Genomic DNA, 57,671 nt, shown 5'->3' with positions numbered 1-57,671 from the left:
CACGTCGGCGCTCGGCGCCTTCGCCGAGCCGTTCGCGGCCGTCGGGCGCATCAGCATGCTCGCCGTCGCGACGACCTTCGCGGCGCGCACGCTGCTGAGCGCGCTGCCCGACCCCGATCCGGTCGGCTGGTTCGCCGCGCTCGGCGACATCCCCTCGGTCGTGCTCGCGCTCGTCGTCGCCGCCGCCTGGCTCGGGCTCGCGCTCTGGGCCGACCGCTCCGGCCGCCGCCTGCGGCCCTGACCGCGGCGCATCCGCCCTCCGGCAGGCACAATGGGGCCATGGCTGTGCGCACCCCCGACCCCAATCCCGGCTGGCTGAGCGACGAGGAGCTGCAGCAGGCCCGCGAGCGCCTGCCGATCCTCTACGTCGAGGCCATCCCGGTGCGCCTCGACGGCATGGGCCAGGTGACCGAGGTCGGGCTGCTGCTGCGCATGAACGAGCAGAGCGAGATGACGCGCACGGTCGTCTCCGGCCGCGTCATGCGCGGCGAGCGCGTGCGCGACGCCCTCTACCGCCACCTCGAGAAGGACCTCGGCCCGATGGCCTTCCCGCAGCTGCCGGCGAGCCCCGTGCCGTTCCACATCGCCGAGTACTTCCCGCTCGTCGGCGACGGGCTCTTCTCCGACGACCGCCAGCACGCCGTCTCGCTCTGCTACATCGTGCCCGTGAGCGGCACGTGCGACCCGCGGCAGGACGCGCTCGAGCTCACGTGGCTCAGCCCCGAGGCGGCGGCGTCCGAGCTCATCGCGAGCGAGATGGAGGGCGGCCGAGGCTCGCTCGTGCGCGCGGCGCTCGCCCACTGCGGCGCGCTGCGCTGACGCGGCGACGACGGATGCGTCCAGTCGCGATCCGTAGGCTTGCAGGATGAGCGCTGACTACCAGGTGACCCTCGAGTGGGGCGCCGCCGGCGTGCGCGCGGCGTCCGCCGACGTGATCGTCATCGCCGACGCCGACCGCGGCGACGAGACGCGCGAGCTGCTCGCGCTCGCCCCGCGCACGTCGCTCGTGCTCGACGCGACGCTCGCCAACGCATCCGACATCGCCCGCGCCGCGCTCGACGAGCAGGTGCGCCTCGGCGACCGCGCCTCGATCGCGATCGTGGCGGCAGGGGAGCGGTGGGCCGACGGCAGCCTGCGGCCGAACGCCGCCGACCTGCTCGTCGCCGGCCGCGTCGTCGACGCGCTCGCCGAGCTCGGCATCGACTTCCACAGCCCGGCGTGCGCCGCGGCCTGCGCCGCGGCGGTCGCGCTGCGGGGCGCCACGAACACCCTCGTCGCCGCCGACGCGGCGGCCCACCAGAAGGCAGGAGCACGATGAGCTGGCAGGCAGACCCCGCACGCTACGACCGCATGCAGTACCGACGCGCCGGCAGCTCCGGCCTCAAGCTGCCGCTGCTCACGCTCGGCATGTGGCACAACTTCGGCGACGACGTGCCCCTCGAGCGGCAGCGCGAGCTGTTGACCACCGCGTTCGACCGCGGCATCACCCACTTCGACCTCGCCAACAACTACGGCCCGCCCTTCGGCGCCTCGGAGCTCAACTTCGGCCGGGTCATGGCGAGCGACCTCGCGGCGCACCGCGACGAGATCCTCGTCACGACGAAGGCCGGCTGGGACATGTGGCCGGGCCCGTACGGCATCGGCGGCAGCCGCAAGTACCTCATCTCGAGCCTCGACCAGTCGCTCGCGCGCATGGGCCTCGACTACGTCGACATCTTCTACCACCACCGGCCCGACCCCGAGACGCCGCTCGAGGAGACGATGGCGGCGCTCGACCACATCGTGCGCACCGGTCGTGCCCTGTACGTCGGCGTCTCGAGCTACAGCGCCGACGAGACCCGCCGCGCGCACGAGATCCTCGCGTCGCTCGGCACGCCGCTGACGATCCACCAGCCGTCGTACTCGATGCTCAACCGCTGGATCGAGCGCGACGGCCTCCTCGACGCGGCCGGCGAGCTCGGCATCGGCGTGATCGGCTTCACCGCGCTCGCGCAGGGGCTGCTGACCGGCAAGTACCTCGACGGGGTGCCCGCCGACTCGCGCGCCGGCCGCGGCGCGGCCCGCAAGCCGCTCGACACCGACGTCTCGCCCGAGGCGATCGAGCGCATCCGCGGCCTCGGGCGCATCGCCGAGCAGCGCGGGCAGACGCTCGCGCAGCTGGCGCTGTCGTGGGCGCTGCGCGACGAGCGCGTCACGTCGCTCACCATCGGCGCCTCGCGCGTCGAGCAGCTCGAGCAGAACCTCGGCGCGCTCGACAGCCTCTCGTTCGGCGACGACGAGCTCGCGGCGATCGACGAGCTCGCGCGCGACGAGCCGGGCGTCGACCTGTGGGCGGAGGCGCGCGACTCGCGCGGCTGACCCTCCCGGCACGCGCGGCGCCCGAGATCGACGGGTGCCGCGCGTGGGCGGTCGGGGCTAGCGTCGTCGCATGACCTCGAGCGAGGTGCGCACGGCGGGCGAGCGCACGTTCCTGCACGTGCTCGTCAACACGGCGATGGCCAACGTCACGACGAGCTTCCTGTGGTTCGCGCTCACCTTCTGGGTCTACCTCGAGACGCGCTCCGTGCTCGCCACCGGCATCATCGGCGGCGCCTACATGCTGTTCGTCGCGGTCGGCAGCATGCTCTTCGGCTCGATCGTCGACCACCACCGCAAGCTGCGGGTGATGCTGCTCTCCGGCACGCTCACGCTCGGGGCCTTCGCGCTCGCCGGAGCGATGTACCTGCTGCTGCCCGAGTCGGCGCTGCTCGACCTCGCGGCTCCGTGGTTCTGGCTGTTCACCGCGGTCATCCTCGGCGGCGCGGTCGTCGAGCACATGCGCAACATCGCCCTGTCGACCATGGTCACGATGCTCGTGCCCGACGCGCGGCACGCGAACGCGAACGGCATGGTCGGCACGGTGCAGGGCATCGCGTTCATCATCACGAGCGTCTTCTCCGGGATCGCGATCGGGCAGCTCGGCATGGGCTGGACCATCGCGATCGCCGTCGCCCTCACGGCCGCGAGCCTCGCCCACCTGCTGACGCTGCGCGTGCCGGAGGACGTCGTCGCGCTCGACGCCGACGACACGGTGCGCGGCATCGACCTGCGCGGCTCGGTGCGCGCGGTGCTCGCGATCGGCGGCCTGTTCGCGCTCATCGTGTTCTCGACCTTCAACAACCTCATCGGCGGCGTCTACATGGCGCTCATGGACCCGTACGGGCTCGAGCTGTTCAGCGTCGAGGTGTGGGGCATCGTCGTGGGCGTCTCGGCCACCGGCTTCATCATCGGCGGCATGGTGATCGCGAGGCTCGGGCTCGGCAGGCGCCCGATCCGCACGCTGCTGATCGTCGTCATGATCATGGGCGCCCTCGGGGCGCTCTTCACCATCCGCGACTGGTGGTGGCTGTACGCCCTCGGCATCTGGGCGTACATGTGCCTCATCCCGGCCGCCGAGGCCGCCGAGCAGACCATCATCCAGCGCGTCGTGCCGCTCTCGCGGCAGGGCCGGGTCTTCGGCTTCGCGATGGCGTTCGAGGCGGCGGCCGCGCCGGTCACCGCGTTCCTCATCGCCCCGATCGCCGAGTTCTGGATCATCCCGTGGGCGCGCTCCGACAGCGGCGCCGCCGCGCTCGAGCCGGTGCTCGGCACGGGCGAGGCGCGGGGCATCGCGCTCGTGTTCCTCATCGCGGGAGCGGTCATGGTCGTCGCGTCGGCGCTCGCCTTCCTCACCCGCTCGTACCGCGTCATCAGCGCCTCCTACGAGGCGGCCGCGCCGCCCGAGGCGGTCGAGGGCGCGGATGCGGCGGCCGGGCCGGCCGGGGCGGTCGCGCCCGGCGCGGTGCGGGCGGGGGATGCGTCGGCACCGCCCGCAGCTCAGGCGTCCGGCGCGGTGAGCGACGGCGGCAGCGCGGCGGAGCCCAGGTAGGCCGACCGCACCGGGGCGGGGGAGTCGACCGCGGTGGCGTCGCGCGCCGGCACCGGTGAGGCCTCGTCGACGAAGCGCCGCAGCCGATCCCAGCCGAGCACGGCGGCCGGCGGCGGCCCGGTGCGCACCCGCTCGCGCACGGCGTCGAGCGGCAGCGGCGCATCGCTCGCGAGCAGCACCGCGTTGCTGTGGCGGGCGCCGGCGAGCGTCGAGCCGGTGGTGACGAGCGCGACGTGGGCGAAGACGGCCCGCAGCGTCGCGAGCTGACCGCGGAGGAACCGCAGCGGCGGGCCGTCGGCCGAGTTCACCACGAGCGCGCCGCCGGGCTCGAGCGCCGCCCGGGCCGCCGCGAAGCACTCGAGCGTCGTGAAGGGCGCCGGCACCCGCCCCGCACCGAAGACGTCGATGGTCACGAGCGCGACCGGCGCGGCGACGCGCTCGAGCACGGCGCGCCCGTCACCGACGACGACGTCGATGCCCGCCGGCAGCGGCGCCGCCTCGGCGACGAGCGCGACGATCGCGGGCTCGAGCTCGACCACCGTCTGCCGCAGGTGCGGCAGCGCCTCCTGCAGCGCCCGCGGCAGCGCTGCCGCGCCGCCGCCGAGGTGGAGCGCCGTGCCGCCGCCGGAGGCGGCCAGCGACTCGGCTGCGGCCGCGAGCATCCACCGGTGCGAGGCGTGCCGGGGCGGCGATCCTGCGGGGCCGAGGTGCGACTGCTCGATGCCGTCGATCACCAGCACGAGTCCGTGCGCGTCGGCGACCAGTCGGGCCTCGAGCCCGTTCGAGAGCGTGCGCGCGGTCATCGCTCGCGCCCGCGGCTCACGCGGCCTGCTCGCGGCGGCGCCAGCGCACCTCGACCACGCGGCGCGCCGATCGCGTGCACGGCGTGCACGCGTAGCGGCCCCTGGGGGCCCGGAAGCGCACGTGCTCGTGGCCGCCGGGACACGAGCCCACCCAGCCGGCGCGCTCCGCGGCGATCTCGCCCTGGTGCGTGCGCCCGCCGACGTAGCCGAGCTCGCGCGCGGTGCGCTCCCAGCGCGGCCCGTGGCCCGCGCCCGGCCCGACCATCGCGTGGGCGACCTCGTGCAGGAGCGTCTGATGCACCTCGTCGTCGTCCCAGCGCGCGGCGAGGTGCCGCGAGACCGTGATGCGCCGGTGCGTGTAGTCCGTGAGGCCCGCGCGCTTCGCGGCGCGGTCGAAGGCGAAGCTCCAGCTGTCGTCGAGGTGCAGCCGGATGAGGGCCTCCGCCCAGATCCGCACCCGATCGAGATCAGCCATCCGCTCCTCCTCCAGCCCCGCGCCCGGCTGCGAGCATGCCAGCCGGCGCCCACGCCGCGCCAAGCGGCCGCGGACGCCTGTGGACGGTGGGCGTCAGCGCCCGCCCCAGATGGGGTGCGAGGCGCGCGGCACGTCCTGGTCGGCCCGCAGCGCCTCGGTCTGGGCGCGGTCGGTCGCGACGAGCAGCGCGACCTCGGCGGCCTCGAGCTGCTCGGCCGGCAGCTGCGCCTCGCGGCACAGCTCGACCGCGACGGTGAAGTCGACGAGCGACTCGTGCCACTGCTCGAGCGCGAAGTGCACGGTGCCGCGCTGCTGCAGCGCGTGCGCCCAGAGCTCGACCCAGTCGTTCGAGCGCGACTCGGCGATGATCGCCGTGCACTCGCGCAGCGCCGTGCGCAGGTCGCCGCGCGTCTGCACGACGGAGGCGCGCAGCAGCCGCGCCTCGGCGACCCGGTCGCGCGAGCCCGACGCTCGCGCGAGGGTCACCGCCTCGCTCGCCGCCGCGAGCGCCTCGTCGAGCCGGCCGATGCTCTCGAGCAGCCAGGCGCGCTCCGACACCGCGGCGAGCGATCGCTCGCGGCCGAGCTGGCGCAGCCTGCGGGCCGCGGCCCCGACGTCGACGGCGTTCCGCAGCGCGGTCTGGTCGTAGCCGATCGACTCGCTCATGCGGTCATCGTCCCGCACCGGGGCGGCTTTCCCCGGGAGCCCGCCCCGCGAGCCGCGGAGCGCCCGGCACAACGCAAGCCCGCCGTCGACGATCAGCGGCCGCTGGAGCCACCGCTCGCCGAGGCGCGCTGAGCCGGCGCGCCGGGCTTGCGTTGTGCGCCGGGGCCGCGCGGCCTGCGCCCGGGAAGGGACGGATGCGGCGGGTCGCGTCAGCCGAAGACGCCGCGGCCGGGCGCGGGGCTCGGCGTCGCGTCGGCGTCCCGCGCCGGCAGCGCGCCCCCGAGGAAGCGGCGCAGCTCGGCGCCCGAGACGACCTTGCCCGGCAGCGGGTCGCGCCGCAGGGCGCGGCCGATCGCGTCGAGGTCGGGCAGCGCCGCGCCCGCGACCGCCACGACGTTGCCGAACCTGCGGCCCTTGAGCATGCCGGGATCGGCGAGGGCGGCGACCTCGCCGTGCACCTCGTGCAGCGCAGCGAGCTGACGCTTGGCGAACGCGAGCGTGCGGTCGTCGGCGATGTTCACGACCACGACGCCGTCGGGCGCGAGCAGGTCGCGCACGAGCGCGTGAAACTCGACCGTGGTGACGTGCGCCGGCGTCTGCGAGCCCGAGAAGACATCCACCACCACGAGGTCGGCGCTGCCGCGCAGCCCTGCCGGCAGCCGGCCGAGCTGCTCGCGGGCATCGCCGTAGCGCACGCGCACGCTCGCGCCGCGGGGGAGCGGCGCGACCTCGCGCACGAGCTCGACGAGCAGCGGCTCGAGCTCGATCACCTGCTGGCGGGAGCCCGGGCGCGTGGCGTCGATGTAGCGGGGGAGCGTCAGCGCGCCGGCGCCGAGGTGCACCGCGGTGACCGGGCCGGGCGGCAGCGCGTCGATGACGTGCCCGATCTGCTGCACGTACTCGTAGACGAGCAGCTCCGGCCGCTCGGGGTCGACGTGCGACTGCGGCGTGCCGTCGACGACGAGCTGCCAGCCGCCCGCGCCGGCGAAGCGCATCTCGGCGTGCAGGCCGCTCGAGAGCCGGCGACTGGGGGTCTCCACAGGCACCATTGTCCGCCCTCTCGGCGATCCGGGTCGCGCGCTAGCATCGTCGGACGCAGGGGCGAGAGCCGACACGCCGACCCGGCTGGACATCCGGGCATCCGCGGCGTATCGTAGCCATTTGCGCTCACAGACATCCCCTCTGCCTTCATATTGCGGTCGGCCTGCGCCCGAACAGGGCGCTTCAGGGTGTTGACGAGTCTCTCACCGACGACACGATCCCGGGAAGACCCGCAACCCTTCCCGGCCCGGAGGTATCTGCCTTGGCTGAACTGAGCCCCAAGACCGGTCGGAACGCAAGCCGACTGAGCTTCGCGCGAATCTCGGACACCCTGACCGTCCCCGACCTGCTGGCACTGCAGACCGAGAGCTTCGAATGGCTCATCGGCGACGCTGCCTGGAAGGCCCGCCTCGACCTGGCGAACGCCGAGGGTCGCGACGACGTCCCCGCGCACTCGGGCCTCGAGGAGATCTTCGAGGAGATCTCGCCCATCGAGGACCTGAGCGAGAAGATGCAGCTCTCCTTCTCGGAGCCGGTGCTCGACGTGCCCAAGTACACGATCGACGAGTGCAAGGAGCGCGGCAAGACGTACGCCGCGCCGCTGTACGTCTCGGCCGAGTTCATGAACCACGAGACGGGCGAGATCAAGTCGCAGACCGTCTTCATGGGCGACTTCCCGCTCATGACCGAGAAGGGCACGTTCATCGTGAACGGCACGGAGCGCGTCGTCGTCTCGCAGCTCGTGCGCAGCCCCGGCGTCTACTTCGAGCGCACCCCGGAGAAGAACTCCGACAAGGACATCTACTCGGCGCGCGTCATCCCCAGCCGCGGCGCCTGGCTCGAGTTCGAGATCGACAAGCGCGATGCCGTCGGCGTGCGCATCGACCGCAAGCGCAAGCAGTCGGTCACCGTCTTCCTGAAGGCGCTCGGCATGACCGCCGAGGACATCGCGCAGGAGTTCGCCGGCTACGAGTCGATCCTCGCGACGCTCGAGAAGGACGCGCCCATGTCGAAGGAGGACGCCCTCCGCGACATCTACCGCAAGCTGCGTCCGGGCGAGCAGGTCGCCGCCGAGGCCGCCCGTGCGCTGCTCGACAACTTCTACTTCAACCCGAAGCGCTACGACCTCGCGAAGGTGGGTCGCTACAAGATCAACCGCAAGCTCGGCATCGACGCGCCCATGAGCGACTCGGTGCTCTCGGTCGAGGACATCGTCGCGACGATCAAGTACCTCGTCGCGCTGCACGCCGAGGAGACCACGCTGCCGGGCGTCCGCAAGGGCGAGGCCGTCGACATCCGCCTCGACGTCGACGACATCGACCACTTCGGCAACCGTCGCATCCGCGCCGTCGGCGAGCTCATCCAGAACCAGGTCCGCACGGGCCTGGCCCGCATGGAGCGCGTCGTCCGCGAGCGCATGTCCACGCAGGACATCGAGGCGATCACCCCGCAGACCCTGATCAACGTGCGTCCCGTGAGCGCCGCGATCAAGGAGTTCTTCGGCACCTCGCAGCTGTCGCAGTTCATGGATCAGAACAACCCGCTCGCGGGCCTGACCCACAAGCGCCGCCTCTCGGCCCTCGGCCCCGGCGGCCTGAGCCGCGAGCGCGCCGGCGTCGAGGTGCGCGACGTGCACCCCTCGCACTACGGCCGCATGTGCCCGATCGAGACGCCGGAAGGCCCGAACATCGGCCTCATCGGCTCGCTCGCGACCTTCGCGCGCATCAACTCGTTCGGCTTCATCGAGACGCCGTACCGCCGCGTCGAGAACGGCATCGTCGGCGAGCAGATCGACTACCTGACCGCGTCGGAGGAGGACGAGTTCGTCGTCGCCCACGCGAACAACCGCCTCAACTCGAAGCAGCAGTTCGTCGAGGACCGCGTCGTCGCCCGTCGCAAGGGCGAGGAGGTCGAGCTCGTCGTCCCGACCGAGGTCGACTACATGGACGTCTCGCCGCGCCAGATGGTGTCGGTCGCGACGAGCCTCATCCCGTTCCTCGAGCACGACGACGCGAACCGCGCCCTCATGGGTGCGAACATGCAGCGCCAGGCCGTGCCGCTCGTGCGCTCCGAGGCGCCGTTCGTCGGCACCGGCATGGAGGGCTTCGCCGCGATCGACTCCGGCGACGTCATCACCGCCGACAAGGCGGGCGTCGTCGCCGAGGTCTCGGCCGACATGGTCTCGATCCAGCTCGACGAGGGCGGCACGCAGCAGTACTTCCTGCGCAAGTTCGACCGCTCCAACCAGGGCACGTCGTACAACCACCGCGTCATCGTCTCGGCGGGCGACCGCATCGAGGCCGGCGAGGTCATCGCCGACGGCCCCGCGACCGACCAGGGCGAGCTCGCCCTCGGCCGCAACCTGCTCGTGGCGTTCATGCCGTGGGAGGGCCACAACTACGAGGACGCGATCATCCTCAGCCAGAACCTCGTGAAGGACGACGTGCTCTCGTCGATCCACATCGAGGAGTACGAGGTGGATGCGCGCGACACGAAGCTCGGCAAGGAGGAGATCACCCGCGACCTCCCCAACGTCGGCCCCGACCTGCTCGCCGACCTCGACGAGCGCGGCATCATCCGCATCGGCGCCGAGGTCGTGCCGGGCGACATCCTGGTCGGCAAGGTGACGCCGAAGGGCGAGACCGAGCTGTCGGCCGAGGAGCGCCTGCTCCGCGCGATCTTCAACGAGAAGAGCCGCGAGGTGCGCGACACGTCGCTCAAGGTGCCCCACGGCGAGCAGGGCACGGTCATCGCCGTCAAGCAGTTCCGCGCTGAGGACGGCGACGACGAGCTGGGCTCGGGCGTGCACGAGAAGGTCGTGGTCTACATCGCGCAGAAGCGCAAGATCACCGAGGGCGACAAGCTCGCCGGCCGTCACGGCAACAAGGGCGTCATCGCGAAGATCCTGCCCGAGGAGGACATGCCGTTCCTCGCCGACGGCACGCCGGTCGACATCGTGCTGAACCCGCTCGGCATCCCGAAGCGCATGAACTTCGGCCAGGTGCTCGAGACGCACCTCGGCTGGATCGCGAAGACGGGCTGGAAGGTCGACGGCACGCCGGAGTGGGCAGAGGGTCTCGACCCCCGCACGCTCGAGGCGCCCGCCGACACGAAGGTGGCCACGCCGGTGTTCGACGGCGCGACCGAGGAGACCATCATCGGCCTGCTCGACGCGACGCTCCCGACGCGCGACGGCCTCCGCCTCATCGACGGCTCGGGCAAGGCCAACCTGCTCGACGGCCGCTCGGGCGAGCCGTTCCCGTACCCGATCTCGGTCGGCTACATGTACATCCTCAAGCTGCACCACCTGGTCGACGACAAGATCCACGCGCGCTCGACCGGGCCGTACTCGATGATCACGCAGCAGCCCCTGGGCGGCAAGGCGCAGTTCGGCGGCCAGCGGTTCGGCGAGATGGAGGTCTGGGCGCTCGAGGCGTACGGCGCGGCCTACACGCTGCAGGAGCTCCTCACCATCAAGTCGGACGACATCGTCGGCCGCGTGAAGGTGTACGAGGCGATCGTCAAGGGCGAGAACATCCAGGAGCCCGGCATCCCCGAGTCCTTCAAGGTGCTCATGAAGGAGATGCAGTCGCTCTGCCTGAACGTCGAGGTGCTGAACGCAGCCGGCGACGTCGTCACGCTGCGCGATGACGAGGACGAGGCCCTCCGCACGGCCGAGGAGCTCGGCATCAACATCTCCCGGCCGGAGATGTCGTCGATCGACGACATCTGATCCAGCAGCCGCAGACAGAACTTCGAAACAAGAGGGAAATGCATTGATCGACGCAACCACGTTCGATGAGCTGCGGATCGGCCTGGCAACGGCCGACGACATCCGGGGCTGGTCCTATGGCGAAGTGAAGAAGCCGGAGACCATCAACTACCGCACGCTGAAGCCGGAGAAGGACGGCCTGTTCGGCGAGCAGATCTTCGGCCCGAGCCGCGACTGGGAGTGCGCGTGCGGCAAGTACAAGCGCGTGCGCTTCAAGGGCATCGTCTGCGAGCGCTGCGGTGTCGAGGTCACGAAGTCGTCGGTGCGCCGCGAGCGCATGGGCCACATCGAGCTCGCCGCCCCCGTCACGCACATCTGGTACTTCAAGGGCGTGCCCAGCCGTCTTGGCTACCTGCTCGACATGGCGCCGAAGGACCTCGAGAAGGTCATCTACTTCGCCGCGTACATGATCATCCGGGTCGACACGGAGGCTCGTCACGAGCGCCTGCCGCAGCTCGAGCAGGAGCTGCGCCTCAAGGTCGCCGAGATCGAGAAGCGCCGTGACGCCGACATCGCCGAGCGCCTCTCGCAGCTGGAGGCCGACGTCGCCCAGCTCGAGGAGGAGGGCGCCAAGGCCGACCAGAAGCGCAAGGTCAAGGACGCCGGCGAGCGCGAGATGGCGCAGCTGCGCAAGATCGCCGACGACCAGATCGCCCACATGGAGCGGGTCTTCGACGACTTCCGCACCCTGAAGGTCGGCGACCTGAAGGCGGAGGACGCGGCGTACCACGACCTCACCGACCTGTACGGCGAGTTCTTCGAGGGCCACATGGGCGCCGAGGCGATCAAGCTGCGCCTGCTCGCCTTCGACCTGGCCGCCGAGGCCGAGGACCTGCACACGCAGATCGCCGAGGGCAAGGGCCAGCGCAAGATCCGCGCGATCAAGCGCCTCAAGGTCGTCAACTCGTTCCTGCAGACGGGCAACAGCCCGGCCGCGATGGTGCTCGACGTCGTCCCGGTGATCCCGCCGGAGCTGCGCCCGATGGTGCAGCTCGACGGTGGCCGCTTCGCGACGAGCGACCTGAACGACCTGTACCGCCGCGTCATCAACCGCAACAACCGACTCCGCCGCCTGCTCGACCTCGGTGCCCCCGAGATCATCGTGAACAACGAGAAGCGCATGCTGCAGGAGGCGGTCGACGCCCTGTTCGACAACGGCCGCCGCGGCCGTCCCGTCACGGGCACCGGCAACCGCGCGCTGAAGTCGCTCTCCGACATGCTGAAGGGCAAGCAGGGCCGGTTCCGCCAGAACCTGCTCGGCAAGCGCGTCGACTACTCGGGCCGCTCGGTCATCGTGGTCGGCCCGCAGCTGCAGCTGCACCAGTGCGGCCTGCCCAAGCAGATGGCGCTCGAGCTGTTCAAGCCGTTCGTCATCAAGCGCCTGATCGACCTGGGCCACTCCCAGAACATCAAGCACGCCAAGCGCATGGTCGAGCGGTCGAAGCCGCAGGTGTGGGACGTGCTCGAGGAGATCATCCGCGAGCGCCCCGTGCTGCTGAACCGCGCGCCCACGCTGCACCGCCTCGGCATCCAGGCCTTCGAGCCGCTGCTCGTCGAGGGCAAGGCCATCCAGCTGCACCCGCTCGTCTGCTCGGCGTTCAACGCCGACTTCGACGGCGACCAGATGGCCGTGCACCTGCCGCTGTCGGTCGAGGCCCAGGCCGAGGCCCGCGTGCTGATGCTCGCGTCGAACAACATCCTGAAGCCGTCCGACGGCCGCCCGGTGACGCTCCCGACCCACGAGATCGTCTCCGGCCTGCACCACCTCACCACGGTGAAGGCGGATGCGGTGGGCACGGGCCGCGCGTTCTCCTCGGTCGCCGAGGCGATCATGGCCATGGACCAGGGCTCCCTGGACCTCGGTGCCGTGGTGCGCATCCGCCTGTCGGGCCTGGTCTTCCGCGACCAGGACCGCCCGGAGGGCTTCGTCGACGGTGAGCCGTTCCTGCACGAGACGACGCTCGGCCGCGCGCTCTTCAACGAGCTGCTGCCGGACGACTTCCCGTTCGTCTCCGAGGTCGCGGCGAAGCCGGTCATCTCGCTCATCGTGAACGCGCTCGCCGAGCGCTACCCGAAGACCGTGGTGGCGGCGACGCTCGACAAGATCAAGGACGCGGGCTTCTACTGGGCCACGCGCTCGGGCATCTCGGTCGCGCTCTCGGACGTCATCACCCCCGCGCGCAAGGGCGAGATCGTCGCCGCCGCGGAAGAGGTGGCGCGCAAGGTGCAGGACAAGTTCGAGAAGGGCCTCATCACCGACGCCGAGCGTCGCGGTGACCTGACCGAGCTCTGGACGAAGGCCACCAACGAGGTGCAGAAGGCGACGCAGGACGCGTTCGACGAGGGCAACTCGATCTACCGCATGGTGACCGCCGGCGCGAACGGCAACTGGATCCAGGTGCGCAACATCACCGGCATGCGAGGCCTGGTGACGAACCCGAAGGGCGAGGTCATCCCGCGTCCGATCATCTCCTCGTACCGCGAGGGGCTGACGGTGGCGGAGTACTTCATCGCCACGCACGGCGCGCGCAAGGGCTCGGCCGACACCGCGCTCCGCACCGCCGACTCGGGCTACCTGACGCGTCGACTCGTCGACGTCTCGCAGGACGTCATCATCCGCGAGGACGACTGCGGCACGGAGCGCGGCCTCGACACCCCGATCGCCGAGCTGGTCGACGGCCAGCTGGTGCTGCACGAGAACGTGGAGTCCGCGGTCTACGCCCGCAACGTCGCCACGGACGTCGTCGCGGCCGACGGCACGGTGCTCGCCACGGCGGGCTCCGACATCGGCGACCTCGAGATCCGCGCGTTCATCGCCGCGGGCGTCGAGCAGGTCAAGGTGCGCTCGGTGCTCACGTGCGAGTCGGCGGTCGGCGTCTGCGCCCACTGCTACGGCCGCTCGCTGGCCACCGGCAAGCTCGTCGACATCGGCGAGGCGGTCGGCATCATCGCCGCCCAGTCGATCGGCGAGCCCGGCACGCAGCTCACCATGCGCACGTTCCACACGGGCGGCTCGGTCGGCGCGAGCGACATCACGCAGGGTCTGCCCCGCGTGACGGAGCTCTTCGAGGCCCGCACCCCGAAGAACTCCTCGCCGATCGCCGAGGCGGCCGGCCGGGTGCGCATCGAGGAGGACGAGAAGTCGAAGCGCGTCGTGCTCACGCCCGACAACGGCGACGAGGAGCTCGTCTACCAGGTGCTGCGCCGCGCGACGCTGGAGGTCGGCGACGGCGACCACGTCGAGCAGGGCCAGCAGCTGCAGGTGGGCTCGGTCGACCCGAAGGAGGTGCTGCGCGTGCGCGGCGTCCGCGAGGTGCAGAAGCACCTGGTCTCGGGCGTCCAGGACGTGTACCGCTCGCAGGGCGTGCCGATCCACGACAAGCACATCGAGGTCATCGTGCGGCAGATGCTGCGCAAGGTGACGGTCGTCGACCACGGCGAGACCGACCTGCTCCCGGGTGAGCTCGTCGACCGCTCGCGGTACAACGAGCTGAACCGCGCGGCGCTCACCGAGGGCAAGAAGACGGCCTCGGCCCGCCAGGAGGTCATGGGCATCACGAAGGCGTCGCTCGCGACGGAGTCGTGGCTGTCGGCCGCCTCCTTCCAGGAGACGACCAAGGTGCTGACCGAGGCGGCTCTGGCCGGCAAGCGCGACCCGCTGCTCGGCCTCAAGGAGAACGTCATCATCGGCAAGCTCATCCCCGCGGGCACCGGCCTGGCGCGCTACCGCGACGTCTCGGTCGAGGCCACGGAGGAGGCGAAGGCGGAGCGCTACCCGAACCGCCTGTTCGCCGACGCCGGCGGCGTGGACGAGTCCGACCTGTCCTACCTCGACTTCGACGCCTTCACCGGCGGCGAGCTCGGCGAGGAGCCCGGGCAGTACGTCTAGCCCGCAGTCGACGAAGGGGCCGCACCCGCGAGGGTGCGGCCCCTTCGTCGTGCCGAGGGCAAAACGGATGCGCGCGGTGCGGCGCGGGGGACGCCCGGCGCGCCGTGCCTACAATCGGCCGACGGCGCGGCACCGAGCCGCCTCAGGAGGTTTCACCATGAGCGACGAGCAGCCCACCTCGTGGCGCGATCGGTTCTTCGGCAGCGCATCGGCCAAGGAGCCCACCACCGGCGACACCGGCGCTGAGGCCGTCGAGCCCTCGACGAGCGAGCGCCAGGTGCACCACCACTCGGCCGACGACGCGCCCGACGACGCGGAGGTCGCGGCCACCTCGGTCTCCGAGCACGACGAGCACCAGCCGCTCGTGGAGCACGAGCCGGGCACCGACACCGCGCCGCTCGACACCGCGGTCGCCGACGACCGGGGCGACAGCCCCATCGAGCCGACCGTGATCGCGCCCTCCACGCTGCGCGGCCCGTCGCACTCGGCCGCCGCGCCCGACGACATGGCCCGCACCGACGCCCACGAGGCGCACGGCGACGCGGCGGCCAGCTCGCTCGAGCAGCAGCCCGAGCTCGCCCCGCACGAGCCCGAGGGCCCCCGCGACGCGGCGGCCGACGGCGACGACGCCTCGCGCGACGCGGGCGACGGCCCGCCTCCGCTCGTCGAGCCGCGCCGCCCCTCCTTCGGCCTGCGCCGCCACACCGCCGGCACGGACGCCGGCGCGGCCGGTGACGTCGGCGGCGACGGCACGCCCGACGGCGACCCCGCGCCCGACGCCGATCGCGGCCACGCCGGCGCGCTCGCCGCGGGCGGCGTCGCCGCCGCCGGAGCCGCAGGTGCCGCCGCCGCCTCCCGCGACGGCCGCTCCGACCGCGACTTCGTCGAGCCGGAGCCGACGCAGGCGATGGACGCCCAGCACCACGACGACCAGGCCACCCGTGCGATCGACACGCACGACGCCGACGGCGACACCCGCGTGCTCGAGCAGCAGCCGGGCGCCGACGAGCGCACGCAGCGCTTCGGCATCGTGCGCGACGAGGTGCCCGCATCGGCGATCGCGGTCGACGAGGAGACGGCGCGCGCGGCCTCGGGCGGCACGCCCATCGTGCTCGTCGAGGAGCCCGTGCCGCCGCGCCGGAAGGGCGCCCGCGGGGTCGGCTTCGCGGTCGCGCTCCTCGCAACGGCGATCTTCGCGCTCGTGTTCGCCGCCGCGTTCTTCGCGGTCGGCTACCTCTTCGACCGCGGCTTCGACGCCGCCGAGACGCTCGAGACCGTGTGGCTGCGGCCGTCGTTCCTCCTGCCGGTCATCGTCTTCTTCCTCGCCTACTGGCTGGTCACGCTCGTGGTGAACCGCGCGGGCTGGTGGGCGCACGTGCTGGGCGCCTTCCTCGTCGCGCTCCTCGTCTACGCCGCGCACATCGGCGGCGCCTACATGGAGGCGGAGGGCGGCTGGGAGAGCTACACGGCGCTCCCGGGCATCGACGCGGAGGAGCTGGGCCAGCTGATCCTGGCGCCCCTGTCGGTGCTCGCGTTCGTCATCGCGCGCGAGGTGCCGGTGTGGGTCGGCGGGATCGTCTCCCGCCGCGGCCGCCGCGCCCGCGAGTGGAACCGCCAGGCGATGGACGACTTCAACGCCGAGAACGCCGAGCGCCTCGCGGCGTACGAGCGCGCTCGGGCTTGAGCGCGCGACACACCGCCCAGACTCGAGGCTCCCTCATCTGACACAATGGCCGCGGTCACGCTGTGCAAGCGTGCCCTCAGGTTTCGGTCAGCGTTTCTCATAGGTGGGGGAGCCGGTCTTGCTCCGGTGGGTGAAGCACCACCGCAGGTCTGCGGCAGCGGGCGGTCTCGTCACCGCCGTCTCCGTCGCGCTCGGGATCCTCGCCTTCACGTACGACGGCTTCACGACCACCGACGTCGACCTGAACGACGGCGGCGTCTGGGTCACGCGCACGAGCACGCAGGAGCTCGGCCGCATCAACATCCAGGCCGAGGAGCTCGACGCCGGCCTGACGTCGCCGACGGCGACGTTCGACGTGCTGCAGGACGGCGACCGGGTCCTGCTCCACAACCAGGAGGCATCCGCCGCCCTCGTCGTCGACCCGCTGCAGGTCGCCACGGGCACGAGCGTGCAGCTGCCGCCGCAGGGCGAGATCGCGATGGGCGGCGGCATCGTCGCGATCCTCGACCCCGCCGACGGCTTCCTCTGGGCGATGCCCTTCGACGAGCTGGGCGGCTTCTCTGCCGAGAGCACCGACCCGATCGCCGAGCTCGGCGAGGGTGCCGCCGTCGCCGTGGGGCTCGACGGCACCGTGCACGCCGTCTCGCCCAGCGGCGCGCAGCAGGTCGCCGTGCCGCTCGAGGACGGCGTGCTCGACGAGCCGCGCTTCCGCGAGCGGGGCGAGCTGCGCGAGATGGCCGACCCCGTCGTCACCGCCGTCGGCGCCGAGCCGGTCGTGCTCGACGCGAGCACCGGCGCGCTGCTGCTGCCCGGCCGCGCCGTCGAGGTGCCCGAGGGCGCCGCGGTGCAGCTCGTCGGCGACGCGTCCGACCGCGTGGTCCTGTCGACGCCGACCCAGCTCATCCGCCAGCCGCTCGGCGGCGGCGAGCCCGAGGTCGAGGAGCACCCGGACGGCGGCGACGCCGTGCGCCCCGTGCAGCTCGACGGCTGCGTCTACGGCGTCTGGCCCGCCGCGGCCGACTTCGTGCGCGACTGCCAGGACGACGCGCGCGACCACCGCGTGCAGGTCGAGGGGATGGACGGCTCGCCCACCGTCTTCCGCGTCAACCGCGACGCGGTCGTGCTCAACCAGTTCGTGCAGGGCGCCTCGTGGATCCTCGCCGACACGCTCATCATGGTCGACAACTGGGACGATCTCGTGCCGCCCGAGTCGGACGAGCAGTCCGAGGAGGAGGAGGACGAGTCGACCGAGGACCTCCTGACGAACCAGCCTCCGCCCGTCAACGAGGAGAACACCGCGCCCGTCGCGAACGACGACCGGTTCGGCGCGCGGCCGGGCCGCTCGACGATCCTGCCGGTGCTGTGGAACGACGTCGACGCCGACGGCGATGTGCTCACGGCCGCGGTCGCAGGTCCCCTCCCCGAGGGCGTGAGCGTCGCCCCGGTCGCCAACGACTCCCGGCTGCAGCTCGAGCTGCCGGCCGACTACGCGGGCGGCGGCTTCAGCTTCTCGTACGAGATCGACGACGGCCGCGGCGAGACCGACGAGGCGACCGTGGCCGTGCAGGTGCGCGCCCAGAGCGAGAACGGCGCGCCCGAGCAGCTGCGCGCGCAGGCGTTCGCCGTCGAGCAGGGCGGCGAGTACGAGTACCAGGCGCTCAGCGACTGGCTCGACCCCGACGGCGACGACCTCTACCTGCAGGGCGCCACCTCCGCCTCGGGCGACACGATCCAGACCGACCCGTCGGGCCGCCTCATCTACACGGCCACCGGCGACGTCGGCATCCAGGAGGTCGAGATCACGGTCTCCGACGGCCGCACCGAGACGACGGCCGAGGTCACCGTCGACGTGCGCGAGCGCGGCGACGCGAACCCGCTCGCGAACGCCGACTTCATCACGACCATCGAGGGCCGCGAGGCCACGGTGCGCCCGATGCTGAACGACTTCTCGCCCTCGGGGCGGCCGCTGCGCCTCGCGTCGGTCGAGCCCGCCGAGGGGCTCGAGATGACCTGGGATGCGTCGACCAGCACGGTGCGGATCACCGGCGGCGCGGTCGGCACCCACTACTTCACCTACATGATCGCCGACGGCCCGCTGTCGAGCATCGGGCGCGTACGCGTCGACATCCGGACGCCCGACGACGAGGCGCGACCGGTCGCGGTGCGCGACATCGCGCTCGTGCCGCAGCAGGGCAGCGCCGTCGTCGACCTGCTCGCGAACGACGTCGACCCGGCCGGCGGCGTGCTGGTCGTGCAGCAGTTCACGATCGAGAACGCGGCGCCGGTCACGGTCGAGCTGCGCGATCGCCGCATCGTCAGCATCGTCGACAACCGCGGCCTCGAGAGCCCCTTCCAGTTCACCTACACCGTCTCGAACGGCCGCTACTCCGAGACCGGCACGGTCGAGGTGATCCCGGTCGCGCCGCCCGAGCAGCCGCGCGCGCCGAAGGCCGTCGACGACGCGGCGACCGTGCGCGCAGGCGACTACGCGACGGTCGACGTGCTCGGCAACGACTTCTCGCCCGACGGCACGCCGTTCGAGATCAACCCGCAGGTGATCGACACGAGCTTCGCCTCCGAGGAGGAGGGCGTCGCCTTCATCTCCGAGGGCAAGCTGCGCGTGCACGCGCTCGAGGGCGGGCCGACGCGCGCGACCGTCACCTACGAGATCCTCGACGAGCTCGGCAACCGCGACTCGGCGACGGTCGCGGTGACGATCGTGCCGCGCGAGGCCGAGCAGAACGCGCCGCCCGCGCCCGAGACGGTCACCTCCCGCGTGCTCGCCGGCGCGACCGTGCGCATCCCCATCCCGCTCGACGGCATCGACCCCGACGGCGACGGCGTCGAGCTCGTGGGCTACGACACCGGCCCCGACGGCGGTCGCGTGCTGCCCGAGGTCGGGCCCGACTACTTCGACTTCGAGGCGTTCCCCGGCAGCGCCGGCACCGTCGAGTTCACCTACCGCGTGCGCGACCGGTGGGGCGCCGAGGGCACGGCGACCGCGATCATCGGCATTGCGCAGGCCGCCGACGTGAACCAGACGCCGTTCGCCCAGACCGACCTCATCACCGTGCGCCCCGATCGTGCGATCGCCATCCCGGTGCTCGAGAACGACTCCGACCCCGACCAGGACGCGCTGACGCTGCAGGCCGACGGGCTCGAGCTGCCCTCCGAGCTGCCAGACGCCGAGGTCAACACCGAGCGCAGCACCGTCGACCTGCGGTCGCCCTCGGCACCCGGCGACTACCAGTTCACCTACGCGGTGGTGGATGCGCGGGGCGCGAGCACGACCGGCACGGTGCTCCTGACGGTCGCCGAGGACGCGCCGCTGCAGCCGCCGGCCGCGCGCGACGACCCGCTGCCGCGCGACCAGGTCGAGCTCGACCAGGCATTCGACGTGCCCGTGCTCGAGAACGACCTCGACCCCGACGGCGACCCGAGCGACCTCGAGCTGTCGATCGTCACGGGCGAGGGCCGCGTGGTCGGCGACATGGTGCAGGTCGTGCCCTCGGAGGAGTTCCAGGTCGTCACCTACCGCGTCACCGACATCGACGGGCTCGCGGCGGAGGCGTTCGTCGCCGTGCCGCCGGTGCGCGACCGTGCGCCGTACCTCGCATCGACCCAGGCGCTGCAGATCGGATCGGGGCTCGAGCTCATCATCGAGCTGCGCGACGAGGTGACCGTGCCGAGCGGCGCGGCTCCGCGCATCACCTCCGGCGACACGGTGACGGCCGTCAACGCCGAGGGCTCGCTCATCGTCGACAACGACACGCTGCGCTTCCAGTCGCCGCAGGGCTACGTGGGCCCCGCATCCATCACCTTCGAGGTGACCGACGGCGACGGGCCCGACGACCCGGACGGCAACACGGCGATGCTGACGATCCCGATCGACGTGACGCCGTCGAGCGCGATCCCGCCGAGCTTCGCGGGCGCGGTCGTGCGCCCCGAGGCGGGCGAGCGCGCCGCGACGTTCGACCTGCTCGACGCCACCACCGACCCCGACGTGGGCGACATGGAGGCGATGCGCTTCGAGCTGCGCGGCGGCTCGATGCCCGGCGTGCAGCACTCGCTCGAGGGCTCGGTCTTCACCGCCTCCGCCGACCGCACGACCGCGCCCGGCACCACCGGCTCGTTCCAGATCGTGGCGATCGACCCGCTCGGCAACGAGGCGCCCGGCACCGTGGTCGTCGAGGTCGTCGCGACGACGAGGCCGATGGCGATCGCGCGGCCCGACACCGGCGAGGCGACGGCGAGCGAGCCGATCACGGTCGACGTGCTCGCCAACGACTTCAACCCCTACGCCGACGACGGCGTGCCGCTCGAGATCGTCTCGGCCGAGCTCGTCGCGGGCCAGGGCCAGCCGTCGACCGACGGCCGGCAGGTGACGGTCACGCCCGCCGCCGACTTCTCGGGCGTGCTGACGGTGCGCTACACGGTGCAGGACGGCACCGACCGCGCCGAGCGCCAGGTGACCGGCACGCTCACGCTCAACGTCAAGGCTCGCCCGGACGCGCCGCCGCGGCCGAACGTCGATGCGGTCGGCGACTCGCAGGTCACGCTCACCTGGGCGGCGCCCCCGTCGAACGGCGCGCCCATCACCGGCTACGTCGTGCAGTCGACCGACGGCGCGATCAGCTTCCCGTGCTCGTCCACCACGTGCACCGTCACCGGGCTGCGGAACAACATCACCTACACGTTCCAGGTGGTCGCCCAGAACGAGGTCGGCGACTCCGACCCCTCCCCGGCGTCGAACGAGGCCCGACCCGACCGGCGTCCCGAGCAGCCCGCACCTCCCGTCGTCGAGCGCGGCGACACGCAGGTGGGCCTGACCTGGACGCCGCCGGCGTCCTTCGGCTCGCCGATCCAGCACTACGTCGTCGAGATCTCACCCCCGGCGCCCGGCGGCGTCGTGCAGCAGCAGGCGGCGGGCACGAGCTTCACCTGGACGGGGCTGACCAACGGCACGGCGTACAGCTTCCGCATCCAGGCGGTGAACCTCGCGCCCGAGCCGAGCGACTTCTCGGCATACTCGCAGCCCGTCACGCCCGCGGGCCCGCCCACCCAGGTGCAGCAGGTGTCGGCGAGCCCCGACCGGTCGATCCCGGGCGAGGTGCAGATCCAGGTGACGTGGCAGGCGCCGAACCCCAACGGCGCGGCGATCGAGGCCTACACGGTGACGCCGTCGAACGGCGCGGCTCCCGTGCAGGTCACGGGCACGTCGGCGAACTTCCGGTTCCCGGCGGCCGACGAGAGCATCTCGTTCACGGTCACTGCCACGAACGACGCGGGCACGAGCCAGCCATCGGCGGCTTCCGCCCCCGTGCGCACCTACACGGCGCCCGACGCGCCGAGCGGCGTGAGCGCATCCGACGGCAACGGCGACTCGGTCGTCAGCTGGACGCCCGGCAACCCGAACGGCCTGCGCTCGAACGAGATCCGCTTCGAGGTGCGCGGCGGCGGCGCGGGCGCCCAGTCGTTCGGCCCCGGCGGCACCTACACCGGCATGGACAACAACGGTGGACCGTACACGTTCGAGGTGCGCGCCTACGCGATCGTCGACGGCGTCGAGTACTCGAGCGGCTGGACGGCGGCCGGCAACGTCGCGCGGCCCTACGGCGCGATCGGCAGCCCGTCGGCGAGCGGCAGCGGCCAGGTCGAGCAGGTGACCTTCCAGTGGAGCGCTCCCGCGCGGAACGGCCGGAACATCACCACGCGCATCCGCATCGACAACGGCGGCTGGCAGTCGGTGCGCAACAGCGACTCCATCACGGTCGGCGCCCGGGGCGGGCAGACGGTGCAGATCACGGTCGAGTCGTCGACCGGCGCCGACCCGACAGGGCACGGCGCGCAGACGACCACGGCGACCGCGCAGGCGACCGCCGACGTGCGCCTCAACCCCTCGGTCAGCCTCACGCGCGGCGACGTCGCCCACCCGGGGGAGTGCACGTCGCACACCGGCGGCGACTGCCGGTACTACGAGCTCAACTGGCGCGACCTGCGCCCGGGCAACTACCAGTTCACCTGCCACAACCGCGCCTCCAACGGCGAGGGCTCCTTCCAGAGCGGCACCGTGAGCGTCGGCAGCCTGAACGGCTCCACCCAGCGCCGGGCCGACGGCACGCGCATGTGCTACTCCGGTTACGCCGGACCGGCGTGGATGCGCGTGACCGGCGGCCCCGACAACGTCAACCTCACGACGCCAGAGGTCAGGAACTGGCCGTGATGCGACCCCAGCACCACCGAGAGGACCGCCGATGAGCGCACCGATGACCCGAGAGCAAGCGGCGTGGTTCGCCGAGACGTTCACCCGACTCGTCGACACCGTCGGCGGCGTCGTGCTCGGCAAGGACGACGTCATCCGGCTCGCATTCACCGCGATGCTCGCCGAGGGCCACCTGCTGCTCGAGGACGCGCCCGGCACGGGCAAGACGCAGCTGGCGAAGTCGATGGCGGCGACCGTGCAGGGCACGAACCACCGCATCCAGTTCACGCCCGACCTGCTGCCCTCCGACGTCACCGGCGTCACCGTCTACGACCAGAAGACCGGCGAGTTCGAGTTCCACAAGGGCCCGATCTTCGCCTCGATCGTGCTCGCCGACGAGATCAACCGCGCGAGCCCGAAGACGCAGTCGGCGCTGCTCGAGGTGATGGAGGAGGGCCGCGTGACCGTCGACGGCACGCCCTACTCGGTCGGCCGCCCGTTCATGGTCATCGCGACGCAGAACCCGATCGAGCAGGCCGGCACCTACCGCCTGCCCGAGGCGCAGCTCGACCGCTTCCTCATGAAGACGTCGATCGGCTACCCCGGCCGCGAGCAGACGGTCCGCATCCTCGCCGGCGCCTCGAACCGCAACGCCTCCGCCGGCGTGCAGCCCGTCATCACCACCGGTGCGATCGCCGAGATGATCGACCTCGCCTCGACGGTGCACGTCGACCACGCCGTGCTCGACTACGTCGCGCAGCTCTCGGAGCACACCCGCGAGTCGAAGGACACGCGCCTGGGCGTCTCGGTGCGCGGCGCGATGGCGCTCATGCGCGCGGTCAAGGTGTGGGCCGCGTCGAAGGGCCGCGCGTTCGTGCTGCCCGACGACGTCAAGGAGCTCGCGCAGTCGGTGTGGGCGCACCGCATCGTCATCGACCCCGAGGCCGAGTTCTCGGGCGTCACCGGCGACCGCATCATCGACCGGGCCATCGCCGACGTCGCCGCGCCGCAGGACCGGCAGCACGCTGCATGACGACGGCGCCCGAGCGGGCGACGTCGACCGCGCCCCCACCTGACACCGCCGGCATCGCCGACACCGGCGCATCCGGCACCACGCGGCTGCGCCGCGCAGCGCTGCGCGACCGCACGCCGCTGCAGCGCGCGCTCGATGCGGTCGTCGGCGACGAGTCGGTCGTCTCGGCGTGGTGGCGGCAGGCGGTGCGCAGGCTGCGCGCGCGGGTGTGGCCCGTGCTCGAGCCGATCACCGGCTTCGGCTGGGCGGTGCTCGTCGGCACGGCCGTCGCGCTCGTCGCGGGCATCGGGCTCGGCTGGAAGGAGCTCATCGTCATCGGCATCGCCGGGGCGCTGCTGCTCGTCGGCGGCATCGGCTTCATCGTCGGGCGCAACCGGTACCGCATCGAGCTCGACCTCGCCTACACGCGCGTCGTCGTCGGCGAGCGGGCGCTCGGCCGGATCGAGATCCACGCCGCCTCGACGAAGCCGCTGCTGCCCGCGACGATCGAGGTGCCCGTCGGGAAGGCGCTCGCCTCGTTCCACCTGCCGCGCATGCAGCCGGGCGACGTGCACGAGGACGTCTTCGCGATCCCGACGAGCCGCCGCACGATCCTGCAGGTCGGCCCGGTGCGCTCGGTGCGCGGCGACCCCGTGGGGCTGCTGCGACGGCAGGTGAAGTGGACCGATCCGGTCGAGCTCTTCGTCCACCCGAAGACGGTGCAGCTCGACGAGACCGCGCCCGGGCTCATCCGCGACCTCGAGGGCATCACCACCCGCGACCTCACGAGCAGCGACATCGCGTTCCACGCGCTGCGCGACTACGTCGCGGGCGACGACCGCCGCTACATCCACTGGAAGTCCTCCGCCCGCACCGGCCAGCTCATGGTGCGCCAGTTCGAGCAGACCCGGCGGAGCGTGCTCGCGCTCGGGCTCTCGACGAGCCCCGACGACTACGCCGACCCGCAGGAGTTCGAGACCGCCATCTCGATCCTCGGCTCGCTCGGCCTGCAGGCGGTGCGCGACGAGATGGATGTCGTGGTGCAGACCTCGCGCCGCACGCTGCCCGCGACGACCGGCAAGCGGCTGCTCGACGCGCTCTCGGGCGTCGAGTGGTCACCGCGCCACGACCGCTTCCTCGACCTCGCCGCGACGATCGCGCGGCAGCATGCCGGGGCATCCGTCGTCATGCTGCACGCCGGCGCGAACGTCGACCCCATGCTCGTGCGCCGCGCGCGCACGCTGCTGCCGACGCAGGCGCGCGTCGTCGTCTTCACCGTCGTGCGGGGCGCGAGCCCCAAGCTCCGGCCCATCGGCGACGTCGCGCTCGCGACCATCGGCTCGGTCAGCGACCTGCCGCGCGTGATGCGGGGGGTGGCGCTCCAGTGAGCCGCGACCAGCTCCTGCCGCGCACGCCGGTGCAGGCGGCGATCGACTGCGGCGCCGTGCTGCTCGTCATGGTCGCGGCGACGCTCTCGTTCGGGCCGGTCTTCGGCGGCCACGCGTACCTCGTCGCCGGCATCGGCGGCGCGCTGGCCGGCATCGCCGTGGGCGTCGCGACGAGCCTGCGGCCGCTCCGCAGCTGGCTCATGACCGCCGCGGGCGTCGTGCTGGCGCTCATCGTGCTGGGGCCCGCGCTCGCGGTGCCGCGCAGCACCCTGTTCGGCGTGCTCCCGACGCTCGAGGCGTGGCGCGAGCTGCTGCTCGGCGTCGTCTACTCGTGGAAGGGCCTGCTGACCGCCGAGCCGCCCGCCGAGGGCTTCCCGAGCCTCCTCGTGGTGCCGTTCCTCACGATGCTCGTGTGCGCGACGCTCGCGACGGTGCTCGCCCTGCGGCTGCGCCGGGGCGCGCCCCTCGCGATGCTCCCGGGGCTCCTCGCGCTCGTCGTCGGCATCGCCTTCGGCACCAAGATCGCCTTCTGGCCGATCGCGCTCGGCGTGGTCGTGGCGGGCGTCGTCGTCGCCTGGTGGGCCTGGCGCCGGGCGTCGTGGCGCACCGGGCTCAACGACGAGGTCGAGGTCACGAACGACACGCGCCACCGGGTGCGCGCGCGCCGGCAGCGGTCGCGCGGCGCGATCGCGATGATCGCCGCCGCCATGGCGGTCGCTGCGCTCGTGAGCATCCCGATCCAGCCGCAGAGCCGCGCCGTGCTGCGCGACGTCGTCGAGCCGCCCATCGAGCTCGCCGAGCACCCGAGCCCGCTCGCCGGCTTCCGCGACTGGCACAAGAACTTCGACGAGGAGGCGCTGCTCACCGTCCGCGGCATGCCCGAGGACGGGCGGCTGCGCATCGCCACGTTCGACTACTACGACGGCACCGTCTTCGCCGTCGCCGGCGCGCAGCAGACCAGCGGCTCCGGCTCGTTCGCGCGCATCGGCGACGAGGTGCTCGTGCAGCAGTCGGGCGACCCGGTCGAGGTGCGGGTCGACCTGCAGGCGTACTCGGGCATCTGGGTGCCGGGCGTCGGCTACACGCAGTCGCTGCGCTTCGACGGACCGCGCGCCGGCGAGCTGCAGGGCTCGCTGCACTACAACGGCCAGACCGGCACCGCGATCGCGCTCGACGGGCTCGCCGCCGGCGACGCCTACACGCTCGAGGCGATCGTGCCCGAGCAGCCCGACATCGACGAGCTCGAGGGCGTCGCGATCACGAGCGTCGAGGTGCCGGAGCCCGCGGTCGTACCCGACCTGCTGCAGGCATGGGTCAACGAGCGCGGCGCGACCGGCCAGAACCAGTTCGAGAACATCCTCGAGATGCAGCGGCTGATGACGAGCGGCGCCTTCAGCCACGGCCTCGAGGGCGACTTCCCCTCGCTCGCCGGCCACGGCGCATCCCGCATCCAGTCGATGTTCGACCAGGAGGTGCTGCTCGGCGACGACGAGCAGTACGCGACCGCGTTCGCGCTCGCGCTCTCGCGCATCAACGTGCCCTCGCGCGTCGTGATGGGCCTCTACCCGGACGACGGCTTCACGGGCGGCGACGAGCCGGTCGAGCTCACCGGCGGCGACATGCACGCGTGGGTCGAGATCCCGTTCGAGGGCTACGGCTGGGTGCGGTTCGACCCCACGCCGCCCGAGGACAACGACAGCATCCAGCCGGAGCCCGAGCCGCAGCCGCAGCCCAAGCCGCAGGTGCTGCAGCCGCCGCAGCCGCCGGAGGAGCCGGCCGAGCTCTCGCCCGACACGGTCGCCGACGAGGGCCAGGAGGACGACGAGGAGGTCGAGGACGCCTCGTGGGGGATCTGGCTCTGGATCGCGGGCGGCGTGCTGCTGCTGCTCCTGCTGCTCCTGCTGCCCTTCCTCGTCGTCGGCGCGCTGAAGGCCGCGCGGAGGAAGCGGCGCTTCCGCGCCGAGCGCGAGAGCGACCGCCTCTCGGGCGGCTGGCACGAGGTCGTCGACCACGCGGTCGACCTGGGCCTGCCCATCCCCGCCGGCGTCACCCGCCGCGAGGTCGCCGGGGTGGTGGAGGATCGCTACCCTCGGTCGAGGGCGACGGCCATCGGCGACTTCGTCGACGAGGGCGTCTTCGGACCGGGCGAGCCGGCCCGGGATGACGTGGATGCGTTCTGGGCAGACGTGGAGCGCAGCGTCAAGGGCATGCGCTCGGAGGCGACGCCGCGGCGACGCCTGCTGAGCACGCTCTCGCTGCGGTCGTTCGCGAGGCGCAGGCAGGAGCGGAGGCGACGATGATCTGGGAGATCGACGAGGGCAGGACGGTCGTCGAGGGGCTCGACGAGTCGGGCCGGCCCGACCCCGAGTACGCCGCCGCGCTCGGGCTGCGCCCCGCCCCCTTCGGGCGCCGCGCGCTCGCCTCGGCCATCGAGCTCGCCGTCTTCGCGCTCGTGCACCTGCCGTTCTGGATCGTCGCGCTGCCGACGGTGCTGAAGGTCGTCACGGGCTCGCTCCAGCCCTACGGGCTCGTGTCGCACCCGGACTTCGTGTGGATGGTGGTCGCGACCGTCGTCTCGGCCGTCCTCGCCACTGCCTTCTCGATCGTCCAGATCGTGCTGCACGGCCGCAGGGGCGTGACCCTCGGCAAGGCGTTCGTCGGCATCCGCAGCGTCAACGTGGCGACGCTGCAGCGGCCCGGGGTCGGCAGGGCGCTGCTGCGCGCGCTCGTGCTGTGGGCGAGCAGCGCGCTGCCCGTGCTCGGCACCGCGCTCTTCCTCGCTTCGCCGCTGCTCGACAGCGAGAAGCGCGGTCGGGGCTGGCTCGACAAGGTCGGCCGCACCTGGTTCGTGGATGTCCGCGACGGGCTGGATCCGTACCACGACAAGAAGATGCGCATCGCGCGGAAGACGATCGCCGCCGAGCCGGAGGCGGCCAAGTCGCAGCTGCCGTCGCTCGCGACCCCCGCCGACCGGCTCGCGCAGGCCTACCGCCCGGGCGCCCGCACGAGCTCGGGCGTCGTGGGGGTCGCGCGCCCCCAGCAGCCCGGCGGCGACGCCGTCGGCATCGGCGCGCAGCCGACGGAGCCCGCGCCCAGCCACACCGTGCCGGGCATGCCGGCGGGCGGGGCCCGCCTCGGCGGGTACCGGCCGGGCGAGCTGAGCGGCGCCGCGCGCCCCATCGCACCCTCCTCGCCCTCGCCCGGCGCCGGCGAGGGCCTCGGCGGCATCGTCGACAGCGTGCCCGGCGGCCGCCCGGCCCCGGCCGCGAGCCGTCCGGTCGCCCCGCCGACGCACCCCGCCCCCGCGCCGTCGGGCCCGATCGACGAGCACACGATCATCGAGCCGGATCTCGACGGCGGCTTCGACGACGGCTCGGACGAGGGCATCGACGACCGCACCGTGCGCCGCGTGGAGGTCGTCGAGGCAGACGACGACCTCGACGCCACGCGCGCGCGGGCATCGAGCCGCGCGGCCGTCGCGACGCTCGCGTTCGACAGCGGCGACCGGTTCGCCATCACGGGCGCCGCGCTCATCGGGCGCAACCCCGCGCCGGCCGCCGGCGAGGTCGTCGAGCACCTGCTGCCGATCGCCGACGACACGCGCTCGATCTCGAAGACCCACCTGCTCATCACCGCGGCGCCGCTCGCGGCGGTCGACCGCGCGTCGACGAACGGCTCGAGCGTCGTGCGCGGCGGTGTCGAGCACCCGCTCGCGCCGGGTGCGCCGTTCGCGCTCGTGCCCGGCGACGTCGTGCGGTTCGGCGACCGCACCGTGACGGTGGAGGGGGTCGCGTGAACGCCGTCGGCGAGTTCCGCTTCAGCCACCCGTCGATCGCGCTGCGCTGGGCGGGCGCCACCCACCCCGGCGCGCGCCGCACCGTCAACGAGGACTCCGTCTTCGCCTCCTTCCCGGTCTTCCTCGTCGCCGACGGCATGGGCGGCCACGCCTCCGGCGACGTCGCGAGCGCGCTCGCGGTCGAGGCGTTCCGCAGCCTCAAGGGCCGCACGCTCGCCGACGTCGCGTGCGTCGAGGAGGCCGTGGAGCGCGCCTTCGACGACGTGCGCACGCGCGCGCTCGACGAGCCGATCGGCGGCACGACGCTCACGGGCTCGGTGCTCGTCGACGTCGAGGGCGTCGCCCACTGGCTCGTGCTCAACATCGGCGACTCGCGCACCTACCTCTTCGAGCAGGGCGCGCTGCAGCAGGTGACGGTCGACCACTCCGTCGTGCAGGAGCTCGTCGAGGCAGGCGCCCTCCGCCGCGCCGAGGCCCGCAGCCACCCGCACCGCAACGTCATCACGCGCGCCCTCGGGCCCGGCGAGCGCCAGGCCGCAGACGTGTGGCTGCGCCCCGCCGAGCGCGGGCAGCGCCTGCTCGTCTGCTCGGACGGGCTCACCGGCGAGGTCGAGGACGACGAGATCGCCGAGATCCTCGGCGACGTCGCCTCGCCCGCCGCCGCCGCGGCGCTGCTGCTGCGCCGCGCCCTCGACGCCGGCGCGCCCGACAACGTCTCGGTGGTGGTCGTCGACGTCGACGCCGTCGCCCTCGCCGACGGCGACCTGCACGACACGCACGCGCAGTCGGTCGACGACACGATCCCGAGGGAGGCGCTGCGATGAGCGCACGCATCGAGTACGCGCCCGGCGAGGCCTGGTGCGTCGCGGCCGGCCGCGTGGTGCTGGTCTGCGAGCGCGACCTGCCGCCCGTACGGGCGCGGGCGCTGCACGACGCCGCGGCCGCGGTCGAGTCGGTGGACGACCTCCGCGCGGTGCTCGACGTCGAGCCCGCCGCGCTCCTGGGCCTCGTCGACCTGCCGGGCGAGCGCACGCTGCTGCGCCGCCTCGGCGTGCCGGCGACGACCGCCGAGGTCGCGCTGCCCGACCGGTTCGGCGCCGAGTGGGCGGCGGATGCGTTGCGGCCCGACGAGGCGGTGGCCGCGGGCGGCCTCGCGGCGCTCGACGCCGCGACGCTCCCGTTCGACGGCGGCGTCGTCCGCGTCGCCGCCGTGCGCGTCGCCCCGGCGGTCGAGCTCGAGCCCGTGCTGCCGGCGCCGGACGCCGCGCCGGAGCCCGCGCCCGCACCGGCGGCGGGTGCGTTCGGGCAGACAGCGCCCATGCCCGCGCCGGCTCCCGCGCCGACGTCGGCCCCCGCCCCCGCGCCGGCCCCCGCCCCCGCGCCGGCCCCCGCCCCCGCGCCGACGCCGCCCGCGCCGGACGAGGATCGCGCAGCGGCCGACGTCCCCGCCGACACGGGCAACCCGATCGGCGGCCTCATCGACTCCGTGCCGGGCTTCATCCGGCCCGCGGTCGACGTGCGCGCGATCCCCGAGCCCTCACCGCCCGCACGCGCGGCCGCGCCCTCGACGCCCGCCGCCGCATCCGCGCCCGAGCCGGTGCTGCAGCCGGCGCCCGCGGCGGCCGGCGACCACGACGGCATGACGATCACCGCCGAGCAGGCGCGCCGGCTGCAGGCCGAGCGGGCCGAGGGCGGCGCTCGCGAGCTGGCGCCCGCCACCGGACCGCTCGTGCTCTCGACCCTGTGCCCGCGCGGCCACGTCAACGCGCCCGGCACGGCGCACTGCGCCCAGTGCGGCGCGCGCGTCGACGAGAGCTCCGCGGCGCAGCGCCGCCGGCCCGAGGTCGCGGTCGCCGTGCTGCCCTCCGGCGAGCGCGTGCCGCTCGGCCGCGGCGTGGTCGTCGGCCGCCGCCCGCGCTCCCGCCGGGTCGAGGACGGACGCGTGCCGCGCCTCGTGACCGTCGACAGCCCGGGGGAGGACGTCTCGCGCAGCCACCTCGAGCTGCGCATCGAGGACTGGAACATCGTCGCCGTCGACCTCAGCTCGACGAACGGCACGCTGCTGCTGCGCGAGGGCTCGGCGCCGCAGCGGCTGCGGCCGGAGGCGTCGACCATCCTGCAGCTCGGCGACCGCCTCGACCTCGGCGACGGCGTCGTGCTCACGATCGAGCCGGTCGGCGACGCGGCCCCCGACGGGACGACCCGATGAGCCCGAAGCGCGCGCCCTCGGCCCCGCCCGAGCTGCCCGGCTACGACTACGTCTCGCTGCTGGGCTCCGGCGGCTTCGCCGACGTCTTCCTCTACCAGCAGCTGCTGCCCTCCCGCCGCGTGGCCGTGAAGGTGCTGCTGCCCGACGCCGTCAACCGCGAGCTCATCGAGAACTTCCGCCACGAGGCGAACGTCATGGCGCAGCTGTCGACGCACCCGTCGATCGTGACGATCTACGGCGCCGCCGTCGCGCCCGACGGCCGCCCCTACCTCGCGATGGAGTACTGCCCGAAGCCCAACCTCGGCGTGCGCTACCGGCGCGACCGGTTCGCGGTGCCCGAGGTGCTCTCGCTCGGCGTGCAGATCGCCGGCGCCGTCGAGACCGCGCACCGGGCGGGCATCCTGCACCGCGACATCAAGCCCGCGAACATCCTCGTGACCGCGTACAACCGCCCCGCGCTCACCGACTTCGGCATCGCGACGAGCGCCGGCGGCGCCGACGACACGAGCGGCATGTCGATCCCGTGGTCGCCGCCCGAGGCCTTCCAGGATCCGCCCCGGTCGAGCCCGGCATCCGACGTCTTCTCGCTCGCCGCCACGCTCTCGACGCTGCTCGCGGGCCGCACGCCGTTCGAGCTGCCCGGCGGCAGCAACACGAGCGTCGACCTCATCGACCGCATCCAGCGCGGCGAGATCTCGCCGCTCGCCCGTCACGACGTGCCCCCGCGCCTCGAGGCGGTGCTCGCGTCGGCGATGGACCCCGACCCGTCGCGCCGCTACGCGTCGGCGGTCGCCTTCGGGCGCGCGCTGCAGCAGGTCGAGGCCGAGATGGCGCTGCCGGTGACGCCGCTCGACGTGCTCGACGACTCGCTCGACGCCGACGAGGTCGACGAGGAGGACGGCGGCGCGACGCGCATCCGCGGCGTCGTCTCGATCGACCCGCACGCGGGCGAGCCGGCGCCGAGCGCGCTCGCCGCCCCCGACGCCACGATCCGCCGCCCGCGCCCCGGGCAGGCGGCGGCGGATGCGTCCGCGCCGGTCGCGCAGGACGCCCCGGCCCCGGCGGCGCGCGACCCGCGCCGCACGGCGGCGGCGATCGTCGGCGCCGCGCTCGTCGTGCTCGTCGGCGGCGGCATCGTGTGGATGGCGCTCGCGGCCGGCGACGAGCCGCCGCCGTCGGGGAACCCCTCCGCGACGGTCGCCGCGCCGGCGCCCGCGCAGCGCCCGCCGCAGCCGATCAACGTCGTCGGCGAGGTCGACGGCGAGACCGTCGTGTTCCGCTGGGTCAACGCCCAGCCGCAGGAGGGCGACACGTTCCAGTACCGCACCGAGCCGAGCGACGCCGACCCGGTGACCGCGATCGTCAACACCCCGGAGGTGGCCGTGCAGCGCGATCCTGATGGCGAGACCTGCGTGCTCGTGCGGCTCGTGCGCGCCGACGGGCGCGCCTCGAACGACGCGACGGGGTGCGTCGATGGCTGAGGCGCCCGTGCTGCAGATCGAGTTCGCCGGCGAGTGGTGCACGCTCGACCCGGCGAAGCCGTTCGTGATCGGCCGCGAGGGCGACCTGACCGTCGACGACAACCAGTACCTGCACCGCGCGTTCCTCGAGCTGCGCCACCGCGACGGGCTGTGGTGGCTGTCGAACGTCGGCTCGCGCCTGTCGGCGACCGTCTCGAGCGCGGGCGGTGCCGTGCAGTCGTGGCTCTCGCCCGGCGCGCGGCTGCCGATCGTGTTCTCCGAGTGCTCGATCGTCTTCACCGCGGGCCCGACGACCTACGAGCTCGGGCTGCACTGCGACGACGCCTCGTTCGCGATGTCGACCGAGCACCGCCGCCGCTCGTCGGGCGAGACCACGGTCATGCCGGTGGGCCTGACGCAGCTGCAGAAGCTGCTCATCGTCGCGCTCGCCGAGCCGATGCTGCGCCGCGACGGGGTCGGCGTGAGCGAGCTGCCCTCGAGCGGCGCCGCCGCCGAGCGGCTCGGATGGACGATGAGCCGCTTCAACCGCAAGCTCGACAACGTCTGCGACAAGCTCGACCGGATGGGCGTGCAGGGCCTGCGCGGCGGTGTCGGGAAGCTCGCGAGCAACCGTCGCGCCCGGCTCGTCGAGTACGCCGTCTCGTCGCAGCTCGTCACCCGCGCCGACCTCGACCTGCTCGACGACCCGGCGCTGCGCGACGCCGACGACCAGGACTGACCGTGAGGATGCCTGCATGAAGGTCAAGCTGACCCTCCACCGCCCGTCGACCGAGGCGACCGACGTCGTCATCACCGCCGACTCGACGGCGACGGTGGAGGACGTGGCGCGGCAGATCGCGCTCGCCGACCCGGCGCGCTCGATCCCGTGCTCCGATGCCGACACGCTCACGCTCGCCGTCGCCCCGCCCACCGAGCAGGCGCTCGTGCAGCTGCAGCCCGACGCCCTCATCGCCGAGGCGCCGATCGGCAGCGGCTTCCACACGCAGGTCGTCAACCTCGGCGCCGCCGGGGCGCAGCGCGGCGGCCGCGCAGGCACCGCGCTCGAGGCGGTCGCGGTGCTGCGCGTCGTCCGCGGCCCGCTGGCGGGGCAGGAGTTCCAGCTCGCCCGCGGGCACGCGACGATCGGCCGCGACGCCGCGAACGACATCGTGCTCGCCGACCCGCTCGTGTCGAAGCGGCACGCCCGCATCGAGGTGGGCGCGCACATCGAGGTCGTCGACCTCAACTCGGCGAACGGCGTGCTCGTCGACGGCGGCCTCGTCTCCCGCCTGCGGGTCGTGCCGGGGGCGGTCTTCACCATCGGCGACTCCGACCTGGCCGTCTCGCTCGTGGGCGCCTTCGACGCATCCGGCCCCGACCCCGTGCTCGAGCGCGGCGGCGCGCTCATGTTCAACCGCAGCCCGCGCGTCGAGGCGCGCTACCCGGGCACCGCGTACAAGGGCCCGCGGCTGCCGAAGGAGATGGTGCAGCGGCTCTTCCCGTGGCCGATGCTCGTGACGCCCATCCTGCTCGCCGGCGCGCTGTTCGCGATGACGAACAACCCGCGGTCGATCATCATCGCGCTCATGACGCCGCTCATGCTGCTCGGCAACTTCATCAACATGCGCACCCAGAACGGGCAGAAGCGCAAGCTCGAGACGCAGCTGTTCGAGACCCGCTACGAGGAGCTCGAGGAGACCCTCTACCGCGAGAAGCCCGTCGAGGAGCGCCTGCGCGGCCTCGAGGTGCCGCCGGTCGCCGAGGTCTTCGAGCACGCGATGCGGCTGGGCCCCATGCTCTGGACCAGGCGCCCCGAGCACTGGAACTTCCTGTCGGTGCGGCTCGGCACCTGCCGCGCCGAGTCGCGCAACTCCATCAAGGACGAGGAGTCGCAGGACGGCCTGCCCGAGTACATCGAGCGCGTCGAGCGCCTGCGCGAGCGCTACCGCTACGTCGACGACGTGCCGATCGTCGAGTCGTTCTCGGCCGTCGGCTCGATCGGCGTGGCGGGCCCGAAGTCGCTCGCGGCGGATGCGCTGCGGGGCCTGGCCGTGCAGCTGTACGGCCTGCACGCCCCCAACGAGGTCGTGACCGTGGCCATCTGCGACGCGGAGTGGACGGGCGAGCTCGAGTGGATGAAGTGGCTGCCGCACACCACGAGCGAGACGAGCCCCTTCAAGGAGATGCCGCTCGCCGACTCCGCCACCGCGGGCGCCGCGCTGCTCAACGCGCTCGAGGAGCTCGTGCTCGGCCGCTCGAAGCAGGCCGCGCCCGACCGCAAGACGCCGTTCGACGAGGAGTGGGACCCGATGCGGTACGGCTCCGACGTCGAGCGCGCCGCGAAGGACACCGTCACGAGCATCCAGACCTCGGTGGTGCTCGTCGTCACGAACGACGCGCCGGTCGACCGGCCGCGCCTCACGCAGATCCTCGAGCGCGGCTCGGCGGTCGGCGTCTACGGCGTGTTCGTCGCGCCGACGGTGGAATCGCTGCCGGCCGTCTGCCGCTCGTTCGTCGACGTCTCCGCGGGCCTCGGCGCCGCGCGCGTCGGCACGGTGCGCTCGGGCGTCGACTACGAGGGCGTCACCGTCGAGGGCGTCTCGAACGACTACATGCAGATGCTCGCCAAGCGCCTCGCGCCCGTCGTCGACGCGAGCATCGTGATCGACGACTCCTCCGACATCCCCGACTCCGTCATGCTGCTCTCGCTCGTCGGGCCCGAGCTCGCCGAGGACCCGAGCGCGGTCGTCGACCGGTGGCGGCAGGGCAGCACGATCCTCGACCGCTCGGGCGCGCAGAAGCCGCGGCTCAAGAAGGCCGGCACCCTGCGGGCCATCATGGGCCAGGGCGCGACGGACGCGATGACGCTCGACCTGCGCACGCAGGGCCCCCACGCGCTCGTCGGCGGCACGACGGGCGCCGGCAAGTCGGAGTTCCTGCAGGCCTGGGTGCTCGGCATGGCGGCGGCGCACAGCCCCGACCGCGTCACCTTCCTGTTCGTCGACTACAAGGGCGGCTCCGCGTTCGCCGACTGCGTCGAGCTGCCGCACTGCGTCGGGCTCGTCACCGACCTCAGCCCCCACCTCGTGCGTCGCGCGCTCACGAGCCTGCGCGCCGAGCTGCACCACCGCGAGCACCTCTTCAACCGCAAGAAGGCGAAGGACCTGCTCGAGCTCGAGAAGCGGCAGGATCCGGAGACGCCGCCGGCGCTCGTGCTCGTCATCGACGAGTTCGCGGCGCTCGCGGGCGAGGTCCCCGAGTTCGTCGACGGCGTCGTCGACATCGCGCAGCGCGGCCGCTCGCTCGGCATCCACCTCATCATGGCCACGCAGCGGCCCGCCGGCGTCATCAAGGACAACCTGCGCGCGAACACCAACCTGCGGGTGGCGCTGCGCATGGCCGACGAGTCCGACTCCAAGGACGTCGTCGACGACCCCGTCGCCGCGTCGTTCCCGCCGTCCATCCCCGGCCGCGGCATCGCGAAGACGGGGCCGGGCCGGCTCGTGCCGTTCCAGTCCGCCTACGCGGGCGGGTGGACGCGCCCCGACGAGGCGAAGCCCGCCGACGTGAAGGTCGCCGAGCTGCGGTTCGGCTCGGTGCAGCGCTGGGAGCCGGAAGCCGCGCCCGAGTCGGACTCGCACGACGAGGACCTCGGCCCCAACGACCAGAAGCGCCTGGTGCGCACCCTCATCGAGGCGACCCGCCTCGCCGGCATCCCGGCGCCCCGCCGCCCGTGGCTCGACGACCTGGAGACGACGGTCGACCTGCGCGACCTGCCCCTTGACGGCGACGGCCGCATCGTGCTCGGCAAGGCCGACATCCCCGAGCGCCAGCGGCAGGACGCCGTGCACTTCCACCCCGACCGCGACGGCTCGCTGCTCGTCTACGGCACCTCCGGCTCGGGCAAGTCGACGCTGCTGAAGACGATCGGCATCGCCGCCGGGATCCGGCCGGAGCTGAGCCGCGCCGAGGTGTACGGGCTCGACTTCGCCTCCGGCGCGCTCAAGTCGCTCGAGGTGCTGCCGCACGTCGGGTCGATCATCGCCGGCGACGACGCGGAGCGCGTGCAGCGGCTGCTGCGCTCGCTCGGCCGCGAGCTCGACCGCCGGGGGAAGGCCTTCGCCGCCGCGAGCGCCGCGAGCCTGACCGAGTACCGCGAGCTCGTCGACCCCTCGACGAGCCGCATCTTCCTGCTGCTCGACAACTTCCCGCAGTTCAAGGCCGACTGGGAGATCACGAGCGCCAGGTCGCCGTTCTACCAGGTCTTCATGCGCATCCTCGGCGAGGGCAGGCCGCTCGGCATCCACGCGGTCGTCACCGCCGACCGCTCCGGCGCGGTGCCGACGGCGGTGAGCTCGAACATCTCGCGCCGCGTCGTGCTGCGCCTCTCGGACGAGTCGGGCTACATGCTCGTCGGCGCCCCGAAGGACGTGCTCGACGACCGGTCGGCGCCGGGGCGCGCGATCGTCGACGGCCTCGAGATGCAGGTCGCGACGCTCGGCGGCACGCCGAACGTGGCCGAGCAGACGAAGCTCATGGGGCAGCTGGCGCAGGCGCTGCGCGAGCAGGGCGCGCCCGACGTCGAGGAGATCGGGGCGCTGCCCACGCGGCTCTCGCTCGAGCAGCTGCCCGACCGCGTCGACGACCTGCCGGTGCTCGGCGTCGCCGAGGACACGCTCGCGCCGCGCGACTTCGACCCGGTCGGCACGTTCATCGTCGCGGGGCCGCCCGGATCGGGCAAGACGAACGCGATGCGCGCGCTGGTCGTGGCGATGGAGCGGTTCGACCCCGACGTGCGGCTGTTCCACTTCGCGGGGCGCCGGTCGGCGCTCGAGGGGTTCCGGCCGTGGGTGCGCAGCGTCACGAAGCCGGATGCCGCGAAGGAGCTCGCGACCGAGCTCGCCGAGATCGTCGGCGACGAGTCGATCCCCGGCCGCATCATGATCGTGGTCGAGAACGTGCCGCAGTTCGCCGACTCGGACGCCGAGCGGGCGCTCAAGGCGCTCTTCCAGGCCGTCAACCGCAGCGACCACCTGCTGATCGGCGACGCCGACATCACGCAGGTGACGGGCGGGTACGGCTTCATCGGCGACTTCAAGGCCGGCCGGAAGGGCATCGTGCTGAAGCCCGACGCCTACGACGGCGACTCGGTCTTCAAGGTGCCCTTCCCGAAGGTCAAGCGCGGCGACTTCCCCGAGGGCCGCGGCATCTTCGTGCAGCAGGGCCGCGCGGTCACGGTGCAGCTGCCGCTCGTGCCGGAGGGCGCCGCGCTCGCCGCGCAGGCGCAGCCCGAGCCCGCGGGCATGGGGAGTCCTCCCCATTGATGGGCGAGGGGCCCCTCCGTAGCGTGGGGTCTCGGATGGTCCGGCTGGGCCATGGATCGGCAACGATGAAGGGATCGGACCCATGAGCGATTTCGGCGCCTCCTATGCGGAGATGGAGTCGGTGGCGGGCAAGCTCGACACCGGCAAGGAGGACATCTCGGGTGTCCTGAAGGACCTGAAGAGCCAGGTCGACACCCTGCTGGGTGAGGACTTCAAGACGCAGCACGCGTCGGGCAAGTTCGGCGAGGGCTACGAGGAGCTGACGACCGGCCTCGAGCAGGCGATCGAGGGCATCTCCGACATGGGCGAGGCCCTGCGCGGCATGATGCAGGCGATCCAGTCGCTCGACGAGCAGATGGCCGGCAGCTGACCGCAGCGGCATCGAGGGGCCCGGCAGCGATGCCGGGCCCCTTCCGCGTGGTCCGGGCAGGGCGATCCGGGTGGGCACCTCTCCCCATCGCGCTCCCAGCGCGCGAATCGTAGAGTCTTCCTCAGGTGGCCCGGTCGGGCCCCGGAACACGATCCGAAGAGGAGACGGCCATGAGCGATTTCGGTGCTTCCTATGCCGAGATGGAGTCGGTGGCGGGCAAGCTCGACACCGGCAAGGAGGACATCTCGGGTGTCCTGAAGGACCTGAAGAGCCAGGTCGACACCCTGCTGGGTGAGGACTTCAAGACGCAGCACGCGTCGGGCAAGTTCGGCGAGGGCTACGAGGAGCTGACGACCGGCCTCGAGCAGGCGATCGAGGGCATCTCCGACATGGGCGAGGCCCTGCGCGGCATGATGCAGGCGATCCAGTCGCTCGACGAGCAGATGGCCGGCAGCTGAGCCGATGCTCGCTGAGGGGGCCGGCGACGTCGGCCCCCTCCACGCGGAGCGGGGCGGCGCGCACCGGGTGGGGAGTCCTCCCCATCGCCGGGCGCGGCGGCCCCGCCTAGGTTGGGAATGACGGAGGGCGCGACTGCCGCGCCGAGCAAGGGGAGATCATGCACGACGTGCTCATCACGTTCGATGAGCTGCTCGCTCTGCGCATGCAGCTCGACGAGATCATCACCGAGCTCGAGAGCGCCGGCGACCGGTCGAGCGAGCTCGAGGCCGCGATCGGGCGCCCGTTCGGGCGCGGCGACCTCCGCGACCGGGCCGGCGACTTCGAGAGCCGCTGGAACGACAAGCGGGTCGACCTCGCCCGCGACATGACCAAGGTGCGCGACCACGTCCAGGGCGTGCTCGAGGGCTTCGCCGAGTTCGACCAGGAGGCCGCGCTGAAGCTCGAGTCCTCCGACGCCGCGGCCTGATCCGACGGAGGAGACCGAGATGGTGTACGCAGGACCGCAGTCGCCCAAGGGCCGCTGGATCGAGTACGTCGAGGGCGACGCCGGCAGCATCGTCGAGCGCGGCGAGCGCATCGAGCAGCTCGGCCAGTCGATGATCGCGAGCGCCGACACGCTCGAGCAGGTGAAGGACGGCGCCGACGGCCAGCGGGGCCTCGCGGTCGAGAAGCTGCGCGAGGTGGTGGGCGACACCTACGGCCTGCTGCGCGAGGCCGGCGAGCTCTACGAGCCCACGGGGCCCGTGCTCATCGCCTACGGCGAGGCGCTCGCCGACGTGCAGCCCAAGATCACCGTGCACGTCGACGAGTGCGCCGCGCTCTGGGCGACGTTCCAGTCGCTGCCCGGCTCGGTCGAGCCGCGCGGCACGGGCGGCTGGTTCGAGCCGGAGGCCGACAGCCCCGAGGCGCAGCAGCAGGCCGAGGAGGACGCCGCGAAGCTCGCCGCCTACGAGGCGTGGGAGGCGGAGGCCGGTCGCTGGGACGCCGACTACGACACGTGGGAGGACGCGTTCGACACCGCCGCGAAGGACATCGGCGAGGTGCTCGAGGGCAAGGTGAAGGACGGCTTCTGGGACAACGTCGACGGGTTCGTCGCCGGGCTCCAGAAGGCGCTGGCCTGGGCCGGCCTCGTCGTGGGCGTGCTCGCGATCATCGTCGGCGGGCCGATCCTGGCCCTCATCGGCGCCGTGATCGGCGTGATCGCGCTCGCGCTCACGATCTACCAGAAGATGCGCGGCGACGCCGGCTGGATGCAGCTCGGGCTCGCGATCGTCGGCGTCCTGCCGTTCGGCAAGCTCGGCAAGATCGCCGGCGGCAAGTTCAGCTTCGCCGACGACATGTTCGGCGGCGCCTTCGGCAAGACGGCATGGAGCGCGGCCGGGTCGCAGGCGCGCGAGCTCGGCTTCGCCTACCTGTTCCACGGCCGCGGCGCGAGCGGCGTGCTCGGGGGCCTGCGCCAGTTCGTCACCGGCAACAACCCCAACGGCATCGGCGACGTCATGGCGCGGCTGCTGACCGGGCGCGACATCGCCGCCTACGAGAAGATGAGCGACGGTGCGACCGGCATCCTCCCCGCGCTCGCCACCGCATCCGACCTCATGCACGGCCTGATGGGCGTGCCGCTCAAGTACGACGGCTGGATCTCGATGTTCAGCGGGCATGAGACGATCAAGAAGCGGTTCCCGGCCTTCGACATCCTCTGGTGAGCGAGGGCTCGGCGACGGGCGGCGACGGAGGGTGCGAGCGGTGACGGACATGTGGCGGATCTCTGCGAGCACGGCCGCTCCGGGCTGGCTCGGCATGCCGGGGCCCGGCGGCGACGACGCCGGCTGGGTGGCCGAGCGCGCCGAGGGTCTGCGGCGCGCGTTCGGCGAGCGGTGGACGCCCGAGCTCGACCGCGCGGTGCCCGTGCTGCTCGAGGCCGGCCTGTCGCGGCGCGACCCCGACGACCTGCTCGCGTGGCAGGTGTGGCCGGGCGCGCTGCCCGTGTTCGCCGTCGTGCGCGCCCGCGTCGTCGACAGCGCCGCGATCCCCGACTGGCGCGAGTCCGGCGCCGCCGTGCAGCCCTTCCGGAGCGCGACGCTCGGCGACGGCGTGCAGGTGAGCGCGACCGCCTCGATCGACGACGTGCAGCCGGGCGCCGCCGCGGGCTTCGTGCTCTACGCGTTCGACGACGGCGCGGCGACCGTCGTCGTGTCGGTCGAGCCGACCCTCGCCGAGGTGCTGGCGCTGTGCATGCCGGGGCTGCGCGACCTCGTCGACGGCATCGAGGTGCACCGGCCGGACGGGTCGCCGTTCCGCGGCTCGCCGCACCCGGCGTTCGTCGCCGACGAGGCCGGCTGGCCGCTCGAGGAGGGCGCCGCGTGAGCCTGCGCCACGAGAGCGCCCTCGCCTGGGCCGACGACCTCTCCGCCGCCGCCGAGCCGCGCCTCGGCATCCTCGAGGCGTACGCGCTGCAGCGGCACCCCGAGGCCCTCGCCCACATGGGCGACGACGGCGCCGGGCTCGCCCGCGTCGCCGCCGCGAAGGGCAGCGGGATGGCGGGCCTGTGGCTCATGCTGCCCGCGCTGCTCGCGCTCATCGCCCCGCTCATCGGCCTCGCCGCCATCCTCGGCGACCCGCTCGGCCTCCACCGCATGGACGCGAGCATCTCGGTGCCGATCGCCGGCGCCTGCTTCGCGATCGCCGCCGTCGTGCAGGCGGTGGCCGCCGGCTGGTGGCTGCGCGGTCGCCGCGAGCGCCACGGCACGCTGCTGCTGCTCGGCTTCGGCACCGCGGTCCTCGCGGGCCTCACCGCGTGGACGATGAGCAGCGCCGGGGCGCTGCAGGCCGTCGCCGACGCGGGCCCGTGGCGCGTGCCCGTGCTCATCGCCGGCGTCCTCGGGCTCGCGCTCGGCGTGCTCGTGCTCGGCGCCGGCTCGCGGGTCGACGCCGGCGCGGCGGAGCGCGAGGCGGCCGAGCGCGCGCACGACGGCGATCGCCTCCGCGCCGCCCTCGCGACGATCCCCGCGAGCGAGCTCGACCGCATCCGCGCCGACCGCGACGGCGCCATCGCGCTGCTCGTCGAGCGCGGGCGCATCCCGGCCGAGACAGGGGAGCGGGCGCAGCGCGCCGAGCTCGGCACGCTGCACCGCATCGACACCGAGGCGAGGGGACGCCGATGAGCCAGGACACCGACCTTCGGGCCGCGCTCGGCGCGCCGCCCGAGCCCGACTTCGAGCTCGAGCTGCCGCCGGGCTGGGCGCGCCACCGGCCGGACCGCGCCGAGCAGGAGGCGATGACGGCGAGCGTGCGCGCGCGGGCCATGCAGGCCCACCGGCCCGACCTGCTCGCGCAGGCGCAGGCGATGCTGCGCGAGTCGTTCGAGAGCATGCGGCGCGGCGACGTGCGCGCGTTCTTCACCCCCACCGAGCCGGGCGACGACACGCTCTGGATGCCCGCATCCATCCTCGCCTCGGTGCGACGTGCCCAGCCCGACGTGTCGCTCGACGACGTCGTGCGCCACGCGATCCGCGAGTACGGCGCGACCGCGCTCGACGACGACCGCCGCATCGTGCGCTTCGAGCGCGACCGGCTCGAGTCGATGGGCGACGAGTCGATGCGGGTGCTCACCGTGGTCTACCTCACGCCCATGCCAGGCACGCACCGCCGCGCGGCGCTGCAGCTGACGGCGACGCTCGCCCGCCCGCTCGACGTCGAGGCCGACGACCCGCTCGTCGAGGGCATGCGGGTGCTGTTCGACGCGTGCGCGTCGACGCTGCGCTGGGTGCGGCCCCGCCCGTAGGCGCGCCATGGGGAGTCCTCCCCATTCCCGCCCGGCGCCGCGCTCCCTAGCGTCGCAGGCGAGGGGGCTCCATGACCGACATCCGCATCTCCTACGCGGAGCTCGACGGCGCGGTCTCGCACCTCGAGCACGTGGCCCGGCAGCTGGGCGCCTCCGATCGCACGAGCGGGGCCGTCGCCGAGGCGGTCGGCCACGAGCTGCTCGCCGCGCGGGTGCGCGACTTCGCAGACACGTGGGACGACACGCGCGAGCGCTTCCAGGAGGCCGCGGAGCGCCTCGCGGCGACGGTCGACGGGATCGCCGACGCCTTCCGGCACGCCGACCGGCGGCTGGCGGCCGACGGATGAGCCTCGGGCAGCTCGAGGGGCGGTGGCCGGTCGTCGAGGGCCACGGCGATGCCTACCGCCGCACCGCCGCCGCGATCGAGCAGGCGATCGCGCACCTCGACGCGATCCGCGACGAGGAGGCCACCCGGGCGCAGGCGTTCGACTGCGTGCGGGAGGCGGCGGGCGAGGTCGCCGAGCAGCTCGGGCGCGCGACCTCGCGCTACGCCGTCGCGGGCGAGGCGCTCGTCGACTACGCCGAGCAGCTGCGGGTCGCGCAGGACGAGGCCGACGAGGCGGATGCGCGGTGGCGGGCGGCCGACGCCGCCGCGACGGCGGCCGCGGCCGAGCGCGACCGGCTGGCCGTCCAGGCCGCCGGGGCCGACGCATCCGCCGCCCTCGTCGCCGAGCAGCAGCGCGTCGTCGAGCAGCACGCCGCGGCGCGGGAGGCCGCCGCCGACGCGTGGGCCCTGGCGCGCGAGCGCAAGGAGCGGGCGGCGGCGGATGCGGCGGCCCGCATCCGCGCGGAGGTCGCGGGCTCGTCGCTGCGCGACTCGCTGTGGGACGACGTGCGCGGCGCCGTCGGCGACCTGCTCGAGGCGGTGGCCGACGCGCTCGTCGAGGCGATCCGGTGGCTCGGCGCGATCGTCATCGCCGCCGTCGCGGTCGTCGTCGCGGCCGCGCTCGCGATCGCCGTGATGGCGACGGGGCTCGTCGGCCTGCTCATCGGCGGGCTCGCGCTGCTCGTCCTCGGCTCGTGGGTCGCCGGCGGCGGGTACGAGGCCTTCGTGCGCACCCTCGTCGCCACCGGCTCGCTCGAAGCCGCGCTCGTCGGCGGCACGATCGGCTGGCTGCACGGCACGCTGCCGTGGCTCGCCGACTGGCTCGTCGCCGGCGACGCGGGCGCGCCGCAGCTCGTGTGGACCGGGGCGCAGCCGGCGCGCACGGGGGAGCCGGGCGGCTTCGGCGACCACCTGGCCCGCCTGCAGGCCGGCAACCGCGGCGTCGACGCGCACGCCGGCGGGCCGAGGGGCACCGACCCGGCCGCCTCGACGATGGTCACCGTGACCGCGGTGACCGACGGGGCGGCGACGGTGTGGCGCGTGCACATCCCCAGCACGCAGATGTGGAAGCCGGGCTCGTCCTCCATCAACGACGTGCACGCCGGTGTGGCGGCGACCCTCGGCGACGGGCCCACGCAGCTCGAGCGAGCGGTGGTCGAGGCGATGCGCCAGGCGGGCGTGCCCGAGGGGGCGAGCGTGCTGCTGTCGGGCTGGAGCCTCGGCGGGCTCACGGCCGCGCGCCTCGCGGCCGACCCCGCCTTCACCGCCGCGTACGACGTCGACGCGGTCGTCGTGGCGGGAGCGGGCATCGACGCGACGGCGATCGGCGGCCACATCCCGGTGCTCGCGTTCGAGCACGGGCGCGGCGACGGCGCGGTCGATCCGGTGCCGCTCGCCGAGGACCCGAGGCTGCCGAGCCTCGCCGCCGACGCGCACCGCACCACGGTGCGGGTGCCTCCGCCCGGGCTCGCGGGGCCCGTGCCGCACGACGGGCGGTCGTACCAGGCCACGATGCAGGAGCAGGGCGACCTCGCGGGCTCGCGCGCGGCGACCTGGATGGCGCTCCACGACCTCGAGCGCTACTTCGTCGGGCTCGAGCAGCCCCACTCGTCGATCTTCGTGCGCGGCCGCTGATGGGGCGGGCATGAGCCTCGTGCTCGCGCTGCCGGGCCGGTGGTTCGCGATGCCGCTCGGACAGCCCGACGCGCCCGCCCGCATCCGCGCCCTCGCCGAGGAGCTGCACGGCGGCGCCGACGACCGCGCGGGCGTCCGCATCGCGCTGCGGCGCAGGCTCGAGGCGGCGCTCGAGCGCGCCGAGGCGGGCGGTGCCGAGCAGCTGCACCTCGGGATCGCGCTCGAGGCCGACGTGCCCATGCCGGCGGCAGCATCCGTCTACCCCGGCATCGCCGTGCCGACCGCGGCGAGCACCGGGCCCGACGACGTGCTGGCCGCCCTCGTGCCGCTCGTGCTGCGCGCCGCGCACGAGGGCGAGGGCGGCACCGCGCGCCCGGGCGACGACGACCGCGTGCTGCGCTCGGGGGCCTCGCGCATCCTGCGCCGCCCGACGGTGCGCGAGGCGGGCGGCGCGGGGGAGCTCCCGGCGCTCTCGGTCGACTGCTGGATCACCGTGCCGGGCGATCGCCGCGCGGTGCTGCTGCACCTCGACGTGCCGCTCGTCGCCCCGCCGCAGCTGCTGCTGGCGCTCTGCGACGCGGTCGCCCTCGCGGCGCGCTTCGAGCGGCCGCTCGCGCTCGCCGACGAGCTGCGCCGCGCGGCCCGCCCGCGCGCTTGACCGTGCATGCGGCGTGGCCCTATCCTTGATCGGGTGTGCGCACATGCGCGCCTTGCGCCATGCGCGAGGAGCGCACGGGCCGCACGTGGGCAGCGGGTCCGAACCCGCCAGCCCCCACGGCATATCCACCACCTGAAGAGGGCACGCGAGAGCGTGCACGGGGGATCACCGATGGAGCCGGCCCAGCCGGCGAACCACATCGAAACGCTGTCACCGTGCAGCAGGAAGAAGCAACGTGCCCACTATCCAGCAGCTGGTCCGCAAGGGTCGGTCGCCGAAGGTCTCGAAGACCAAGGCGCCGGCGCTGAAGGCGAACCCCCAGCAGCGCGGCGTCTGCACCCGCGTCTACACGACCACCCCCAAGAAGCCGAACTCGGCGCTCCGCAAGGTCGCCCGCGTGAAGCTCTCGAACGGCACCGAGGTCACCGCCTACATCCCCGGTGAGGGCCACAACCTCCAGGAGCACTCGATGGTGCTCGTCCGCGGCGGTCGTGTGAAGGACCTCCCCGGCGTGCGCTACAAGATCGTGCGCGGCGCGCTCGACACCCAGGCAGTGAAGAACCGCAAGCAGGCTCGCAGCCGCTACGGCGCGAAGATGGAGAAGAAGTAATGCCTCGCAAGGGTCCCGCCCCCAAGCGCCCGGTCGTTGCCGATCCCGTCTACGGCGCACCGATCGTCTCGCAGCTCGTCAACAAGATCCTCCTCGACGGCAAGAAGGGCCTCGCCGAGCGCATCGTCTACGGCGCGCTCGCCGGCGTCGGCACCAAGTCGGGCCAGGACGCGGTCGCAGTGCTCAAGAAGGCGCTCGACAACATCCGCCCGACCCTCGAGGTCAAGTCGCGCCGCGTCGGCGGCTCGACCTACCAGGTCCCCGTCGAGGTCAAGCCGCACCGCGCGAACACGCTCGCGCTGCGCTGGCTCGTCTCGTACGCCAAGGCTCGTCGCGAGAAGACGATGACCGAGCGCCTGCAGAACGAGATCCTCGACGCGTCCAACGGCCTCGGCGCCGCGGTGAAGCGTCGCGAGGACACGCACAAGATGGCCGAGTCGAACAAGGCCTTCGCGCACTACCGCTGGTGATCGCCTGCGGGGATCCCGGCCCACGGCCGGGGTCCCCGCACCGCGGCATCCCCCAACTCCCGCTCCATCCACTCATCGGAGGAACCCTGTGGCACAGGACGTGCTCACCGACCTGAACAAGGTCCGCAACATCGGCATCATGGCCCACATCGATGCCGGCAAGACCACGACGACCGAGCGCATCCTGTTCTACACGGGCGTCAACCACAAGATCGGCGAGACCCACGACGGCGCCTCGACCACCGACTGGATGGAGCAGGAGCAGGAGCGCGGCATCACGATCACGTCGGCCGCCGTGACCTGCTTCTGGGACAAGAACCAGATCAACATCATCGACACCCCCGGCCACGTCGACTTCACGGTCGAGGTCGAGCGCTCGCTCCGCGTGCTCGACGGCGCGGTCGCCGTCTTCGACGGCAAGGAGGGCGTCGAGCCCCAGTCCGAGACCGTCTGGCGCCAGGCCGACAAGTACGACGTCCCGCGCATCTGCTTCGTCAACAAGATGGACAAGATGGGCGCCGACTTCTACTTCACGGTCGACACCATCATCAACCGCCTCGGCGCCCGCCCGCTGGTCATCCAGCTGCCGATCGGCTCGGAGAGCGCCTTCGAGGGCATCGTCGACCTGGTCGAGATGAAGGCGAAGACCTGGCGCGGCGACGCCAAGGGCGACGTGAAGATGGGCGCCGAGTACGCCATCGAGGAGATCCCCGCCGATCTCGTCGAGAAGGCGCAGGAGTACCGCCAGGCGCTGCTCGAGACGGTCGCCGAGACCGACGACGCGCTCATGGAGAAGTACTTCGAGGGCGAGGAGCTGACGGTCGCCGAGATCAAGGCAGCCATCCGCAAGATGACGGTCGCCTCGGAGATCTACCCCGTGCTCTGCGGCTCGGCGTTCAAGAACCGCGGCGTGCAGCCGATGCTCGACGCGGTCGTGGACTACCTGCCGACGCCGCTCGACGTGCCGGCCATCCCCGGCCACGACGTGCGCGACGAAGAGGTCATCATCGAGCGCCACGCCGACCGCGACGAGCCGTTCGCGGCCCTCGCGTTCAAGGTCGCCGTGCACCCGTTCTTCGGCCGCCTGACCTACGTGCGCGTCTACTCGGGCCACGTCGACTCCGGTGCCGCGGTGGCGAACTCCACCAAGGGCAAGAAGGAGCGCATCGGCAAGATCTTCCAGATGCACGCCAACAAGGAGATCCCGGTCGACTCGATGACCGCGGGCCACATCTACGCGGTGATCGGCCTCAAGGACACCACGACCGGCGACACGCTCTGCGACCCGGCCAACCAGGTCGTCCTCGAGTCGATGACGTTCCCCGAGCCCGTCATCGAGGTCGCGATCGAGCCGAAGACGAAGGCCGACCAGGAGAAGCTCTCCCTCGCCATCCAGAAGCTGGCCGAGGAGGACCCGACCTTCCGCACCGAGAACAACCCCGAGACCGGCCAGACGGTCATCAAGGGCATGGGCGAGCTGCACCTCGACATCCTCGTCGACCGCATGAAGCGCGAGTTCAAGGTCGAGGCCAACGTCGGCAAGCCCCAGGTCGCGTACCGCGAGACCATCAAGGGCACCGTCGACAAGTACGACTACACCCACAAGAAGCAGACGGGTGGCTCCGGCCAGTTCGCCAAGGTGCAGATCAAGCTCGAGCCGATGGACCTGGCCGGCGAGGAGACCTACGAGTTCGTGAACGCCGTCACCGGCGGTCGCGTGCCCCGTGAGTACATCCCCTCGGTCGACGCGGGCATGCAGGACGCGATGCAGGTCGGCGTGCTCGCCGGCTTCCCGACGGTCGGCGTCAAGGCGACGCTGCTCGACGGCGCGGCGCACGACGTCGACTCCTCGGAGATGGCGTTCAAGATCGCCGGCTCGATGGCCTACAAGGAGGCAGCGCGCAAGGCTCAGCCGGTGCTCCTCGAGCCGCTCATGGCGGTCGAGGTGCGCACGCCGGAGGAGTACATGGGCGACGTCATCGGCGACCTGAACTCGCGTCGCGGGCAGATCCAGTCGATGGAGGACGCCCAGGGCGTGAAGGTCGTCAAGGCCCTCGTGCCGCTGTCGGAGATGTTCGGCTACGTCGGCGACCTCCGGTCGAAGACCTCGGGCCGCGCCGTCTACTCGATGGAGTTCTCGACCTACGCCGAGGTCCCCAAGGCCGTCGCGGACGAGATCGTCCAGAAGAGCAAGGGCGAGTGACCAGCCGGGGCGGCGCGAGCCGCCCCGGCCCACCGCCGGCCCGCTCGGTTTCGCGTGGACCGGCGAGCCAAGTACCATATTCCAACACCACCCGAACGCCTGCCGCGGACGCGGCGGTGCACTCATGAGAACAGTCCTAGGAGGACACAGTGGCTAAGGCCAAGTTCGAGCGGACCAAGCCGCACGTCAACATCGGAACGATCGGTCACGTCGACCACGGCAAGACGACGCTGTCGGCGGCCATCTCGAAGGTCCTTGCAGACAAGTACCCGTCGGCGACCAACGTGCAGCGCGACTTCGCCTCGATCGACTCCGCTCCCGAGGAGCGCCAGCGCGGCATCACGATCAACATCTCGCACATCGAGTACGAGACGCCGAAGCGCCACTACGCGCACGTCGACGCGCCGGGTCACGCTGACTACATCAAGAACATGATCACGGGTGCTGCCCAGATGGACGGCGCGATCCTCGTGGTCGCCGCCACCGACGGCCCGATGGCGCAGACGCGCGAGCACGTGCTGCTCGCCAAGCAGGTCGGCGTGCCGTACCTGATGGTCGCGCTCAACAAGTCCGACATGGTCGACGACGAGGAGATCCTCGAGCTCGTCGAGCTGGAGGTCCGCGAGCTCCTCTCGAGCCAGGACTTCGACGGCGACAACGCCCCCGTCGTGCGCGTCTCGGCGCTCAAGGCGCTCGAGGGCGAGGAGAAGTGGGTCGACGCGATCCTCGAGCTCATGCAGGCCGCTGACGACAACATCCCGGACCCGGTCCGCGACCGCGACAAGCCGTTCCTCATGCCGATCGAGGACGTCTTCACCATCACCGGCCGTGGCACGGTCGTCACGGGTCGCGCCGAGCGCGGCACGCTCGCGATCAACTCCGAGGTCGAGATCGTCGGCATCCGCCCGACGCAGAAGACCACGGTCACGGGCATCGAGATGTTCCACAAGCAGCTCGACGAGGCATGGGCCGGCGAGAACTGCGGTCTCCTGCTCCGCGGCACCAAGCGCGAGGACGTCGAGCGCGGCCAGGTCGTCGTGAAGCCGGGCTCGGTCACGCCGCACACCAACTTCGAGGGCACGGCGTACATCCTGTCCAAGGACGAGGGCGGCCGCCACAACCCGTTCTTCACGAACTACCGCCCGCAGTTCTACTTCCGCACCACCGACGTCACCGGCGTCATCTCGCTGCCCGAGGGCACCGAGATGGTCATGCCCGGCGACACCACCGACATGACGGTCGAGCTGATCCAGCCGATCGCCATGGAGGAGGGCCTCGGCTTCGCCATCCGCGAGGGTGGCCGCACGGTCGGCGCCGGCACGGTCACGAAGATCGTCAAGTAGTCCACTCGGACCACAGCGAAGGGCCCCGCTCCGGCGGGGCCCTTCCGCGTGTCCGGGGGCGCGCGGCGACGCCTACGATGCGAGCATGCAGCCGGCCGACCACGACGCACTGACCGCGGCCCTCGCCGACTGGGCCGAGCGGGCCGACGGCGCGCTCGGGCTCGTGCTCCTCGGGAGCACCGCAGGCACGGCGCACCGCGCCGACGACTGGAGCGACCACGACTTCTTCGTGATCGCCGAGGCGGATGCCGCCCCGCGCCTGCGCGCGAGCACCGACTGGCTGCCCGTGCCACCAGCGCGGATCGTGCTGCACGAGCGCGACACCGAGCACGGCGCCTGGGTCGTGACCGACGACGGGCATCTGCTGGAGTACGCGGTGTTCACGCCGGAGGAGCTGGCCGAGAGTCGCTCGGACGCGCACCGCGTCGCCGTCGACCGCCTCGGCGACCTCGCCGAGCGCATCCGCCCGACCCTCGTGCCGCCGGCCCGCGACCCGGGCACCGTGGCGACGGCGCTGCTGCGGTCGCTGCTCGTCGGCGGCGGCCGCGCCGCGCGCGGCGAGCGGCTCGTGGCGCGCCGGCACCTGCTCGATGCGGCCGGCGGCGTGCTGGTGCTCGCGCGCCTCCTCCAGCCCGCGGCGGCGTCGGTGGCCGACGCGCAGGACCCGTGGCGGCGGGCCGAGCAGACGCATCCGGCGCTCGCCGCCGAGCTCGACGCGATCCTCGCCCGCTCCGACGCGCGGGCCGCCGGCGACCTCGCGGAACTCGCCGAGCGGATCGCGGGGGCGGCGCCGTGGTGGCCCGCCGCGCTGTCTGCCGCGGTGCGCCGCCGGCTGGCAGGCGGCCGCGAGGTCGAGCAGCCCGGACGCGCGTAGCCTGGGCGCATGGCAGAGCCGAAGACGCAGCCGACCGACGCCTCCGTCGAGGCGTTCCTCGATGCCGCGCAGCCCGCCCGGCGCGTCGAGGAGGGGCACCGGCTCGACCGCATCATGCGCGAGGAGACCGGCGCCGAGCCCGTGCTCTGGGGGCCGTCGATGGTGGGCTACGGCAGCTACCACTACGTCTCGCCGTCGCGCACCTCGCGGACGGAGGGCGAGTGGCCGAAGGTCGGCTTCTCGCCGCGGAAGGGCGCGCTGTCGCTCTACGGGCTCAAGGACCTGCCCGAGGGCGCGGCGCTCCTGCCCGAGCTCGGCGCGTCCACCGAGGGCGCGGGCTGCGTCTACGTCAAGCGCCTCGAGCTCGTCGACGAGGGCGTGCTGCGCCGGCTCATCCGCATCGCCTGGAGCCGTGACGACGACGGGCGCGCCGATGGCTGAGGCGGCCGGGCTCACCGGCGCCGTGCTGCTGCTCGTCGGCGCCGCCTTCAGCGTCGTCGTGTGGCCGGCCTTCCTGCGCCGCGTCGCGCGCGACGAGCGGGCGAGGGATGCGCAGGGCCGCCCGACGCGGTTCCTCACCGTGCACGTGACGCTCGTCGCGATCGCGCTCGTGCTCGCGATCGCCCAGGCGGTCGCCGGCATCTGGTGGCTGCTCGCGCGCTGACGGGCCCGCGTCGATGCCGCTCCCAGGCTCCGGTGCTCTACTGGCTGCGCCGGCGCACCGGCGTCGGCCAGGAACGAGAGGTGCGAGCATGGCAGACAGCGACATCCGCGACGGCGGCGACCAGCCGCTCGACGACGAGCAGCCCCTCCCCACCGGCGGCGAGCCGCCGGCGCCGGCGCCGAACGCCGACCGCGACGGGCAGGCCGACTTCGCGGCCGAGGCGACCGGCGAGCGCTACGAGCGCGTCGTGCAGGAGGGCCTCGACCGCATCGACGAGCACCGCGAGCGCATCGCCGAGCTCGAGGCCGAGCAGCCCGGCGGCAGCCCCGAGGAGCCGGGCGAGCCGCTGCAGCCCGGCCCCGGCGCGCCCGAGGCGCCCGGCGCGCCCGGCACCCCAGACGTGCCCGGAGCGCCCGCCGGTCCGGGCGGCCCGGACGCCCCCGTGCCGGGAGCGTCAGGAGCCCCCGAGGCGCCGCAGGGGCCCGGCACGCTCGACCCGACCGCGCCCGTGGGCGACCCGGCCGGCGACGCGAGCGCGCTCGACGACACCGACCGCGCGCAGCCCTGAGCCGCGCGCCCAGCAGAGGAGGGCCAGATGGTGCAGCACGAGGAGGACGAGGAGCCGCGCCGCGACGAGGACGCCCCGGAGCTCGCGGTCGACGCCGATGCGCCGGCCGACGTCCCCGGCGACATGTCGGGCAGGTCGTTCGACGAGCTCGCGGATCGCGCACGGGCGGCGATCGAGCGGGAGCACCTCGCCGACCACGCCGACCTCGAGCCGGACGACGCATCCCTGACCGCGCAGGCGCAGGCGTCGCCGCCGCGGCCGGACGCCGACGACCGGCCCGTCTGAGGCGGCGGTCGCGGGTCGACGGCACGGCGGCTCTGTGACGCCCCGCGACGCCGCGTGACGCCGTGCGACGCGGCGGGCTTCCTCGCCCGCCGCGTCGCTCCCTAGCGTGTGGATCCCCGACCCGAGGAGATCCGCATGAGCATCACCACCGCATCCGCCGCCCCCGTCACCGACGCCGACCGCGAGGAGCGCCTCGACCAGGCTGAGCGCGCCTGGGGCGAGCGGCTCGCCGCCGACGTCGCGAACGCCCGGCTCGTCTTCCGCGCCGACGGCGATGCCCAGGGCGCGGTCGCGACCCGCATCCGCGCCGGCCGGCACGAGTGGCTCATCGACGAGCCGGCCGGCCTCGCGGGCGACGACGCCGGCGCGAGCCCCGTCGAGGCGGCGCTCGGCGCGCTGCTCGCGTGCCAGACCGTCGTCTACCGCCTGTACGCCAAGCGGCTCGGGCTGACGATCGACCGGCTCGAGCTGCGCGCGGAGGGCGACCTCGACGTGCGCGGCCTGTTCGGCGCCGACGACGTGCGCCCCGGGTTCGCCGGCGTGCGGGTGGTCGTCGACATCGACGGCCCCCACGAGCGCGCCCGCTTCGAGGAGCTGCGCCGGCTCGTCGACGCGCACTGCCCCGTGCACGACCTCTTCTCGAACCCGACGCCGGTCGAGACCCGCCTGGCCTGACGGCTCAGCCGCCGCCGAGCCTGCGCGTCAGCTCGGCGGCGGCCGCGGCGCTCGCGCCGCCGAGCACCGCCCACGCGGCGTCGTCGGCGTCGACCAGCCGGAACGTGAGGCCCACCGACGCCGCGGGGTAGCCCGCGGCGTCGCGGGCGGCGGCCGCGACGGAGCCGTAGGCTGCGTCGACCTCGCCGTCCTCGGTCGCCCAGCCGCGTCGCCGCACCCCCGCGAGCAGCGCGGTGAGGGCGGCCCGCGTCGCCGGCCGCTCGCCGGCCAGGTCGCGGTCGTGCGGCAGCAGCGCCCGCACCTGGTCGTCGCCGAGCGCCGCGAGCATCGCGCGGCCGGTCGCCGTGCGCACCGCGGGCAGCCGCACGCCCACGCGCGAGACCGTCACGGGGGAGCGGCGCCCCTCGCCGCGCCCGGCGTAGGCGACGTCGCTGCCGGCGAGCACCGCGAGGTGGCTCGTCGCGGGGATCGGCGATCGCGCGACGAGCCGGTCGAGGATCGGCTGCGCGAGCCGCTCGAGCCGGGTCGCGGCCGCGACGCGCGAGCCGATCTGCTGCACCCGCGCGCTCGGGCCCCACGCGCCGAGCTCCGGGTAGTGCACGAGGAAGCCCTCGTCGCGCATGACCTGGAGCAGCTGGTAGGCGCTCGAGCGCGGCAGGCCGAGCTCGCGCGCGATGGTCGCGGCCCGCACGGGTCCCGCCTGCTCGGCGAGCAGCGACAGCACGCGCAGGGCGCTCCTGGCCGCCGGCATCCGCGGCATCCCCATCGGCACCCTCCGGTCCTCCCGCGGCGGCCACGGCCGCCGATCGTTCCAGTGTAGGCGCGCGTCCGAGATCTCAGACACGAAGCGGCGGGAGGCGGATGCGCGCGCCCGACCGGGGCGCTGGAATGGCGGCATGGCAGTGGTCATCGGAGACGCCCCTCTCACCCGGCACCAGGTGGTGCAGGTCGCCCGCTTCGACGCGCGGGTCGAGCTGAGCCCCGCGGCGCTCGAGCGCATCGACGCGGCCCGCGTCGTCATCGACGCGCTCGCGGCCGACGATCGGCCGCACTACGGCATCTCGACCGGCTTCGGCGCGCTCGCGAACACCGCCATCGCGCCCGCCGACCGCACGCGCCTGCAGCAGTCGCTCATCCGCTCGCACGCCGCCTCGAGCGGCGAGGCGGTCGAGCGCGAGGTCGTGCGCGGCCTCATGCTGCTGCGCCTCCAGACGCTCGCGACCGGGCGCACCGGCGTGCGCCGCGCCACCGCCGAGCTCTACGCCGCGATGCTCAACGCCGGCATCACCCCCGTGGTCGGCGAGTACGGGTCGCTCGGCTGCTCTGGCGACCTCGCGCCGCTGTCGCACGTGGCGCTCGCGGCGATGGGCGAGGGCGTCGTCGAGGTGAGCGGCCCGGGCGAGCTCGACGGCGAGGTGATGGATGCGTCGGCCGCGCTCGAGCGCGCCGGCCTCACCCCCGTCGTGCTCGCCGAGAAGGAGGGCCTCGCGCTCGTCAACGGCACCGACGGCATGCTCGCGATGCTCTGCCTCGCCCTCGCCGACCTCGACAAGCTGCTCGCGACCGCCGACCTCGCCGCCGCGATGAGCGTCGAGGGGCTGCTCGGCACCGATGCGCCGTTCGCCGCCGACCTCATGGCGCTGCGCCCGCACCCGGGCCAGGCGGCGAGCGCCGCGACGATCGCGGCGCTGCTCGAGGGCAGCCCGATCGTCGCGAGCCACAAGGGGCCCGAGGACACCCGCGTGCAGGACGCCTACTCGCTGCGCTGCGCCCCGCAGGTGCACGGCACCGCCCGCGACACGGCGGCGCACGCCGCGCGCGTGGCCGAGGTCGAGCTCGCGAGCGCGATCGACAACCCGGTGGTGCTGCCCGACGGCCGGGTCGTCTCGAACGGCAACTTCCACGGCGCGCCGGTCGCGGCCGTGCTCGACTTCCTCGCCATCTCGATCGCCGACGTCGCGTCGATGAGCGAGCGGCGCTCCGACCGCTTCCTCGACCCCGCGCGCTCCTGGGGCCTCCCGCCGTTCCTCGCCGACGACCCGGGCGTCGACTCGGGCCTGATGATCGCGCAGTACACGCAGGCGGGGATCGTCTCCGAGCTGAAGCGCCTCGCGGTGCCCGCCTCGGTCGACTCGATCCCGTCGAGCGCGATGCAGGAGGACCACGTGTCGATGGGCTGGGGCGCCGCACGCAAGCTGCGCCGCGCCGTCGACGGCCTCGGCCGGGTGCTCGCGATCGAGGTGATGACCGCCGCGCGCGGCATCGAGCTGCGCGCCGAGCTGCCGGGGGAGCGCACAGGCCGCGTGATCGCAGGGCTGCGGCGCCTCGTGCCGGGCATCGGGCCCGACCGGTTCCTCGCCCGCGACATCGAGGCATCCGTCGCCTTCGTGGTCGGCGGTGGCGCGCTCATCGAGGCCGGCTTGGTCGAGGGCGGCGAGGCGTGGACGGCGGATGCCGCCGAGGCGTTCCAGGTGGGGATCGATCGAGAGGGAGGCGCATGATGCGCGGAGCACGACCGGTGCGCGCGGCGCGCGGCAGCGAGCTGACGGCGAAGGGCTGGCAGCAGGAGGCGGCGCTGCGCATGCTCATGAACAACCTCGACCCGGAGGTCGCCGAGCACCCCGACGAGCTCGTCGTCTACGGCGGCACGGGCCGGGCGGCGCGCGACTGGGCGAGCTACGACGCCATCGTGCGCGAGCTCGAGGCGCTCGAGGACGACGAGACGCTGCTCGTGCAGTCGGGCCGGCCGGTCGGCGTCATGCGCACCCACGCGTGGGCGCCGCGCGTGCTGATCGCGAACTCCAACCTCGTCGGCGACTGGGCGTCGTGGCCCGAGTTCCGCCGCCTCGAGGCCGCGGGGCTCACGATGTACGGCCAGATGACCGCCGGCAGCTGGATCTACATCGGCACCCAGGGCATCCTGCAGGGCACCTACGAGACGTTCGGCGCGGTCGCGGCGAAGCTCGGCCGCGAGAGCCTCGCCGGCACGATCACCCTCACCGCGGGCCTCGGGGGCATGGGCGGCGCGCAGCCGCTCGCCGTCACGATGAACGACGGCGTCGCGATCTGCGTCGAGGTCGACCCGAGCCGCATCCGCCGCCGCATCGAGCACCGCTACCTCGACGTGGAGGCGAGGACGACAGCGGATGCGCTCGCGCGCGCCGTCGAGGCGAGGGACGCCGGGCGGGCGCTCTCGATCGGCCTCTGCGCGAACGCCGCCGACGTGGTGCCGGAGCTGCTGCGGATGGGCGCGCCGATCGACGTCGTCACCGACCAGACGAGCGCGCACGACCCGCTCGCCTACCTGCCGAGCGGCGTCGCGTTCGACGACTGGGAGGCGGAGCGCACGCGCGACCCGGAGGGCTTCACCGAGCGCGCCCGCGCCTCGATGGCGCGGCACGTCGAGGCGATGGTGGGCTTCCAGGCCGCGGGCGCCGAGGTCTTCGACTACGGCAACTCGATCCGCGCCGAGGCGAGGCTCGGCGGCTTCGAGGACGCCTTCGCGTTCCCCGGCTTCGTGCCCGCGTACATCCGCCCGCTCTTCTGCGAGGGGAAGGGGCCGTTCCGCTGGGCGGCGCTCTCGGGCGACCCGGAGGACATCCGGCGCACCGACGAGGCGATCCTCGAGCTGTTCCCCGAGAACCGCCGCCTCGAGCGCTGGATCCGCATGGCGCAGGAGCGCGTGCACTTCCAGGGCCTGCCGGCGCGCATCTGCTGGCTCGGCGCGGGGGAGCGGCACCTCGCGGGCCTGCGCTTCAACGAGATGGTCGCGAGCGGCGAGCTCTCGGCGCCGATCGTGATCGGCCGCGACCACCTCGACGCGGGCTCGGTCGCGAGCCCGTACCGCGAGACCGAGGCGATGCGCGACGGCTCCGACGCGATCGCCGACTGGCCGCTGCTGAACGCGCTCGTCGCGACGGCCTCAGGCGCGAGCTGGGTGTCGATCCACCACGGCGGCGGCGTCGGCATCGGCCGCTCGATCCACGCCGGGCAGGTGACGGTCGCCGACGGCACGGCGCTCGCGGCCGAGAAGCTCGAGCGGGTGCTCACGAATGACCCGGCCATGGGCGTCATCCGGCACGTCGACGCCGGCTACGACGAGGCGATCGGCTTCGCCGAGGCGCACGGCGTGCCGATCCCGATGCGGCGCGGCTGATGTCGACCCTCGTCACGGGCATCGGCGAGCTCACCACGAACGACGACGAGCTCGGCCGGATGCGCGACGCGGCCGTCGTGCTCGAGGGCGGGCTCGTGGCGTGGGTCGGCGAGGCCGCCGCCGCGCCCGCCGCCGACGCGCGCGTCGACGTCGCCGGCCGCGCCGTGCTGCCGGGGTGGGTCGACAGCCACACGCACCTCGTGTTCGCGGGCGACCGCACCGCCGAGTTCGAGGCGCGCATGGCGGGGGAGCCCTACGCGGCAGGCGGCATCGGCGTCACCGTGGCCGCGACGCGGGCAGCCTCCGACGCCGAGCTCGCCGCGAACCTCGACCGGCTCGCCGACGAGGCGCTCCGCGGCGGCACGACGGCGCTCGAGGTGAAGACGGGCTACGGCCTCACGGTCGCCGACGAGCTGCGCTCGGCGCGCATCGCCGCCGCCCGAGCGGACGCGGTCACCTTCCTCGGCGCGCACCTCGTGCCGGAGGGCTCGGATGCGGAGGGCTACGTCGACCTCGTCGCGGGCGACATGCTCGAGGCCGTCGCGCCGCACGTCGACGCGGTCGACGTCTTCTGCGAGCGCGGCGCCTTCGACGAGCAGCAGTCGCGGCGCGTGCTGGAGGCCGCGCGGGCGCGCGGGCTCGCCCTGCGCGTGCACGGCAACCAGCTCGGGCCCGGTCCCGGCGCGCGGCTCGCGGTCGAGCTCGGCGCGCTGAGCGTCGACCACGTCGCCTTCCTCGACGACGACGAGGTGGCGATGCTCGCCGACAGCTGGCACGGCGGCCGCGGCACGGTGGCCACGGTGCTGCCCGCGTGCGACCTCTCGACCCGCATGCCGCTCGCGCCCGCCCGCCGGCTGCTTGATGCGGGCGCCGTCGTGGCGATCGCGAGCAACTGCAACCCGGG

General features: G+C 73.4%; 46 protein-coding genes (2 of these 46 cut by a window edge). 41 read left to right on the top strand and 5 right to left on the bottom strand.

Annotated features, from left to right (window positions below; all coding sequences use genetic code 11):
- From J2X49_RS02940 to J2X49_RS02920, 5 genes are all read left to right on the top strand, one after another.
- Positions 1 to 241, top strand: partial view of a hypothetical protein gene (locus J2X49_RS02940; protein ID WP_310122340.1) — the end only. The gene continues 995 nt to the left of window position 1, outside the view; 241 of the gene's 1,236 nt are visible here — the last part of the coding sequence; the start codon falls outside the window, past its left edge; the stop codon is at positions 239 to 241.
- Positions 242 to 279: 38 nt separating this feature from the next.
- Positions 280 to 819, top strand: coding sequence for an NUDIX hydrolase family protein (locus tag J2X49_RS02935; protein WP_128188748.1), 540 nt, complete (start codon positions 280 to 282; stop codon positions 817 to 819).
- 46 nt (positions 820 to 865) lie between these two features.
- Positions 866 to 1,318: a hypothetical protein gene (locus J2X49_RS02930; protein WP_310122334.1), complete on the top strand. Its 453-nt coding sequence runs from the start codon at positions 866 to 868 to the stop codon at positions 1,316 to 1,318.
- Positions 1,315 to 2,358 (top strand): L-glyceraldehyde 3-phosphate reductase, encoded by a 1,044-nt coding sequence (gene mgrA, locus J2X49_RS02925; protein WP_128188746.1) that lies wholly within the window; start codon positions 1,315 to 1,317, stop codon positions 2,356 to 2,358. Before J2X49_RS02930 ends, mgrA begins: the two co-directional genes overlap by 4 nt.
- Before the next feature lie 70 nt (positions 2,359 to 2,428).
- Positions 2,429 to 3,907, top strand: a complete 1,479-nt coding sequence (locus tag J2X49_RS02920) for an MFS transporter (protein ID WP_310122332.1) — start codon at positions 2,429 to 2,431, stop codon at positions 3,905 to 3,907.
- Here the strand turns inward: J2X49_RS02920 and J2X49_RS02915 are convergent.
- The 4 genes from J2X49_RS02915 to J2X49_RS02900 form a co-directional block, all read right to left on the bottom strand.
- Complete coding sequence (locus tag J2X49_RS02915; protein ID WP_310122329.1) at positions 3,856 to 4,710, bottom strand: fused MFS/spermidine synthase; 855 nt, start codon at positions 4,708 to 4,710, stop codon at positions 3,856 to 3,858. The genes J2X49_RS02920 and J2X49_RS02915 overlap by 52 nt on opposite strands.
- Positions 4,711 to 4,726: 16 nt before the next feature.
- Positions 4,727 to 5,185 carry a SprT-like domain-containing protein gene (locus J2X49_RS02910; protein ID WP_128188743.1) on the bottom strand — a complete coding sequence of 153 codons (459 nt, stop codon included), beginning with the start codon at positions 5,183 to 5,185 and terminating at the stop codon, positions 4,727 to 4,729.
- 93 nt (positions 5,186 to 5,278) lie between these two features.
- Entirely contained in the window at positions 5,279 to 5,851 is a 573-nt protein-coding gene (locus J2X49_RS02905; RefSeq protein WP_128188742.1) for a hypothetical protein, read from the bottom strand.
- A 209-nt stretch (positions 5,852 to 6,060) separates the two neighbouring features.
- The gene (locus tag J2X49_RS02900) at positions 6,061 to 6,900 is read right to left on the bottom strand and encodes a fused MFS/spermidine synthase (RefSeq protein WP_310122321.1); all 840 of its coding nucleotides are present in this window, start codon (positions 6,898 to 6,900) and stop codon (positions 6,061 to 6,063) included.
- A gap of 254 nt (positions 6,901 to 7,154) precedes the next feature.
- Between J2X49_RS02900 and rpoB the strand changes: the two genes are divergently transcribed.
- The 33 genes from rpoB to J2X49_RS02735 all read left to right on the top strand — a co-directional run bounded on the left by rpoB (position 7,155) and on the right by J2X49_RS02735 (position 52,611).
- Entirely contained in the window at positions 7,155 to 10,625 is a 3,471-nt protein-coding gene (gene rpoB, locus J2X49_RS02895; RefSeq protein WP_128188740.1) for a DNA-directed RNA polymerase subunit beta, read from the top strand.
- A 43-nt stretch (positions 10,626 to 10,668) separates the two neighbouring features.
- On the top strand, positions 10,669 to 14,553 hold the full coding sequence (rpoC, locus tag J2X49_RS02890) for a DNA-directed RNA polymerase subunit beta' (protein WP_146355723.1): 3,885 nt from the start codon (positions 10,669 to 10,671) through the stop codon (positions 14,551 to 14,553).
- 157 nt (positions 14,554 to 14,710) lie between these two features.
- Positions 14,711 to 16,237: a hypothetical protein gene (locus tag J2X49_RS02885; protein ID WP_310122315.1), complete on the top strand. Its 1,527-nt coding sequence runs from the start codon at positions 14,711 to 14,713 to the stop codon at positions 16,235 to 16,237.
- A 130-nt stretch (positions 16,238 to 16,367) separates the two neighbouring features.
- A complete protein-coding gene (locus J2X49_RS02880; protein WP_310122313.1) occupies positions 16,368 to 22,460 on the top strand; it encodes an Ig-like domain-containing protein in 6,093 nt (2,030 codons plus the stop codon).
- A 43-nt stretch (positions 22,461 to 22,503) separates the two neighbouring features.
- Positions 22,504 to 23,472 (top strand): MoxR family ATPase, encoded by a 969-nt coding sequence (locus J2X49_RS02875; RefSeq protein ID WP_146355974.1) that lies wholly within the window; start codon positions 22,504 to 22,506, stop codon positions 23,470 to 23,472.
- Positions 23,469 to 24,839, top strand: coding sequence for a DUF58 domain-containing protein (locus J2X49_RS02870; RefSeq protein WP_310122312.1), 1,371 nt, complete (start codon positions 23,469 to 23,471; stop codon positions 24,837 to 24,839). The genes J2X49_RS02875 and J2X49_RS02870 overlap by 4 nt, the downstream gene beginning before the upstream one ends.
- Complete coding sequence (locus tag J2X49_RS02865; protein ID WP_310122309.1) at positions 24,836 to 27,139, top strand: transglutaminaseTgpA domain-containing protein; 2,304 nt, start codon at positions 24,836 to 24,838, stop codon at positions 27,137 to 27,139. The genes J2X49_RS02870 and J2X49_RS02865 overlap by 4 nt, the downstream gene beginning before the upstream one ends.
- Positions 27,136 to 28,635 carry an RDD family protein gene (locus J2X49_RS02860; RefSeq protein WP_310122306.1) on the top strand — a complete coding sequence of 500 codons (1,500 nt, stop codon included), beginning with the start codon at positions 27,136 to 27,138 and terminating at the stop codon, positions 28,633 to 28,635. Before J2X49_RS02865 ends, J2X49_RS02860 begins: the two co-directional genes overlap by 4 nt.
- Positions 28,632 to 29,459, top strand: coding sequence for a protein phosphatase 2C domain-containing protein (locus J2X49_RS02855; RefSeq protein ID WP_310122304.1), 828 nt, complete (start codon positions 28,632 to 28,634; stop codon positions 29,457 to 29,459). Before J2X49_RS02860 ends, J2X49_RS02855 begins: the two co-directional genes overlap by 4 nt.
- On the top strand, positions 29,456 to 30,844 hold the full coding sequence (locus J2X49_RS02850; protein ID WP_310122302.1) for an FHA domain-containing protein: 1,389 nt from the start codon (positions 29,456 to 29,458) through the stop codon (positions 30,842 to 30,844). Before J2X49_RS02855 ends, J2X49_RS02850 begins: the two co-directional genes overlap by 4 nt.
- A complete protein-coding gene (locus J2X49_RS02845; protein WP_310122299.1) occupies positions 30,841 to 32,325 on the top strand; it encodes a serine/threonine-protein kinase in 1,485 nt (494 codons plus the stop codon). The genes J2X49_RS02850 and J2X49_RS02845 overlap by 4 nt, the downstream gene beginning before the upstream one ends.
- Positions 32,318 to 33,043, top strand: a complete 726-nt coding sequence (locus J2X49_RS02840) for a hypothetical protein (RefSeq protein WP_246993342.1) — start codon at positions 32,318 to 32,320, stop codon at positions 33,041 to 33,043. Before J2X49_RS02845 ends, J2X49_RS02840 begins: the two co-directional genes overlap by 8 nt.
- Before the next feature lie 16 nt (positions 33,044 to 33,059).
- The gene (locus tag J2X49_RS02835; RefSeq protein ID WP_310122295.1) at positions 33,060 to 37,628 is read left to right on the top strand and encodes an FtsK/SpoIIIE domain-containing protein; all 4,569 of its coding nucleotides are present in this window, start codon (positions 33,060 to 33,062) and stop codon (positions 37,626 to 37,628) included.
- 82 nt (positions 37,629 to 37,710) lie between these two features.
- Positions 37,711 to 37,998, top strand: coding sequence for a WXG100 family type VII secretion target (locus tag J2X49_RS02830; RefSeq protein WP_128189931.1), 288 nt, complete (start codon positions 37,711 to 37,713; stop codon positions 37,996 to 37,998).
- A 170-nt stretch (positions 37,999 to 38,168) separates the two neighbouring features.
- Positions 38,169 to 38,456 carry a WXG100 family type VII secretion target gene (locus J2X49_RS02825; RefSeq protein ID WP_128189931.1) on the top strand — a complete coding sequence of 96 codons (288 nt, stop codon included), beginning with the start codon at positions 38,169 to 38,171 and terminating at the stop codon, positions 38,454 to 38,456.
- A 158-nt stretch (positions 38,457 to 38,614) separates the two neighbouring features.
- Positions 38,615 to 38,923 carry a flagellar protein FlgN gene (locus J2X49_RS02820; protein WP_128189932.1) on the top strand — a complete coding sequence of 103 codons (309 nt, stop codon included), beginning with the start codon at positions 38,615 to 38,617 and terminating at the stop codon, positions 38,921 to 38,923.
- A 19-nt stretch (positions 38,924 to 38,942) separates the two neighbouring features.
- Positions 38,943 to 40,163 carry a hypothetical protein gene (locus tag J2X49_RS02815; RefSeq protein ID WP_128189933.1) on the top strand — a complete coding sequence of 407 codons (1,221 nt, stop codon included), beginning with the start codon at positions 38,943 to 38,945 and terminating at the stop codon, positions 40,161 to 40,163.
- Between the two features lie 40 nt (positions 40,164 to 40,203).
- Entirely contained in the window at positions 40,204 to 40,824 is a 621-nt protein-coding gene (locus tag J2X49_RS02810) for a hypothetical protein (RefSeq protein WP_310122290.1), read from the top strand.
- Positions 40,821 to 41,621: a hypothetical protein gene (locus tag J2X49_RS02805; RefSeq protein WP_310122288.1), complete on the top strand. Its 801-nt coding sequence runs from the start codon at positions 40,821 to 40,823 to the stop codon at positions 41,619 to 41,621. Before J2X49_RS02810 ends, J2X49_RS02805 begins: the two co-directional genes overlap by 4 nt.
- Entirely contained in the window at positions 41,618 to 42,241 is a 624-nt protein-coding gene (locus J2X49_RS02800; protein WP_310122286.1) for a hypothetical protein, read from the top strand. Before J2X49_RS02805 ends, J2X49_RS02800 begins: the two co-directional genes overlap by 4 nt.
- A 71-nt stretch (positions 42,242 to 42,312) precedes the next feature.
- Entirely contained in the window at positions 42,313 to 42,588 is a 276-nt protein-coding gene (locus tag J2X49_RS02795) for a hypothetical protein (RefSeq protein ID WP_310122284.1), read from the top strand.
- Positions 42,585 to 44,261, top strand: coding sequence for a hypothetical protein (locus J2X49_RS02790; protein ID WP_310122282.1), 1,677 nt, complete (start codon positions 42,585 to 42,587; stop codon positions 44,259 to 44,261). The genes J2X49_RS02795 and J2X49_RS02790 overlap by 4 nt, the downstream gene beginning before the upstream one ends.
- 10 nt (positions 44,262 to 44,271) lie before the next feature.
- The gene (locus J2X49_RS02785) at positions 44,272 to 44,919 is read left to right on the top strand and encodes a hypothetical protein (RefSeq protein WP_310122280.1); all 648 of its coding nucleotides are present in this window, start codon (positions 44,272 to 44,274) and stop codon (positions 44,917 to 44,919) included.
- A 235-nt stretch (positions 44,920 to 45,154) separates the two neighbouring features.
- Positions 45,155 to 45,529 (top strand): 30S ribosomal protein S12, encoded by a 375-nt coding sequence (rpsL, locus tag J2X49_RS02780; RefSeq protein WP_021010916.1) that lies wholly within the window; start codon positions 45,155 to 45,157, stop codon positions 45,527 to 45,529.
- The gene (gene rpsG, locus J2X49_RS02775) at positions 45,529 to 45,999 is read left to right on the top strand and encodes a 30S ribosomal protein S7 (protein ID WP_128189940.1); all 471 of its coding nucleotides are present in this window, start codon (positions 45,529 to 45,531) and stop codon (positions 45,997 to 45,999) included. Before rpsL ends, rpsG begins: the two co-directional genes overlap by 1 nt.
- Positions 46,000 to 46,087: 88 nt before the next feature.
- Positions 46,088 to 48,202 carry an elongation factor G gene (gene fusA / locus J2X49_RS02770; RefSeq protein ID WP_128189941.1) on the top strand — a complete coding sequence of 705 codons (2,115 nt, stop codon included), beginning with the start codon at positions 46,088 to 46,090 and terminating at the stop codon, positions 48,200 to 48,202.
- A 149-nt stretch (positions 48,203 to 48,351) separates the two neighbouring features.
- Positions 48,352 to 49,545, top strand: a complete 1,194-nt coding sequence (gene tuf, locus J2X49_RS02765; protein ID WP_146355695.1) for an elongation factor Tu — start codon at positions 48,352 to 48,354, stop codon at positions 49,543 to 49,545.
- An 85-nt stretch (positions 49,546 to 49,630) separates the two neighbouring features.
- The gene (locus J2X49_RS02760) at positions 49,631 to 50,419 is read left to right on the top strand and encodes a hypothetical protein (protein WP_310122273.1); all 789 of its coding nucleotides are present in this window, start codon (positions 49,631 to 49,633) and stop codon (positions 50,417 to 50,419) included.
- A gap of 9 nt (positions 50,420 to 50,428) precedes the next feature.
- Positions 50,429 to 50,860 carry a DUF1801 domain-containing protein gene (locus J2X49_RS02755; RefSeq protein ID WP_310122270.1) on the top strand — a complete coding sequence of 144 codons (432 nt, stop codon included), beginning with the start codon at positions 50,429 to 50,431 and terminating at the stop codon, positions 50,858 to 50,860.
- Positions 50,853 to 51,083 carry an SCO4848 family membrane protein gene (locus J2X49_RS02750; RefSeq protein ID WP_128190720.1) on the top strand — a complete coding sequence of 77 codons (231 nt, stop codon included), beginning with the start codon at positions 50,853 to 50,855 and terminating at the stop codon, positions 51,081 to 51,083. The genes J2X49_RS02755 and J2X49_RS02750 overlap by 8 nt, the downstream gene beginning before the upstream one ends.
- Before the next feature lie 88 nt (positions 51,084 to 51,171).
- Entirely contained in the window at positions 51,172 to 51,651 is a 480-nt protein-coding gene (locus tag J2X49_RS02745) for a hypothetical protein (RefSeq protein WP_310122269.1), read from the top strand.
- A gap of 27 nt (positions 51,652 to 51,678) precedes the next feature.
- Positions 51,679 to 51,936: a hypothetical protein gene (locus tag J2X49_RS02740; RefSeq protein ID WP_128190763.1), complete on the top strand. Its 258-nt coding sequence runs from the start codon at positions 51,679 to 51,681 to the stop codon at positions 51,934 to 51,936.
- 135 nt (positions 51,937 to 52,071) lie between these two features.
- Positions 52,072 to 52,611 carry an OsmC family protein gene (locus J2X49_RS02735; protein ID WP_246993364.1) on the top strand — a complete coding sequence of 180 codons (540 nt, stop codon included), beginning with the start codon at positions 52,072 to 52,074 and terminating at the stop codon, positions 52,609 to 52,611.
- Between the two features lie 4 nt (positions 52,612 to 52,615).
- Here J2X49_RS02735 and J2X49_RS02730 read toward each other — a convergent pair whose 3' ends face one another.
- On the bottom strand, positions 52,616 to 53,362 hold the full coding sequence (locus J2X49_RS02730; protein ID WP_310122256.1) for a helix-turn-helix domain-containing protein: 747 nt from the start codon (positions 53,360 to 53,362) through the stop codon (positions 52,616 to 52,618).
- A 145-nt stretch (positions 53,363 to 53,507) separates the two neighbouring features.
- Here J2X49_RS02730 and hutH point away from each other — a divergent pair, with 145 nt between their 5' ends.
- The 3 genes in view from hutH to hutI are tightly spaced (each overlapping or abutting the next) and all read left to right on the top strand, a layout consistent with a single transcriptional unit that may run on beyond the window.
- Entirely contained in the window at positions 53,508 to 55,112 is a 1,605-nt protein-coding gene (hutH, locus tag J2X49_RS02725; RefSeq protein ID WP_310122253.1) for a histidine ammonia-lyase, read from the top strand.
- Positions 55,112 to 56,767: a urocanate hydratase gene (hutU, locus tag J2X49_RS02720; RefSeq protein ID WP_310123918.1), complete on the top strand. Its 1,656-nt coding sequence runs from the start codon at positions 55,112 to 55,114 to the stop codon at positions 56,765 to 56,767. The genes hutH and hutU overlap by 1 nt, the downstream gene beginning before the upstream one ends.
- Positions 56,767 to 57,671 carry the 5' portion of an imidazolonepropionase gene (gene hutI, locus J2X49_RS02715; protein WP_310122250.1) on the top strand. The gene runs 310 nt beyond the window's last position, so only the first 905 of its 1,215 coding nucleotides appear in the window; the start codon lies at positions 56,767 to 56,769; its stop codon lies off the right edge, out of view. Before hutU ends, hutI begins: the two co-directional genes overlap by 1 nt.

This window comes from Agrococcus sp. BE272, from assembly GCF_031457935.1.
Classification (GTDB): Bacteria; Actinomycetota; Actinomycetes; order Actinomycetales; family Microbacteriaceae; genus Agrococcus; species Agrococcus sediminis.
Note: the sequence above shows the minus strand (reverse complement) of the source record. Positions and strands in the feature narration are given on the sequence as shown.

Excerpts from the sequence above, each read along its gene's own strand:
- J2X49_RS02935 (WP_128188748.1), top strand. The coding sequence starts at position 280 with ATGGCTGTGCGCACCCCCGACCCCAATCCCGGCTGGCTGAGCGACGAG.
- J2X49_RS02930 (WP_310122334.1), top strand. The coding sequence starts at position 866 with ATGAGCGCTGACTACCAGGTGACCCTCGAGTGGGGCGCCGCCGGCGTG.
- mgrA (WP_128188746.1), top strand. The coding sequence starts at position 1,315 with ATGAGCTGGCAGGCAGACCCCGCACGCTACGACCGCATGCAGTACCGA.
- J2X49_RS02920 (WP_310122332.1), top strand. The coding sequence starts at position 2,429 with ATGACCTCGAGCGAGGTGCGCACGGCGGGCGAGCGCACGTTCCTGCAC.
- J2X49_RS02915 (WP_310122329.1), bottom strand. The coding sequence starts at position 4,710 with ATGACCGCGCGCACGCTCTCGAACGGGCTCGAGGCCCGACTGGTCGCC.
- J2X49_RS02910 (WP_128188743.1), bottom strand. The coding sequence starts at position 5,185 with ATGGCTGATCTCGATCGGGTGCGGATCTGGGCGGAGGCCCTCATCCGG.
- J2X49_RS02905 (WP_128188742.1), bottom strand. The coding sequence starts at position 5,851 with ATGAGCGAGTCGATCGGCTACGACCAGACCGCGCTGCGGAACGCCGTC.
- J2X49_RS02900 (WP_310122321.1), bottom strand. The coding sequence starts at position 6,900 with ATGGTGCCTGTGGAGACCCCCAGTCGCCGGCTCTCGAGCGGCCTGCAC.
- J2X49_RS02885 (WP_310122315.1), top strand. The coding sequence starts at position 14,711 with ATGAGCGACGAGCAGCCCACCTCGTGGCGCGATCGGTTCTTCGGCAGC.
- J2X49_RS02875 (WP_146355974.1), top strand. The coding sequence starts at position 22,504 with ATGACCCGAGAGCAAGCGGCGTGGTTCGCCGAGACGTTCACCCGACTC.
- J2X49_RS02870 (WP_310122312.1), top strand. The coding sequence starts at position 23,469 with ATGACGACGGCGCCCGAGCGGGCGACGTCGACCGCGCCCCCACCTGAC.
- J2X49_RS02860 (WP_310122306.1), top strand. The coding sequence starts at position 27,136 with ATGATCTGGGAGATCGACGAGGGCAGGACGGTCGTCGAGGGGCTCGAC.
- J2X49_RS02850 (WP_310122302.1), top strand. The coding sequence starts at position 29,456 with ATGAGCGCACGCATCGAGTACGCGCCCGGCGAGGCCTGGTGCGTCGCG.
- J2X49_RS02845 (WP_310122299.1), top strand. The coding sequence starts at position 30,841 with ATGAGCCCGAAGCGCGCGCCCTCGGCCCCGCCCGAGCTGCCCGGCTAC.
- J2X49_RS02840 (WP_246993342.1), top strand. The coding sequence starts at position 32,318 with ATGGCTGAGGCGCCCGTGCTGCAGATCGAGTTCGCCGGCGAGTGGTGC.
- J2X49_RS02835 (WP_310122295.1), top strand. The coding sequence starts at position 33,060 with ATGAAGGTCAAGCTGACCCTCCACCGCCCGTCGACCGAGGCGACCGAC.
- J2X49_RS02830 (WP_128189931.1), top strand. The coding sequence starts at position 37,711 with ATGAGCGATTTCGGCGCCTCCTATGCGGAGATGGAGTCGGTGGCGGGC.
- J2X49_RS02825 (WP_128189931.1), top strand. The coding sequence starts at position 38,169 with ATGAGCGATTTCGGTGCTTCCTATGCCGAGATGGAGTCGGTGGCGGGC.
- J2X49_RS02820 (WP_128189932.1), top strand. The coding sequence starts at position 38,615 with ATGCACGACGTGCTCATCACGTTCGATGAGCTGCTCGCTCTGCGCATG.
- J2X49_RS02815 (WP_128189933.1), top strand. The coding sequence starts at position 38,943 with ATGGTGTACGCAGGACCGCAGTCGCCCAAGGGCCGCTGGATCGAGTAC.
- J2X49_RS02800 (WP_310122286.1), top strand. The coding sequence starts at position 41,618 with ATGAGCCAGGACACCGACCTTCGGGCCGCGCTCGGCGCGCCGCCCGAG.
- J2X49_RS02795 (WP_310122284.1), top strand. The coding sequence starts at position 42,313 with ATGACCGACATCCGCATCTCCTACGCGGAGCTCGACGGCGCGGTCTCG.
- J2X49_RS02790 (WP_310122282.1), top strand. The coding sequence starts at position 42,585 with ATGAGCCTCGGGCAGCTCGAGGGGCGGTGGCCGGTCGTCGAGGGCCAC.
- J2X49_RS02785 (WP_310122280.1), top strand. The coding sequence starts at position 44,272 with ATGAGCCTCGTGCTCGCGCTGCCGGGCCGGTGGTTCGCGATGCCGCTC.
- rpsG (WP_128189940.1), top strand. The coding sequence starts at position 45,529 with ATGCCTCGCAAGGGTCCCGCCCCCAAGCGCCCGGTCGTTGCCGATCCC.
- J2X49_RS02760 (WP_310122273.1), top strand. The coding sequence starts at position 49,631 with ATGCAGCCGGCCGACCACGACGCACTGACCGCGGCCCTCGCCGACTGG.
- J2X49_RS02755 (WP_310122270.1), top strand. The coding sequence starts at position 50,429 with ATGGCAGAGCCGAAGACGCAGCCGACCGACGCCTCCGTCGAGGCGTTC.
- J2X49_RS02750 (WP_128190720.1), top strand. The coding sequence starts at position 50,853 with ATGGCTGAGGCGGCCGGGCTCACCGGCGCCGTGCTGCTGCTCGTCGGC.
- J2X49_RS02745 (WP_310122269.1), top strand. The coding sequence starts at position 51,172 with ATGGCAGACAGCGACATCCGCGACGGCGGCGACCAGCCGCTCGACGAC.
- J2X49_RS02740 (WP_128190763.1), top strand. The coding sequence starts at position 51,679 with ATGGTGCAGCACGAGGAGGACGAGGAGCCGCGCCGCGACGAGGACGCC.
- J2X49_RS02735 (WP_246993364.1), top strand. The coding sequence starts at position 52,072 with ATGAGCATCACCACCGCATCCGCCGCCCCCGTCACCGACGCCGACCGC.
- J2X49_RS02730 (WP_310122256.1), bottom strand. The coding sequence starts at position 53,362 with ATGCCGGCGGCCAGGAGCGCCCTGCGCGTGCTGTCGCTGCTCGCCGAG.
- hutH (WP_310122253.1), top strand. The coding sequence starts at position 53,508 with ATGGCAGTGGTCATCGGAGACGCCCCTCTCACCCGGCACCAGGTGGTG.
- hutU (WP_310123918.1), top strand. The coding sequence starts at position 55,112 with ATGCGCGGAGCACGACCGGTGCGCGCGGCGCGCGGCAGCGAGCTGACG.